Here is a 49,863-nt window from a genome sequence, read left to right as displayed (position 1 = left end):
AATTTAAATGCCCCGGGCCCGGGGGCCGCGGGGGGGCGCCCGCCCCCTCACCCCCCCCCCCCCCGCCCCCCGCCGGGGCCCCCGCCCGCCCCCCCCCCCCGACTGCGTCCCGGGGGCCGGGCCGGGCCGTTCCACGGGAGGATCCGCCCGGGCCGAGGGGTGGCCGGCGAGGGTGGCCGGCGAGGGGCCGGTCGGTCACGGCGCGACGGCCGCACCGCCCTCGGCGACCGCGCGTTCGTACGCCTCGCGCAGGCGGTCGGTGGCACGCGGGCGGTCCGGATGCGGACGGGGGATGCCCAGGTGTATCTCCCGGAGTTCGTCCATGAAGTCGGCCCACAGGGCCGGGCCGCCGTCCTCCATGAGCTGTGCGCGGACCCGCAGTTCGGGGGTGGTGTCGCGGTGCCGCAGCCCCCACGAGCCGAGCGCGGCCATGATCGGAACGGTCTCGATGCCGGCCTCGGTGAGGCTGTACGTCGCCCTGCGGCCCCGCCCGGCTTCCTCCTGGGTGAGCAGCCCGCCCGCGACCAGGGCCTTGAGGCGGCTGCTGAGGATGTTCGAGGCGATGCCCTCCTTGGAGTTGGCCAGCAGCTCACGGAAGTGCCGCAGGCCGCCGAACATGATGTCGCGCAGCACGATGAGGCTCCACCGGTCTCCGAGTGCTTCCACCGCCGCGTTGATCGGGCAACCGGAGCGGGGTCCTTCGCGCATGTCGCCTCCATGTGATTGCATTTCGCAATCACCAAGTCTACCGTGAAACCACGAGGTGATTGCAGAGTGCAATCACCGACTGATCGAGAGGCCCCGTCATGTCCCTGGTACGAGTCCACAACTTCGCGGTGTCCCTCGACGGCTTCGGAACGGGCGAAGGCCAGACCGCGGACGAGCCGTTCGGCCACGCGGGCGAACGCCTCCACGAGTGGTACGTCGAGACGCGCACGTTCCGTGAAATGCAGGGCCGGGAAGGCGGCAGCCGAGGCGTGGACGACGCGATGGCCGCTAACTGGGGCTCCGGCATCGGCGCCGAGATCATGGGGCGCAACAAGTTCGGCCCGCAGCGCGGCCCGTGGCAGGACCATGAGTGGAACGGCTGGTGGGGCGGCAACCCGCCCTTCCACACCCCGGTGTTCGTGCTGACGCACCACACGCGCCCGTCCGTCGAGATGGAGGGCGGCACGACGTTCCACTTCGTCGACGCGCCGCCGAAGGAGGTGCTGCGGCAGGCCCGTGAGGCGGCCGGCGGCCTCGACGTGCGCATCGGCGGAGGCGTCACGGTCGTTCGCGACTTCCTCGCCGAGGACCTGGTCGACTTCATGCACATCACCGTCGTCCCGATCGTGCTCGGGCGCGGCGAGCGTCTGTGGGACGGCACCGAGGGGCTGGAGGAGCGCTTCCGGATCGAGTCGGTGAGCACGCCGAGCGGCGTCACCCACGTGACGTTCACCCGGCGCTGACGACGGGCGCGGACGCGGGACCGATGCCGGGCCGACACCGGGCCGACAGCGGTCCCGGCGCGCGGGGTCCGGGGTGTCCGCACGGCGTGCGATGCTGTCCGTGATGGCCAGGAAAGTTGCAGACGACCCGCTCGCGCCGGTGACCCTCGTGGTCGGACCGGAGGAACTGCTCGTGGACCGCGCGGTGTCGACCGTCACGCGCGCGGCCCGGGCGGTGGATCCGGACGCCGACATCCGCGACATCGCCCCGGGCGCCCTCCAGCCCAACATGCTGACGGAGTTGGCCAGCCCCTCGCTGTTCGGCGAGCGCAAGGTCATCGTCGTGCGGGCCGCCCAGGACCTCGGGGCGGACCTGGTCAACGAGGTCAAGGCGTATCTGGGCGCACCCGCCGAAGAAGTGGTGCTGGTGCTGACCCACCTCGGCGGGCCGAAGGGCAAGGCGCTGCTGGACGCGGCGCGCAAGGCGGGGGTGCGCGAGATCGCGTGCCCCAAGGTCTCCAAGGCGACCGAGCGCCTGGCCCTGGTGAAGACGGAGTTCCGTACCGCGGGGCGGTCCGTGACCGAGGACGCGGCCCGCGCCCTGGTCGAGGCGGTCGGCAACGACCTGCGCGAACTGGCCGCCGCGTGCAGCCAGTTGGCGGCCGACACCGAGGGCGTGGTCGACGAGGAGATCGTCGCGCGCTACTACACGGGACGCGCGGAGGCGTCGAGCTTCGACGTCGCCGACAAGGCCGTGGAGGGGCGCACCGCCGAGGCGTTGGAACAACTGCGGTGGGCGCTGTCGGTGGGCGTGGCTCCGGTGCTGGTCACCAGTGCACTCGCGCAGGGCGTACGCCACATCGCCCGGCTGGGCGGCGCACCGCGCGGGGCCCGGCCGGGCGACCTCGCCCGCGAACTCGGCATGCCGCCGTGGAAGATCGACCGGGTACGCCAGCAGATGCGCGGCTGGACACCCGACGGGATAGTGCTCGCCTTGCAGGCGGTGGCCGAGGCCGACGCCGCGGTCAAGGGCGGCGGTTCGGACCCGGCGTACGCGCTGGAGAAGGCGGTCGTGACCGTGGCACGCGTCCGGGAGACCTGAGCGCGGATCGAGGTAGATCCCGCGGCAGTCCCAGCGGCCGACCCGGTACGCGCGACCCCGGCACGCACGCGGCCCCGGGCAGGACACGTCCGCTCCACGGACCCACGCGGCCGTGCCCACATGGCCGTGCCCACACGGCCGTGGCCACGAGCGCGTGCACGTGAGCGCGTTCCTCGGGGAGCAGTTGAGGGACCGTGCCAGGAAACGGCGGAGGCGCCGTCCCCGAGGGGACGGCGCCTCCGCTTCACCACTGAACCGGGCGTACCGCCGGCCGGGTGCCTCAGCCCTGGAGCGAGGCGACCCGCTTGGCCAGCGCCGACTTCTTGTTGGCGGCCTGGTTCTTGTGGATGATGCCCTTGGTCACGGCCTTGTCGAGCTTGCGGCCGGCTTCGCGGCTCAGCTCGGTGGCCTTCGCGGCGTCGCCGGCCTCAACGGCCTCGCGCGCCTTGCGGACCGCGGTCTTGAGCGACGACTTGACCGCCTTGTTGCGCTGGCGGGCCTTCTCGTTCGTCTTGATCCGCTTGATCTGGGACTTGATGTTAGCCACGTTTTAAAGCCTCGTCGTTTGGACGCGATTTGTTCCCGTAGGGGAGAGGGCCCTCGTGGAACGTTGACTTGCGTGGCTGAGACAAGTGGCACACGCAGTTGGACAGGTTACCAGGGCCGATCGGGCGATCCCAAACCGAGGTCGGCGGGCGCTCCCCGGCACCTCCGGCCGCCTCCGCCTGCCCGCGGGCCGCCGGTCACACCACCCGGGCGAAGTGCGTGACCTCGGGGAACGGGTCGTAGAAGTGGTGGAGCAGCTCGCGCCAGCGCACGTACTCCGGCGAGCCCCGGAAGCCCTCGGTGTGGTCTTCCAGCGTGTCCCAGCGCACGAGCAGCAGGAACCGCGACGGGTGCTCGACGCAGCGTTCGAGGCGGAGGTCGACGAAGCCCTTCTGGCCCTCGATCAGCGGGCGGGCCTCCGCGAAGGCGGCCAGAAAGGCGTCCTCCTGTCCGGGCCGGACGTCGAGGAGGGCGTGCTCAAGGATCGCGGCGGTGGTCATGACCGGTCATCTTCGCGGGCCTGCCGGAGCCAGGCGAGGGATTTCGCGGCGCGGGCGGCCTCGTACGCGCGCAGCCCCGGCGCGTAGGCAGGTGCCGGCAGTCGGGCCGCGTCCGCCCAGTGCCCGGCGGCGCCGGCGAGGAAGGCGTGCAGGACCGGCGCGGGCGGGGCGTACCGCTCGGTGAACCACGGGGGCAGGTCGTGGACGGCCGGGTCGCGCAGGCAGAAGAGCAGGGGGTCCACCCATGCGGCCCCGGCCGAGGGACGCGTCCAGTCCACGGCCACCGCCTCAGCGCCCCGGCCGTTGCCGCGGCCCCCGTGCCCGTCGGCCGTCCCACGTGTCGGCCAACCTGTCGGCCCACCAGGGGCCCTGCCAGGTATCCCACCGGTCGTCCCGCGCGGTGGGCCGACCTCGGGGGCGGGTTTGACCAGCACGTTCCCCGGGTGCAGGTCGGTGTGCACAGGCAGGTCGCCGTGCGAGGCGGCGGTCCAGCCGGTCTCCAACGCGACCAGCTCGCCCAGGTGGGCGCGAACCCAGGGGTCGAGGTACGCGGGCGGCTCCTCCGCGATCCGCCGCCACCCCGCCGCCAGGTGCCCGAGTGACACCGCGACCGGCGGAACCCGGGAGCGGGCGGCCTCCGGGTACGGCGCCGCGCTCAGCCGGTCGAAAAGCGTCAGGCACGCTGCCAGGTCCACCGGGTCCGACAGGTCGGCGTCATGGCCCGCGATGTCCTCGAAGGCCAGGACGTACCAGCCGGCCGCGTCCAGCTCACCCCACAGCGCCGGCGCCGGGAACGGCTCGGCGCGCAGCTCGCGGGACGGCCCGGGAGTCGAGGCGCCGCCCGTCCCGGTGACACGGGGTGGCCACCACTCGCGTGCCTTGCGGCCGAACCAGCCCTCGACCTCGTACTGGGCGATGATCGGGTGCCGCTCGGGGCAGCCCTTCACGAACACCGCCCGGCCGTCGGACAGCGTGAGCCGGGCGGCCAGGCCGCCGCTGAATCCGCCAGGTTGGGTGGCCGCCGACGTCGGCGCGGCACCGAAGCGCAGGGTCAGGGCGGCGTGGAGGTCGGCCGGGAGAGACCAGTAGTCCACGCGCATGGGACGATGATGGGGTATGCCCGCGTCACGTGTGCGACGGCCCGGCCTTCCGCAAGTCGACGGCGCGGCCGTTTCGTCCCGGTAGTTCCTGCAATAACCGGCAGTACCCGCACCACCGGTACCGCCCGCACCACCCCCGCACGACCCCGAAGTCCCTGCCCACCGAGCCCGAGAACCTGGAAGCCTGCGTGCCCGCGACCCCCGTGAACGTGCCGGAGCCCAGCCGTACCGACCCGGCGCTGATCCGCAATTTCTGCATCATCGCCCACATCGACCACGGCAAGTCCACGCTCGCCGACCGGATGCTCCAGATCACCGGTGTGGTCGACGCGCGGCAGATGCGCGCGCAGTACCTCGACCGGATGGACATCGAGCGCGAGCGCGGCATCACCATCAAGTCGCAGGCGGTGCGCCTCCCGTGGACCGCCGAAGACGGGCGCGTGCACATCCTGAACATGATCGACACCCCGGGCCACGTGGACTTCACGTATGAGGTCTCGCGCTCCCTCGCCGCGTGCGAAGGCGCGATCCTGCTGGTCGACGCCGCCCAGGGCATCGAGGCGCAGACCCTCGCCAACCTCTACCTGGCGCTGGAGAACGACCTCCAGATCATCCCGGTGCTCAACAAGATCGACCTGCCCGCCGCGCAGCCGGAGAAGTATGCCGAGGAACTGGCGCACATCATCGGCTGCGAGCCCGACGACGTGCTGCGGGTGAGCGGCAAGACCGGCGAGGGCGTCTCCGAGCTGCTGAACGAGTGCGTACGCCTGGTCCCGCCGCCGGTCGGCGTCAAGGACGCCCCGGCCCGCGCGATGATCTTCGACTCGGTCTACGACTCCTACCGCGGCGTCGTGACCTACGTCCGTGTCATCGACGGCCAGCTCACCAAGCGCGAGCGCATCCAGATGATGTCCACCGGCGCGACCCACGAGCTGCTGGAGATCGGCGTCATCTCGCCGGAGCCGAAGGCCGCGGACGGCCTGGGCGTCGGCGAGGTGGGCTACATCATCACGGGTGTGAAGGACGTCCGGCAGTCCCGCGTCGGTGACACCATCACCTCGCAGCACAAGGGCGCGACCGAGGCGCTGGGCGGCTACAAGGACCCGCGTCCGATGGTGTTCTCGGGCCTGTATCCGCTGGACGGCTCGGACTACCCCGAGCTGCGCGACGCGCTGGAGAAGCTCCAGCTCAACGACGCCGCGCTGGTCTGGGAGCCGGAGACCTCGGCGGCGCTCGGCTTCGGCTTCCGCTGCGGCTTCCTGGGGCTGCTGCACCTGGAGATCATCCGCGAGCGCCTGGAGCGGGAGTTCGGGCTCGACCTGATCTCGACCGCGCCGAGCGTGGTGTACCGCGTGGTCATGGAGGACGGCACCGAACACACGGTGACGAACCCGAGCGAGTTCCCGGGCGGCAAGATCGCCGAGGTGCACGAGCCGGTCGTACGCTCGACGATCCTCGCGCCGAGCGAGTACGTCGGCGCGATCATGGAGCTGTGCCAGTCCCGGCGCGGCAGCCTGCTCGGCATGGACTACCTGTCCGAGGACCGCGTCGAGCTGCGCTACACGCTGCCGCTCGCGGAGATCGTGTTCGACTTCTTCGACCAGCTCAAGTCGAAGACGCGCGGCTACGCGTCGCTCGACTACGAGCCCACCGGCGAGCAGATGTCGGAGCTGGTCAAGGTCGACATCCTGCTGCAGGGCGAGGCGGTCGACGCGTTCAGCGCGATCGTGCACAAGGACAAGGCGTACAACTACGGCGTCGAAATGACCAAGAAGCTGCGCGAGTTGATCCCGCGTCAGCAGTTCGAGGTGCCGATCCAGGCGGCGGTCGGCGCGCGCGTGATCGCGCGCGAGAACATCCGCGCGATCCGCAAGGACGTGCTTGCCAAGTGCTACGGCGGCGACATCTCCCGTAAGCGCAAGCTGCTCGAGAAGCAGAAGGAAGGCAAGAAGCGCATGAAGATGGTCGGCCGCGTCGAGGTGCCGCAGGAGGCGTTCATCGCCGCCCTGTCCACCGAGTCGGACGGCGCCGACAAGAAGAAGTAGCGCGGCGGCGGCCCGTCGGCCGACCCTGCTGTGCGTGGCATGTGGAAGGGCGGTCCCCGGCTTCCCGGGACCGCCCTTCCACATGTGCGTGGAGCCTCGGCCGGGGACGGGGCGGGCTGCCGTAACCGGCCATGGGCCCGCCGGGAGGGACGTCCCGACCGCGCATGAGGATAGCCAGCACGAGTCCGAATTACTCCTATTCATTGCCTATAGGGAGTATTTGGATTGCTGATGGTCGGCCGCTTCCGACCCCCGCCGGCACCGGCCGAACCGGCCGGTGAGGCGCCCCGGGGGCGGCGTCGTTTTGGGTCCGGACGCCCGGTCGTGGAGACTGGAGCGATGCCCTCCGCACTCCCCGACGGCCTGCCCGCGCCCCTCGACGGCTCCCTGCCCGCCTCCGCCCTGGCCGGGACCGACGACCTGCCGCGCCCGTTCGGGTTCTACGTGCACGTCCCCTACTGCGCGTCCCGGTGCGGCTACTGCGACTTCAACACCTACACCGCCGCCGAGCTGGGCGGGGGCGCCTCCCAGGCCGGGTACGCCGATGACGCGATCGCCGAGATCCGCCTCGCCCGCCGCGTCCTCGGCGACGCGGACCGCCCCGTCGAGACGGTCTTCTTCGGCGGCGGCACCCCCACCCTGCTGCCGGCCGCCGACCTGGCGCGCATCCTGGGCGCGATCCGCGACGAATTCGGCCTCGCCGACGAGGCCGAGGTGACCACCGAGGCCAACCCGGAGTCGGTCGGCCCCGCCTACCTCGACGAGCTGCGTGAAGCGGGCTTCACCCGGCTCTCCTTCGGTATGCAGAGCGCCCGCGCGCACGTGCTCCAGGTCCTCGACCGCCACCACACGCCCGGCCGCGCGCAGGAGTGCGTCGCCGAGGCCCGCGCCGCGGGATTCGAGCACGTCAACCTCGACCTGATCTACGGGACGCCGGGGGAGACCGACGAGGACTGGCAGGCGTCCCTCGACGCGGTGCTCGCGGCCGGGCCCGACCACGTGTCGGCGTACGCCCTGATCATCGAGGACGGCACGCGCATCGCCGGCCGCATCCGGCGCGGCGAACTGCCGCTGCCCGACGACGACGTGCTCGCCGACCGCTACCTGATGGCCGAGGAGACCCTCACCGCGGGCGGCTTCGGCTGGTACGAGGTCAGCAACTGGGCGACCTCCGGCGCCGCGCGCTGCCGCCACAACGAGCTGTACTGGACCGGCGCGGACTGGTGGGGCGCGGGTCCGGGCGCGCACAGCCACATCGGCGGCGTGCGGTGGTGGAACGCGAAGCACCCCAAGGCGTACGCCGAGCGCGTCGCCGCCGGCGAGTCACCGGCCCAGGGCCGCGAACTGCTCACCGACGAGGACCGCCGCGTCGAGCGCATCCTGCTCGAACTCCGCCTCAAGGACGGCTGCCCGCTGTCCCTGCTGCACGAACAGGGCATGGCCGCCGCCGAACAGGCGGTGACCGAAGGCCTGTTGGACCCGGCCAGGTTCGCCGACCGGCACGCCGTGCTCACCCTGAAGGGCAGGCTCCTCGCGGACGCCGTCGTCCGCGACCTCGTCGACTGAAGCCTCATCACCTGAGGCTCATCAGCTGAGGCTCATCGGCTGAGGTCCGGTTGACCGAGGCCTCGCCGACCGAGGCCTCAGGTCGCGAGGTCGATCACCGGCCGTACCACCGCGTCCGCGACATGGTCACCCCATGCTCCCGCCGACGGCGTGAGCCGGTACGCGCTCGCCAGCGGCAGCCACGCCAGGAACGCGCCGTAGCCCCCGCACGTCGCCTCCCCGCCGTCACCGCCCACCAACACGCCGGGCTCCGAGGTGAGTTCGCAGTCGTACGGATCGCGCGCGATGGCGAGCCCGAAGCGGTTCACCTCGTGCTGCGGGCCGTCCGGAGCGCTGAACGGGTCCGCGACATCCGGGTAGGAGTCGCCCCACCGGAACAGAGTGCCCGTACCGGCACCGCACGCGTATTCCCACTCGTCCGGGGTGATCGCCCGCGCGCCGAACGCGGCCAGCGCCGCGGACACGTGTCTGCCGAGTGCCTTGGCGCCGTCGCCGCCCTCGGCCGCGTCACCGTCGTCGTCGAAGGCGTCGTCAAAGTCGTCGCCCTCGTCGCCGATCAACTCGTCGACGGGAACGGCCTCCACCGCGACCAGCATGCCCGGCACGCGCACCTCACGTGGCGCGCTCAGACGCCCCGGCGCGGACTCTCCGAGGCCACGCAGGTATTCGCGCACGTCGGCGGGGTACCCGTACTCGTCGGCGCCTTCCGCATGTGCGGCGGCCTGCGCAGGGGTCGGGATGAACTCCTCGACATCGAAGCCGAGTTGCACAGAGCCCGCGGGAACCAGCGCGTACCGTCGACCGGCCTGCACGAAGAACGCCCGTCGCCAGGAGCAGCCTTCCACAACGGGACCGTCCTGGAACCCGTCGAATGCCATGCCCGGTACGTGCGCGGCCGCCGCGCGTGCGGCGGCCTCCGCCGTCGAGGCGTCGGCCGCGGCCCACTTCCGCGCGTCCCCGACCACCGACATGCGTACTCCCGTCCGAATCCTGCGCCGCGGTCCCCGCCTCGTGGGGGCGTGCGGCGCAACGTACTGCACGTAGTGCAACGCCACGTACTACGCAGCCACGTACCAAGCCACCACGTACTACAGCGCGACGTCCATGATCAGGTCCGCCAACTGCTCGTCGATGCGGTTCAGCTCACCCGCATACCGCCGCAGGTCCGCCCCGGTCTTCTTGGCGTCGGACTCACCCTGCTCCTTGGTCTTGAGCGCTTCGCCGACCTCGTCGCGGATGCTCTTGATCTCCGCGTCCAGGCCCTGCGCGATGGCGTCGCGCATGGTGCGGAGCTGCTTGGTGATCTCGTCCCCGAGGTTCTGCACGTCCGCGTCGGAGCGCCCGCGCAGTTCCTCCACCAGTTGCTCGGCGACCTGCTCCTTCATGCGCTGGTTCGCCTTGTTGAGCTGGAGCGCGCCGCGGAACAGGTTGCCGCCCAGCAGCATCGCGAAGATCGCGACCGGGCCGAGGCCCACGAACACCGCGATCGCCCCCACCGCGATCTGCGGCAGCAGCGTGGTCAGCATCGTGCGCAGGCTGAACCGGCCGCCGCTCAGCGCGGTACGCGGGTCCAGCACGAAGGACACCGCGTCCGCGAGCAGGCGTTCCAGCGGCGCCTGGGTCTTGTCCGGGACCTTCAGCACCTGCGTCTCGGCGTCGTCGCGGGTCAGCGACGCGCGGATCTCGTCGATGCGCGTCACGAACTGCTTCACGTCGTCGTCGATGGACCGCTCCAGGTCCTCGACCCGCCGTGCCAGCAGCGGCTTGAGCTCCTTCTCCTGCCATTCGGCGAAGGCCACCTGGATGCGCCCCGAGAGGTGGTCGGAGATCTCCCGGACCGCCGCCTCCATCTTCTCGCGCGCCTTGAACGGGTTGGCGCCGAGCGTGTTGCTGGGGTCGTAGTCGCGCGCCCAACCGGGTACCTGGCCGATCACCCGGTTCATGAACCGGCGCCCGGCGTCCTCGACTTCGCCGCGCGTCTCGCGCAGGTGGCCTTCCATCTGCGCGACGATGACGCGGCGGTTCTGCTCCAGGCGGGTCAGCGGCACCTGCACGCGCTCGTACGTGGCCCGCAGGTCGTCCACGCTCTGCGTGAGCAGCGCCTCCTTGCGGTCGATCTGCTCGCGCGCTTCGATCAGCAGGTACTTCAGCTCGCGCGCCGGCGAGAGGATCTTCGCCCGGCCGCGCTCACGTGTCAGGAACTCCTCGAGCGCCCGCTCCAGTTCCACCATGCCGGACTCGCCGACCAGGGCCGGGTCCTCCTTGCGGCGGCCGTTCAGCGCGGCCCGCGCGTTGACGAAGAACACCCGGTCGGGACGGGAGACGTACGGGCCGAGGCGCTTGCGGATCTCGCGCTTGACGTCCTCGCGCTCCTCCTCCTCGACCAGGTTGATCTTGTTGCCGACGTAGAAGACGTCCTCGTGACCGCGCGCCTTGACGTGCACGTCGAGGAAGAGCTGCTCGCTGCGCGACATCGCGGCCTGGCAGTCGACCACGAACACCAGCACGTCGGCCTGTTCGAGGTAGGCCAGCGTCACCCGCTCGCGCTCCGGCGCCTCGTTGAGGCCCGGCGAGTCCACGACCACCACGCCGTTGCGGCACAGTTCGAGCGGCCATCGCACGACCGCGCGCTGGTACGGGTTGGGCGTGTTGTCGTCGTCCGCCCCGATCGTGACGTAGTCGACGATCTCCTCGACCCCGACCGGGATCGGGTCGCCCGCGGTGCCGTCCGCCTCCAGCGGGTAGATCAGCGCCGAACGCTGGTCCGCCCACATGACCTCGTTGATGATCGCGGTGCACGGCCGCGCGAACGACGGCAGGACCTTGTCGCCCAGCATCGCGTTGATGACCGTGCTCTTGCCGCGCTTGAACTCGCCGACGATCATCACCTTGAACGCCTCGGACGCGGCCCGGGTGCGCACCGACGCCAGCTTCTTGACGCCGCTGCCGATCGACAGGCCGGAGATGATCGGCGTCAGCCGGTCGATGAGCTCGACCAGGGTCTCCTGGCGGGCACGCCACGCGCTGTACCCGCCCGCTCCTCCCTGGGCCCGGTGCTGCTCCACTGTTCTCCCTCCCTACGGCGCGTCGGCCCGCCCCGCCCGACGGCCGTGCCGAACCACGGATCATACGTTCATCGGTCTGCCACCGGTCTGCGGCCCGTCACGCGCCGGCACTCCCACCGTCGATCAAGGCGTCGACACCGGTGATCAATTCCTGGGTTCGGGTGAACAGTTCCTGCCAGTCCGGTCCGCCGGTGCCCTGCGTGCTCAGGGCGGCGAGCCGGTCGGTACGCCACGCCTTCTGCCCGCGCACGGCCTCGTCCATGACGCCGCCGTACAGCGTGTGCAGCCGGTCCGACACCTGCTGCGAGAAGCCGGACAGCAGTTCCTCGATCGCGGGCTCCAGGCCCTTCGCGGCCTGGGCGCGCTGCCCCTCGGTCAGCGAACCGGACTTCACCTCGCCGAGCACCATGCCGCCCACCGACGCCGCCATGCCCGCGCCCATCGGAATGGCCGCGAGGCCGCCGGTCAACGGGATGATGAGCATGCCCAGCACCGCGACCCCGCTGGGTCCGATGCGCCAGGCCAGCTTGCGGCTCTTGAGGTCCTTCAGGCCCAGTTCCTCGGCCTCGTTCAGCTCGAACTCGGTCGACAACTGCTCGGCCTTGTCGACCTTGTGCGTGGTGCCCGCACCGAAGTGCCGCTTCATCTGGGCGTCGAGCCACTGGAGGTCGGACTGCACGCTGGAGTGCAGCTGCCCCTCGTACTTCTTGGCCAGCGCGGTGAGTTCGCGGCGCAGGCGGAACGGCAGGTCGCGCTCCCACCACGTCTTCGGGTCGGGCGTACGCTCCATCTCGTACCGCAACGTGCCCAGCAGGTCGTCGCGGGACTGGTTCAGGTGTTCGCGGAACTTCTCGGCAGTCTCCCCGCGCCGACGCTGCAACTCGACGCGGACCTTGCCCCACTCGGCGGTCATGTTGTCGATCTCGACCTCGGCGGCCTCCGCGGCGCGCCGCCGGTCCTCCACGCTCAGCGCGCTGTTCGCCACGCCCTGCCGGGCCAGCTCGGTCATCTCCTCCAGCAGACCCAGGAGTTGGCCGGCGGTCTGACGGGCCCGCATGGCGCGGCGACCGCCCGATCCGGCGTAGTCCGCCAGGCGTCCGCGGACCCCCGCCAGCGGGGCGGCGTCCTCCCGGTGCGGCCCGGCGAGCACTTCGAGCACCGGGGCGATGCGGCGCACCCGTCCGCCGAGGTAGTCGACGATGTCCTCGCGCTCGTCGTCGTCGACCGTGTCGAGCTTGGAGACGACCACCGTGATGCGCGGGACATGGCGGGCGATCACCTCTTCCTCCAGGAACGACGTCTCCGAGATGCCGAGCGGCTGGCTCGCGGACACGACCATGAACACCGCGTCGCTCGCCGCGACGGTGCGCCGTACGAGGTCCTGCGCCCGGTCGTCGTCCACGCCGTCGCCGTGTCCGGCGTTGACGCCGGGCGTGTCCACGATCTCGACGTCGAGCCGGGCCAGTTCGGGGTCCTCGACGAGCACGCGGATGCCGACCAGCGCGTCGCCGCCGTCGGCGGAGGCGGCCTCGTCGACGCCGTCCCAGGACGACGCCACCGCGGGCCGGACCTCCGACCGTCCGTCGGCGTACTGCAGTTCGATGCGCGCCTCCGGGCCCGGCGCGATCACCACCGGTACGCGGGTGTGCCGGCCCTCGGGGACCACCTTCGCCCCGAGGAGCCGGTTCACCAGCGTCGACTTGCCGCGGCCGAACTCGCCCACCACCGCGATCCGGAAGCCGGGCCGGCGCATGCGCGCCCGCAGGCGGTCGACCTCGGTGCAGATCTGCTCCAGGCCGAACCGCTCGGCCAACTCCCGGGCCCGGGTGATCGGGTCGCTGAGTGCGGCGCCCGCCGACTTGACCAGGCTGGGGCCGGAGCCCTCGGTACGCCCGGCCGCGGCGGTGCCCGCATCCGGCCGTGCGACGGCCCGCTGGGGAGGAACGCCCGCCGAGGACGAACCGGTTCCGCGCGCCGGGGCCCCCGCACCCCGCGCCACGCCACCGGCCGGGGCCGTCTTCGGAGCAGCCGGGGGCTGCGCCGCGGTCCTCGGCGGGCCGGGTAGACCGGCGACGCCGGCCTCGGCCGAACCGCCCGACGCCGAGCGCGAGCGGGCCTCACGGCCGGCCGACGCCTGGCCGGAGGCGGCCGGCGACACCTGGAGCCACGCCCGGGTGCTCGGCACGAGCACGTGGTAGACGGGGTACGCGGCGCGCGGCAGCACCTGCGCGTAGGCGCGGGTGAGCAGCTTCAGGTCGCGCTCGCCCGGCTCCGACACGAAGCGGGTCAGCGTCTGGAAGAAGCGGGCCCGGGCGGCGAGCGCCTCGGCCTGCATGGACAGGTTCCAACCGCCTTCGCTCCCGGCGGACTTGGCCTTCGCCAGCATCTCGGCGGCCTCGGCGTTGTCGGCCAGGGTGATGTGCTGGAGCACCTTCTGCGAAGGCCACTCCCACTGCACGGCGCCCCACGCGGGGGCGACGGTGATGACGGGTGCCTGCGGCTCGCGGCGGCCGACGGCGACGAGCGCGGTCAGCGTCCAGGAGCCGTCCACGCGCTCGGCGACGGGCGGCAGGGCGAGCGAACCGCCCTTGAGCCAGCCCTTGAGCTCGGCGCTGCGGTGGATGCCGCCGAGGAGGGCGGCGACGCCGCTCTGGCGGCGGGTCTGCGGGGCCTGCGCGACGCGGGCGTTGACGGCCTCACGGTCGATGGTCACGGAGGATTCCTCTCAGGGAAGTCTGGTGGTATGAGGGCAGGTTGAGCCGATGGAGCACGCCGGGTGGGGGCCGGGGCCGCACCGCATGTCAGAGGTGCGGGCCCCGGCGTACCGCCAGTGCGACGGCCGCAAACGTTTGCCGGTTCTCGTCGTTCGGTGCCGAGCCGCCGGGCCTGGCGGCCCTCCCGAGCAAGGCGCAGGGCCGAAGCTCGTACCGGGCCGTACTCGCGAGGTCCTGCAACGCCGCGAGGCGCGGTGTCCGGGTGGCGAGAACCGGTGAAGGTTCGCAGTCACCGCACTAGCTGCGTCACACCGGCTGGTGCGCGATGACCGCCTGGTTGCCGCCGTCGTACCACGCGTTCGTGAAGTCCTCCAGGGCGATGGCCTGGGTCTGGCCCTCGGGCCAGGACGGGTCGTTGACGATGACGTAGACGGAGCCGTCGGGCTGCACGTCCATGCCGGTGACCCACACCGACCCCATGACCGACGGGTTCTGCTCGATGGGCTCGCCGGTGACGACGTCGCGCATCGGGATGCCGGTCTCGTTGAGGTCCACGACCGCCATGACCGGGTCGCCGGTCTCCAGCGCGTCGATGAGGGTGTTGACGTCGGCGTCGTACACCGTCTCGGTCTCGATGCCGTGCAGCTCCAGGAGGCTGCCGACGTCGGTGTTCGTCATGCCCAGCTCGGAGTCGAAGAAGCCGGCGTTCTCGGCCTGCTGGACCAGCGCGGCCTCGTTGTACGGCTCGCCGGTCAGCTTCTCGATGATCGCGCCCTCGGTCGCGAGCGGCGCGTTGACCGGGTTCTCCACCTCGTGGAAGTACGCGGCGTCGGCCAGCGGGTCGCCCGCGCCGTCGAAGTCCGCGACGCTCCAGTCCGGCGTGTAGTGCGCGATCTCCATCGGGCCGTAGGACTCGTAGGGCGGCACGACGTCGGCGTCGTAGCCCTCGTAGTAGACGACCTCTTCCTGGACCACGGTGGTCTCGGTGTACTCGACGTTCGTCGAGTGGTCCTCGACGGTGGTCGAGTTGTCCACGTAGGTCGTGGAGTTGTCGACGTACGTGTCGCCCTCGTCGACCACGTACACGTCGGCGCTCTGGTCGCCCTCGACGTACACATCGCCTTCGACCGTGACGTTGACCTCGACGAAGATGTCGTTGTACGGGTCGTAGCCGTAGTCACCCCAGCACGGGTCGTAGACCACGTCGTAGTCGCCGCCGTACGGGGCGCCCTCGGCGTACGGGTCGTAACCCGGCTCGGCGTACGGGTCGTAGCCCTCGTCGTAGCCCGGGTACTCGTAGGGGTTCTCGTACGGGTACTCGGTGGGGACGTACGCGTCGGGGTCGTAGTCCGCGTAGTCGCTGGGGATGTCGGTCGGCAGCGGGTCGCTCGGCGCCTCGCTGTTGTCGTCCTCGACCGGGACGTCCGCGACGTCGCTCGGGCCCTCGTACGGGTAGCCGTGCTCGGCGTAGTAGTGGTCGTAGTTCGGGTCCGACGGGTCCAGGCCCACGTTCGGGTCGTTCGGGTCGACGGTGCCCTCGGCGTACGGGTCCTCGGCCCCGGCGTCGGCGTACGGGTCCTCGGTGCCCGCGTCCGCGTACGGGTCGCTGCCGTCGGTCGGGTCGACCGGCGTCGACGGGTCGACGTAGTCGTCGGGAACCGGAACGTCGCCGCCCTGGGGGACCTCCAGCGGGTCCACGTAGCCCTCGGGCACCGGCACGTCGCCGCCCTGCGGGACCTCCAGCGGGTCGGTGTACTCCGGGATCTCGGGCGCCGGCGCGACGTCCGTCAGCGGGTCGGTGCCGGTCTCCTCGGTCACCGCGTCCAGGGTCTGGCCGTCGGTGCCCTCGGTCTCCCACAGCAGGTCGCTGCCCGCGGTGTCCTCCGCGAGGGTCGTGTCGTACGCCGTGTCGTCGAGGTCGGCCGGAGCCTCGTACAGGTCCTCGCCGTAGTTCTCGGTCATATTCGGGTTCCCCCCCGAGTTGAGAGGCGTTCGCGTTGGGAGTTGACCGTCGCGCGTCGCCGTTCCGTCTGCCTGCTCGCGTCCTGCAGCAGGGTCTTGCGCGCCGCGAGGATGGCCTCGCGCCGGTGGTGCTCGGTGACCATCTCGGCCACCGTCCGCTCGTACGTGGCCCGGTACTGCTCCACGTGGTCCCGAACGGTCCCCGCGTAGTGGTCGGTCGCCGCCTCGATGGCCTCGTCGATCTGGACCGCGAGGCCGGTGGCGACCGTCTGGAGTGTCTGATGCATTTCGGCCCGTGCGTGGTTCCGCAGCGCCGGCATGTCCGTGGTCGCCATCGAGTCGGCGATCCGGGCCGCGAAACCACCCAGCCCACCGCGCGGTTGGAGCCCCGGGGGCGGCGGTACGGAGGGAAGTGCTTGGGGTGGATTTACAGGGTGTCTGTCCGGAATCGACGCCCCGTATTGCCCGGAATGCCGAGGCGCCGGAGGGGGCATGTTGGGCGGCACGGTGCCGCGCAGGGGGCCGCTCGGCGGGGGCATCGAGGCGAACCACTGGTCGACCCCGGACCCGATGGGACCTGATCTTGTTGCCTGTTGGCGAACCGCCCGTAGCTGTTGTGTGACACCCGAGACGTTGGACTCGTACGCCAGCAGCGCGTTGTTGGCGAGCTGCGTGCCGCTCACGACGGTGACGTCGGGCCGGACGACGCGGACGGCCGCCTGGTCGAGCTTGGCGTACTCGGCCTCGAACGCCGCCTCCACGGCGGCCTCCGCCTCGCGCGCGCCCGCCGCCAGGGCGGCGGTCACCGCCCCCTGCACGACGTCGCCGATACGCGGCAGATCGCGGCGGATCAGGTCGGGTACGTCGGTCCGGATGACCCGGCGCATGTCGTCGGGTGTCGCCGCCGCGTCGATCGCCGCGTCTATGGAGCGCCGCGTGTACTGCTGCCATTGCGCGGCCATGGCCCCGACGGCACGGCGGGCGTTCTCGGCGCCGGACTCGACCAGCAGGTCCGCGCGTACCGTGTGGCGCTGCGCGAAGGCCGCGAGGTCGGGGATGCGGGCCTGGCCGAGCTCTTCCTCCTCCTGGGCCAACCGCCCCTGCGCCTGCGCCAGTTCCGTGCCCAGGTCGCCGAGTACGTCCTCGAGGAGGCGGAGCAGGTGGTCGGACACGGCGATGATGCGCTGGCGCTGCATCTGGTCGCGCAGCGCGGCGAGGGTGCCGGGGAAGACGTCGGCCCAGTACTCCTGTTCCGGCCCGAGCAGCGGCCGGCCCGTCGCGCGCCGCAGGACGGCGTCGGCGGCGACGCCCTCCACCACGACGTCGTCCAGGTCCAGGAGTCGCGCGAACCGGCGCCGGACGTGGTTGAGCAGGTCGTCGTGCTCGTCGTCCTCGACGTGGTCCATCTTCGTCACGAGGAAGATGCAGCGGCGCAGGAGCCCGGGGTCGAGCGCGTCGGTGAGGAAGCCGGCCAGCGACGACGAGGCGGGGGAGGCCGACGGCGTGAGGACGGCCGCGAGGTCCGCCTCGGAGCGCATCACCTCGCTGGTGATGTCGGTGTGGCCCACTTCGGCGTTGGTGCCAGGCGTGTCGATGATGACGAGGCCGTCCCGGAGCGGCGTCGCGGGGTGGCGTACCTCCAGGTACTCCAGGTGCGGTGCGATGCGCTCGTCGGCGGTCAGCAGCGAAAGGATGCCGGCCGTGTCGCTCGGGACGCGCAGGTACGGCGCGAGGTGCAGCAGCATGCGCCCGAGCGGGCTCTCGGCGCCTTCGCTGCGCCCGTGCGGGTACATGTAGCGGATGCCGTCGTTGCGGAACCTGACCTGGAGCGCGAACTCCGGCCCGTGCGTGATGCGGGTCGCGGCGGCGGTGGTGCGCAGGGCGGAGGTGGGCAGGAGGTCCCGGCCGAGCAGCGCGTTGATGAACGTGCTCTTGCCGGCCGAGAATTCGCCGATGACCGCGAGGTAGTACCGGTCGTCGCGCAGCCGGTCCTCGACCGCCCGGATGCGCGCGTCCAGGTCGCCGAGCCGCTCGCGGTCGGCGACGGTGCGGCGTATCAGGCCCTTGGCGAATTCGAGGTGGTCGGACACCTCGGTCAGGGCTTCGATCGTGTCGCGGCGTTGTTCGCTCGCGACTTCGGACCGGTTCACGCCCGGCCCATGAGTCATACCCACGTGCATGGCTCCCCCCAGAGTGTGGCCAGTCTGGCGGGGCCGGTCAGCCGCGTCAACGTGCGCCCCGGCAGTGCCGGGACGGAAGGGGAACGACACGGTCCGCGGGTGGCGCCGGGCTAATGAGTTGGACAAGAAGGCGTGTTCACGAGAACCTGACGCCTTGTCAGGCCCAATCGGTTCGGTCCTCTCCGGAGTCCGCGGAGGCAGAATTCCCGAAGGAAGCTTTCTGCATGGGTTTCTTTGGCAAGCGTTTCGCCGTTTTCGCCGTCGTCCCACTGGTCGCGTTGGGAACAGCGTGCGGCTCGGACGACGACAAGGGCGACAAGGCGGGTAATACGGCGCAGTCGCCGACTGCCGGTTCGTCGTCCGGCGCGTCGGACACCAAGCGCCTCACGGCGGAGCAGTTGAAGGCCGCGCTCTTGACGTCCGCGGAGCTGCCCGGCTACAAGGTCGCCGCCGGCTCGCCGGAGGACGACGGCACCGGGGTGGAGACCTCGGACAAGCCGGAGTGCCAGCCGCTGCTCCAGTTGATTGCCGCGGACAAGGACCACATGCCGAACGAGAGCGCCTCGGCCGCGGCCGCCAAGGCCGACAACAGCAGCAAGACGACGTACTGGCTGGCGCTGGGCCAGTTCGACGGCGACAAGGCCGAGAAATTGGCCTCCGAGGTGCATGACTCCTTGGCCAAGTGCACGTCCCAGTTCGTCGGCACGGACGAGGAAGGCACCAAGACCGAGTACACGATCCAGGACAGCAAGAAGCTCGGCTACGGCGACGATTCGCTGACCATCACGTACGGCATGGACGGCGAGCCCTGGACCCTGTCGTTCGTGCGCAGCGGCCCGGTGATCGTCCAGGGCATGGCGTTGAGCTTCGACCTGGAGGACCCCGCGGCCACCAACCCGGTCATGCCCGACGAGATGCTGCGTGCGCAGTACGACAAGCTCGTGAAGGCCCAGAAGGGCTGACCGACACGCTGACGCGGCACCACTGACGCCCAGGACGGGGCGGCCCAACCGGGTCGCCCCGTCCTGTTGTTCGGGCCCGAGGCAATTCCCGCACAACAAGATCGTCCGTCCCGCTACGATCCCCTGTCTGAGCCCCGACAGCTCTTTATGCCCGCATCCTTCTGGATGCGGGCTGCTTTCGGCTGTTCGCGTCCCCCTGTCGGGCAGCCTTCATCATGAGCAAAGGACTTCGATGCGTTCCGCACGCACACGCACACGCATTGCCGCAGGGCCTTGACCCCGTTGCTGATATTCACCGCAGCCTGCGAATTCGGTTCGGACGGCGACAAGAAGGCCGACAAGGTCGACAAGGTCGACAACAAAGGCGGCGAGAGCGCGCCGACATCGATCGCGCCGCCCCCTTCATCCGTCGCACCGGGGTCGAGCGCGGATACCCGCGTTCCGACATCGGCCGGGCCGGTCGCTGGAAAAGCCCTCACCTCCGCGCAGTTGAAGGCGGCCCTTGTCACCCAGAATGAACTGGGTACGGGCTGGACGGTCACGCCGGGCGACGGAGCGGCCTACGGCAGCAGCCCGATGAAGGCAGTTGAGGTTGCCTGCCAGCCGTTGCTGGACGTCATGACGGGAGCCGGGCCGAAAGCCGCCGCGAACGCCGGGGAGACCTTGGCCACGGCGGCCGACAAGGGCACGACGACCCGGCTCGACCTCGTGCGCTACGACGGCGACGCGTTCGCCAAGACCCTGGACGCGGCCGTGCTGATCGCCTCGAAGCACGACTGCCTGGAGGTCGTCGCGACCAACGTCAAGGGCGAGAGGACCGCTTACCGCTTCGATGTCGGCGACCACCAGCCGCAGTTCGGCGACGGCGCGCTGTGGCTCGACGTCATGTGGGGCGACGAGAAGACGATGGCCGACCCGGACGCGCCCACGATGACCTCCCGCCTGCAGTTCGTGCGGGTGGGCTCGGTCCTCGTGCGGTTCGACAGCCGTCCGGAGAACACCAGCTTCGGCGCCGAGTACATTCCCGACGCCCAGGTGAAGACGCAGGCGGACAAGGTGGCCGCCGCGCTGAAGCGCTGACCCCGGCCGCCGGGTCCAGCGGGGGACTCCGGTGCCGCATAGGGTGGCCGTTCACGGCGTCCCCACCGTTCAGCCCGAGGAAGTCCATGCGTGTGTCTTTCCGCCGCATTGCCGGTGTCGCCGCCGTACCCCTGTTCCTGTCGGCCGCGACTGCGTGCGGAGGCGGCGGCGACGGCGGCCGGAAGGCGCCCGACGCGCTGAGCGGCGACGAACTCCGGGCCGTGCTGCTCGCCCAGCAGGAGCTGCCGCCGGGCTGGGAACTCACCGGCGGCGGGGCGCCGGTCGGGGACGACGAGATCGCCGAGGCGGACCGTTCGGCATGCCAGCCCGTGATGGACCTGGTCTCCGGCCGGTCCGCCGACATCGCCCCGACCGGGCAGGCCGACGCCGGCCTCCTGGGCCCCGACGGGCTGGGCGGCGCCGCACACATAGGCGTCAACCAGTACAAGGAAGGCCAGGCCGCGCAGCTCCTCGACGCCGCGCGCGCGGCTCTGCCGACCTGTGCCGGCTTCGGCGTCCGGCAGGCCGGCGGCGACGGCATCGCCCCGGCCGCGACCGCCGTCGGCGAGTCCCCGTGGCTCGGCGACGGGACGCTGTTCTTCCGGCTCACGATGACGACGGACGCGGGCGCGCTGAGCATCCCGTACACCGTCGTCCGCAAGGGCTCCGCGCTGGTCCTCACCTCGACGCTGAACGACCCCGGGGCCGGCGCCGACGCGGTGCCCGAGGTACTGCTGCGCGCCCAGGTGGACAAGCTCGCCAAGGCCCAGCTCGCGAAGACCGGGGCGAAGGCGCAGTAGCGGGCCGGTCGCCGGGCACCCGTTGCGGCGGTCCGGGCCATCTTTCTTGCGGTGGATCTTGCTTCGGGGCCCGGACGGGGTATGCGATGGGCGAGTCGAGGCGATCCCTCGCAGACGTACCGCTCCGGTCCGGGCCGGGCCGCACGAGCCGTCACCCGCGGCTGGTCGGACCATACTGGACATAGTGGGTCAAGCGACCACCGTCGCCGCGCCCGCGCGCGGCCGTCGTGCGGTTTCTCCTCACCGAGCGACACGATCAAACGAGACCCGGCGGCCCACCGGCCGATCCACCGGTCACGTCCGGCCCCACGAGGAGGCGGCGATGTTCGAGGAAGCGCAATACCTGGCCCCGGTCACCCGGAAGGCCGACGGCAGCATCGAGGTCGAGCTGTCCCGCAGCCACCCAGGCTTCGCCGACCAGGTGTACCGCGAACGGCGCAACCGCATCGCGGAACTTGCCCTGCGCCACACTCCCGGCGAGCCGATCCCCGAGGTCGACTACACGCCGGAGGAGCACGACGTCTGGCGGATCGTGTCCGCCGAGCTGGCCGTCGCCCACCAGGAGCTGGCGGTCGCCGAGTACCTGCACGGCTGCCGGCGCCTCGATCTCCCCAAGGACCGTATCCCGCAGCTCCAGGAGGTCAGCGAGCTGCTGGAGCCGTTGACCGGGTTCCGCTACCTGCCCGCCGCGGGCCTCGTCGAGCTCCGCGAGTTCTACGGCACGCTCGCCGACTCGTACTTCCACTCGACGCAGTACATCCGGCACCACAGCGTGCCGCTGTACACCCCGGAGCCGGACGTCGTCCACGAGGTCATCGGCCACGCCAACGCCCTCGCGAGCGACCGGTTCGCCGCGCTGTACCGGCTGGCCGGCGAGGCGGCGCGGCGCGTCGAGAGCCGCGAGGCCCTGGAGTTCGTCTCCAAGGTCTTCTGGTTCACCCTCGAGTTCGGCGTGATGGCGGAGAACGGCGAGCTGAAGGCGTACGGCGCGGGCATCCTGTCCTCCTACGGCGAGATCCGCGAGTTCCGCGGCATGGACATCCGCGCGCTCGACCTGGCCGCCATGGGCACCACGGCGTACGACATCACGCACTACCAGGACGTGTTGTTCCGGGCCGAGTCCATGGACCACCTCGAGGACGTCGTCGGTGCCTTCTGGGCGACCTGCGACGACGAGTCGATCGCGCGTCTGTCCGTGGCGGTGTCCTGACCCGCGTATGACGCAGCCCTGGGTGCGTCAGGCCAGAAGAGTCTCCGCTCTGGCCTTTGCGCGCCTGCCTCGGTAGCCTGAGTTTACGTAAAACTGTTTTACGTAAACTCGATCTACCTCAGGGGGTCGCGGTGGCCGTGCCGTCCTTCGTCGGGCGCCGCAGCGAGCTCGCGCTGCTGGGCAAACGCCTCGCCCGCGTCACCGACTCGGGTGCGGGCGCCGCCCTCGCGATCCGCGGGCGCCGGCAGGTCGGCAAGTCCCGGCTGGTCCAGGAGTTCTGCGACCGGGCGGCGGTGCCGTACGTCTTCTACACCGCCACCAAGGGCGCCTCGCCGGTCGAGGCGGTCGGCGATTTCCTGCGCACCCTCGCGGACTCCTCCCTCCCGGTCGACGCCGAGGTCGTCCCGGACAACAGCGCGGGCAGTTGGCCGGACGCCTTCCGTACGCTCGCCTCCGTGCTGCCGGACCGCCCGGCGGTCGTCGTGCTCGACGAGATGCCCTGGCTCGCCGAGCAGGACGACGTCTTCGACGGGGCCCTGCAGACGGCCTGGGACCGGCTGCTCGCCAAGCGGCCGGTCCTGCTCCTGCTGCTCGGCAGCGATCTGCACATGATGGAACGCCTCACCGCGTACGACCGGCCCTTCTACGGCCGCGCCGACAACCTCGACCTCGGGCCGCTCAACCCCGCCGAGACGGGTGAGGCGCTCGGCCTCGCGGCGCCGGACGCGATCGACGCACACCTGGTGTCGGGCGGACTGCCGGGCATCCTCCGGGCGTGGCAACACGCCACTCCCGCCCTGGACTTCCTGCGCGTCGAGTGCGAGGACCCGGCGTCCCCCGTGTTCGGGGTCCCCGAGACCTCCCTCATGGCGGAGTTCCCGGTGCCCGACCGCATGCGCCGTGTGCTCGAAGCGGTCGGCGGCGGCGACCGCACACACGCGAACATCGCGGCGACTGCGGGCAGTCGCGAGGGTGCCTTGCCATCAGGGGCCCTGTCGCCGATCCTGCGGCGACTCGTCGACGAGAAGCATGTGCTCGCCCAGGACGAGCCGCTGTCCGCCCAGCCGGGCAAGCCGGCGCTCTACCGCATCGCCGACAACAGCCTGCGCCTCTATCTCGCGATACTGCGGTCCGCGCACGAGCAGGCACGCAGGGGACGACCGGGCGCCGCGTACGCCGTCATCGAGCGGCGCTGGGCCTCGTGGCGCGGCCGCGCGGTCGAGCCGCTGGTCCGCGAATCCCTCGAACTCGCCGCTCTCGCAGGTCGGTTGCCGTGGGACGACGTGCAGCATGTCGGGGGCTGGTGGAACCGCCGGTTCGACCCGGAGGTCGACCTGGTCGCCGCCGACCGCGCGCCGGTGGCGACCCGCATCCCCTTCGTCGGCTCCGTCAAGTGGCTGGGCACGCCGTTCGACGCCCGCGACCTGGCCGCGCTCGCCGCGGCCGCGCCCGAGGTCCCCGGATTCCGGGCCGGCGCCACCGCGTTGGTGGCGGCGACCCTCTCCGGCACGACCCCGGGCGCGGACATGTCCGCCCTCGCCCTCATGTGGGGCCCGGAAGACGTCGTGGGCGCATGGGAGTAGACCGTCGGGCCCGGCGGCTCACTCGTACGTCGCCGCCGCCTCGCGCAGCGTGCGGATCACGGTCTCCGGGTCGTACGCGGCGGGTGCCCCAGGCGTGTAGGTGACGGCCCGCAGCCCGCCGGTATACCGGAACGCACCGTGCCGTTCGTGGACCGGCCACGAGACCGGCGACTTGCGGTCCACCCCTACGCTGATGCCCTGCAGCGGCGCCATGCCGATCAGCAAGTGCACGCCCTCCAGCCACGCGGTGTCCTCGCCGTCGACCGACACCGTGAAGTCCCAGCGGAAGCGCGGGCGGGTGTGGGCGCGCAGCAGGACCGTGTGCGGCCCGGGCGGGAGCGGCCCGGCGTCCACCTCGTGCAGCACGCCGTACTCGTTGTACGCGAACCGCAGGTGCCCGTCCTCGACGTACACGCTGTAGCCGCCGCCCTGGTCACCGTGCGACACCAGCACGCCGGCGTCGTCTTCTCCGTGGTGCGCGATCTCGATCGCGGCCTCGAAGTCGCGGAAGGAGACGAGCTTCGCCGAGCGGTAGCGCTCCAGTTCGGGGGTTCCGGCCAGGATGCGGACCGGCCTGCGCAACTCCTCCTCGTCCGGGTTCCGGAACACCAGGGCACCGCTGGCGTCGGCCAGCGGGAACACGCCGTTGCGCCAGGCCGCGGCCTCCCACGCCTCGGACAACTCCTTTACGACGCCCGGGTGTTCGGCGGTGAGGTCGTCGATCTCGGTGGGGTCGGCGACGATGTCGTAGAGCGCCCACTCGCCGTCGTCGTACGGCGCACCGAACTGATGCTGCGTCACCAGCTTGTAGGGGGACCGGTAGTAGCTCCGGTTTCCGGTCATCTCGCTGTACTGCTCCCGGTGGGTGGACTCCTCGGAGGCCGAGGCGAGGACCGGGGTGAAGGAGGCACCGTCCAGCTCCTGCGTCGGCACCCCCGCGTGCTCCTCCGGCCTTTCCACGCCCGCGAGTTCGAGCAAAGTCGGGAGGATGTCGGTGACGTACTGGTACTGCGGGCGCACGCCGCCGTCGTCCTGTTCGGCGCGCGGCAGGCCGGCGGGCCAGGAGAGCACGAACGGCACGCGTACGCCGCCCGCGTACGTCTGACCCTTGTAGAGCCGGAACGGCGTGTTCGACGCCATGCCCCATCCGCGCGGGTAGTGGATCAGGCTGCGCGGACCGCCCACCAGGTCGAGTTCGCGGTCGACGTCGCCGTTCCACTCCTCGGGCAGGCCCGGGTGGTGCACGAACCGCTTGAAGTAGGCGCGCGTGCCCTCCGCTCCGCCTTCGCCGGTGCCGCCGTTGTCGGACGTGAACACGATGATCGTGTTGTCCAGTTCGCCGAGTTCTTCGAGGGTCTGGGTGAGACGGCCGAGGTTCTGGTCGATGTTGTCGACCATCGCCGCGTACACCTCCATGTAGCGCGCGTACAACTCGCGTTCCTCGGCGGGGACTTCGTCCCACGGGCCGACTTCGTGGCCCTTCTCGAAGTTGCGCCGGGGAAGCCTGGTGCCGGGTGGGAACAGGCCGTCGGCGATCTGCCGCGCGAAGCGCTTGTCGCGCAGGGCGTCCCAGCCCTCGTCGTAGCGACCGCGCTGCCGGTCTATGTCGGACGGCTTGGCCTGGAGCGGGCCGTGTACGGCGTTGTGCGCGACGTACAGGAAGAACGGTTTGTCGGCATCGTGGGCGCGCAGCGACTTGATCATCCCGATGGCCTCGTCGGTGATGTCGTCGGTGTAGTAGTAGCCCTCGGGAAGCTCGTCGATATCCAACGGGCTGTTGTCGCGCACCAGTTGATGCGGGTGGAAGAGGCTCGTCAGGCCTTCCAGCACCCCGTAGTAGCGGTCGAAGCCCTTTTGCAGCGGCCAGTTGCGCCGGTCGTCGGCCGCGTTCGACGCCGAGTCGCGGACGAGGTGCCATTTGCCGACCGCGAAGGTCGCGTACCCGGCGCCGTGCAGGATCTGCGGCAGGGTCGGGATGTCGTCGGCGATCTCCATCGCGTACCCGGGGAAGCCGGGGTCGGCGTTCGCCACGAAGGAGTAGCCCACGCGATGCGGGTTGAGCCCGGTCAGCAGGGCCGCGCGGGCGGGGGAGCACAGGGGCATCGTGTGGTAGTTGGTCAGGCGTACGCCGCGCTCCGCGAGCGAGTCGAGCGTCGGCGTCGGGATCTCCGACCCGAAGGGGCCGATGTCGCTGTAGCCCATGTCGTCGATCAGCACGACCACGATGTTGGGCGCGCCAGGCCGGGCCTTGCCACGCGGCTCCCAGGCGGGTTCGGAGTCGGCGAAGGTTCGCCCGGCGCGGCCCGGGAAGCCCGCGTACGGGTCGCGGCGGCGGGGGTTCGGGGCTTCGGCGGCAGAGGACATACGGTGCTCCTTAGGCGGCAGTGGCGGCGGTGGCGGCGTCCGCGGGCGCCTCGGCAGTGGCGGTTGCAGTCGGGGTGGCCGGGTTTGCGGCGGCCTTTGCGGGTGCGGCGGTGTGCGCCGCCGGGACGGGGCTGGGCACGGCGGCCAGCAGCGCCTGCGTGTACGGGTGTTGCGGATCGGCGCACAACTGCTCGGCCGGGCCGGTCTCCACGACGCGTCCGGCCCGCATGACCGCGATCCGGTGTGAGATCTGCCGCACCACGGCCAGGTCGTGCGCGATGAAGATCATCGACAGGCCCAGGTCGGCCTGCAGGTCGGCGAGCAGGTTGACCACCTGCGCCTGCACGGAGACGTCGAGCGCCGACACCGGCTCGTCGCAGATCAGCACGGTCGGCTCGGGGGCCAGAGCCCGGGCGATGCCGATGCGCTGCCTCTGGCCGCCGGAGAAGTCGCGCGGATAGCGGTCCGCGAACGAGGCGTCCAGGCCCACGCGTTCGAGCAGTTCGCCGACGCGTCGGCGGCGTTCCGCGGGGGTGCCGATGCCCTGCGACACGAGCGGGTCGGCGATGATCGCGCCGACCGTCATGCGCGGGTTCAGCGACGCGTAAGGGTCCTGGAACACCATCTGGACGTGGCGCCGCAGCTCGCGCAGGTCGCCGCGTCCCGGGTGGGTGACGTCGCGTCCCTCGAAGAGCACCCGCCCCGAGGTGGCCGGGTGCACCCCGACGACGGTGCGGACCAGCGTCGACTTGCCGGACCCGGACTCGCCGACCACGCCCAGGGTTTCCCCACGTGCCAGGTCGAGCGAGACGTCGTCGAGCGCGACGACCCGGTTGCGGCGGGAGCGGAAGACCTTGCCGAGCGAGCGGATCGAGAGGATCGGCTCGCGGTCGGCGGCGCCTTCCGCACCAACCTCGGTCCGGACCGCGTCCCGGGGCCGGGCCGTCGGCGGCGCCGCCAGTACGGGGCCGAGGGGCAGCGGCCCCTCCGACACCCAGCAGGCCACCGTACGGCCGTCCGCCACGACGCGCGGCGGCGGCTGCTCGGTGCGGCACCGGTCGGTCGCCAGGGGGCACCGGTCGGCGAAGGCGCAGCCGTCGGGCGGCGAGGCCAGGTCCGGCGGCGTGCCCGGTATGCCTTCCAGGCGCTGCCCGTACGGCGCGTCCAGCCGGGGCACGGCCCGCAACAGACCCGCTGTGTACGGATGGTGAGGCGACGTCAGGACGTCCTCGGTCCGGCCGTGTTCGACCACCCGGCCGCCGTACAACACCATGACCCGCGCCGAGGACCGTGCCACCACACCCATGTTGTGGGTGATCAGCACGGTTGCCGTGCCCAGATCCCGGGCCAGGCGCTCCAGCAGGTCGAGGATCTGCGCCTGCACGGTCGGGTCGAGCGCGGTGGTCGGTTCGTCGGCGAGGAGGATGTCCGGCTCGTTGGTCAGCGCGAGCGCGATCATGACGCGCTGCCGCATGCCGCCGGAGAACTGGTGCGGATGGTCGCGCATGCGCCGTGCGGCGTCCGGGATGCCGACCACATCGAGGAGTTCGACCGCTCGCGCGGTACGGGCCTTGCGGTCGCCGAGGCCGTGCGCGCGCATCGCCTCGTCGAGATGGCGGCCCACGGTGAGCAGCGGGTTCAGGGACGTCATCGGGTCCTGGAAGATCATCCCGATGCGCGCGCCGCGCACCCGGCGCAGCTCGGCCTCGGGCGCGGTCGCCAGATCGAACGGCGCGCCCCCGACCGGGCCGGCGCCATCCGGCCCGTCCAGCAATACCGCGCCCGCGCTGATGCGCCCGGTGGCGGGCAGCATGCGGGTCAGGGCGAGCGCGGTCGTCGACTTGCCCGAGCCCGACTCGCCGACGATGGCGAGCGTCTCGCCGCGCGCCAGGTCGAAGTCGACGCCGCGCACGGCATGCACGGGGCCGCGCTCGGAGTCGAACGTCACGTGCAGGTCGCGTACGCGCAACAACGCTTCCCCGCGGGGTACTTCGGCGGCAGGCGTGTCGGCGGCAACCGGCTTCTCGATCGAGATGGTCATCGGCGCGCTCCCCGGTTCAGTGCTTCGGCGATCAGGTTCAGGCCCACCACCAGCGCGGTGATCACCACGAGCGGGCCGAGGGCGTAGGTGGGGTGGTCCTCCAGGTAGGGCCGCGCCTCGGCGAGGATGCCGCCGAGCGAGGGGTCGGGCGGCCGGACCCCGATGCCGATGAAGCTCATCGCGCCTTCGAGGATCACCGCGATCGACATCGACACCGCGATCTGCACCACGACCGGGTCCGCCGCGTTCGGCAGCACGTGCCGGGTCAGCAGGCGCAACGGGCCGGCCCCGCCCACGCGCGCGGCGGTGGCGTACTCGCGGTCGCGGTGCACGAGGATCGCGCCGCGCAACATGCGCCCGAAGGACGGGATCTCGATGATGGTGATCACCGTGATGATCGTGGCCTTGCCCGGGCCCATGATCGCGGTGACCGTGAGGCCCAGGATCAGCCCCGGGAACGACAGCAGCAGGTCGAACAGGCGCTGCACCGCCACGTCGGCGGCGCGGTGGGTGGTAGCGACCAGTGCGAGCGAGCAGCCGATCAGCAGTCCCAGCGGGACGGCGGCGGCCACGATCAGCAGGTCGGTGCGGATGCCGTACAGCAGTCGGCTGAGCAGGTCGCGGCCGATCTCGTCGGTGCCCCACGCGTGGTCGCCGCTGCCCGGGCCGCGCAGCGCGTCGGCGGTCTGGAAGGTCGGGTCGTGCGAGGTGAGCAGCGGCGCCGCGAGGCCGGCCGCGAAGATCAGGCCGACCAGCGCCAGCCCGAACAGGCCGCGCGGGCTGAGCAGTCCGCGCAGGTAGCGGTTGCGGACCCGGCGCGGCTTCGCCGCCGCGGGCGCAACCGCTTCCGGGGTCTTGGGGGCGGGTGTTCCGGGCGTCAGTGTCTCGGTAGTCATGGCGGTCACCCCAGCCGTACGCGCGGGTCGATGAGGGCGTACGCGAGGTCGGTCAGCAACTGCACCACCACGTACACCACCACGAGGAACAGCAGCACGGCCTGGATCACCGGGTAGTCGCGCCGCGTGACGGCCTGTTCGGCGAGCATGCCGAGTCCCGGCCAGGCGAAGACCGCCTCGATGATCACCGCGCCGCCCAGCAGCACGCCGACCTGCATGCCCAGCACGGTGAGCACCGGCGGCAGCGCGTTGGGCAGCGCGTGCCGCCACAGGATGCGGCGCGGCGGGATGCCGAGTGACTTCGCGGTGCGCGCGTAGTCCTCGCCCAGCGCCTGCTGAAGGCCGTCCTTGACGTACCTGGCCAGGATCGCGGACGGCGGCAGGGCCAGGACCAGGGCGGGCATCAGCAGATACTGGAAGCCGATCTGCGGGTCGGACAGGATCGACACGTGCCCGCCGGGCGGCAGGACCGGCCAGGTGATCGCGAACACGAACACGAGCAGGAACCCGCTCACGTAGGCCGGCACGATCAGCGACACCGAGTTGACCGCCGACAGCAGCGTCTGGCCGAAGCGGTTCTTGACGGTCACCCCCAGGACCCCGAACAGCAGCCCGAGCGCGATGGTGAACACCAGGGCCCCGACGGTGAGTTCGACGGTGTTGCCGAGGCGCTGGGCGAGCAGTTCGTTCACCGAGCCGCCGATGATGTACGAGCGGCCGAAGTCGCCGCGGACGACGTCCGCGATCCACGCGCCGTACTGGGTCAACAGCGGTCGGTCCAGGCCGAGTTCGTGGCGAATCGTGCCGACGCTCTCGGGCGACGGGTCGGAGCCGGCGAGGGTCTCGGCCGGATCACCCGGGACCGCGCGCAGAATGAGGAAGATGGCGAAGGAGGCGAGCAGCAGCACCCCGAGAGCCGATGGCAGCCTTCGCACGAGATAGCCGGTCATGGTCGCAGTCCGCCCGTCACGCCAGATAGGCGTCGTCGAGGTTCAGCGCGGTGAACTCGTTCTGTGCCACGCCCTGAAGGTTGCTCGTCGCCGCGTGCAGGTTCGCCAGCACGATCAGGTCGATCACGAACTGCTGGTCGAGCAGGACCTCGCTCAGGTCCTGGTACGCCGCCTTCGCCTGCGCGCTGTCCGGGTCCGCCTGCCGCCACGCGCGCTGCACGATCTCGGTGTACCGGGGGTCGGAGAACTTCGAGGTGTTCTTCGCCTCGTTGAACGGGTACGCGCTGACCGCCAGCGTCGACGGATGCACCTGGGCGAAACCGTGCGCCCCCGCCCACAGCGCCGGCATCGTCTGGCTGATCAGCTGCGCCTGGAACTTCGCCGGGTCGAGCGGCTCCAGGGTGGTCTTGACGCCGACCTGCTGGAGGTCGAACTGGATCATCTGGGCGACCGCCGACGAGGTGCTGAGGAACGCCAGCGGCAGGTCGAGGTTGGCCGCGCCGGCCTCGGCGAGCAGCGCCTTGGCCCGCGCCGGGTCGTGCGGGTAGCGGCGCGCGGTCGCGTCCGAGTAGGCGGGCGAGGACTTGGGCCACGGCGCGGACGACGCGAGACCGTAGCCGCCCAGGCCCTGCTGGAGGATGCGGTCGCGGTCCACCGCGAACGAGATGGCCTGGCGCACCCGCTTGTCGTCCAGCGGCTTGACCGTCACGTTCGCGCCGATGTAGATCGCGCCGCCGCCGGTGTCGAACTCCTGGATGGTGAACTGGCCGTCGGACTTGATCGGGGCGATGTCCCGGCCGCTGAGGCCCAGGGCGAGCTGGATCTGCTTGCCGCGCAGCGCCGAGAGGAGCGAGTCGGCCTGCGGGATGATCCGTACCTCGACATTGTCGAAGTACGGCCGCTCGGGCACAAAGTACTCCGGGTTCTTGGCGAACGAGATCGAGGCGCCCGGCGTCCAGTTCTTGAAGACGAACGGGCCGGTGCCGATCAGCTTCTTGCCGGTCACCGCGTCCTCTACGGACTCCCGGTCGGTGATGAACATGAACTCGAAGAGGTCGAACAGATTGCTCACCGGGTGTGCGAGCTTGAGCGTCAGCTCGGTCGGGCTGATGACGGTGATGTCCGAGACCACCGCGGCGGTCGCCCGCAATTGCGCGCTGCGCTTGGGGTCCTTGAGATTGTTGACGGCGAACACCACGTCCTCGGCGGTGAACGGGCGCCCGGAATGGAACTTCACGCCCTCGCGCAGTTGGAACGTGACACTGGTGCCGTCCGGCGCTATCTGCCACGACTTCGCCAACTGCGGCTGCGGCCTCAGGTCGTTGTCGTACGAGGTCAGCGTGTTGAACACCAGCCGGGCCAGTGCGGTGAACGAGTTCTGCGTGAAGAGCAGTGCGGGCGTGAAATCGACCAGGCTGCCTATTTGCAGCGTCCCGCCCTTCTTGGGGGCGCCGCTCGCCCCGGCGGGCGTCGACTTGTTCTCGTCGACCGCCGACTTGCACCCGGCCAGACCCAGCAGAACGGCACCGGCCCCGGCGGCGCGCAAGAGGGTCCGGCGACTGGTGGCAAGGGAGGATACGGACATGGCGAAGCTCCTCTGAGCGGTTCGAGGCAAAGTGGGGGTCGAGGTGGGCGGCAGTTGCAGGGAAAGCCGGTCGCGGTGAAAGGCGGTCGCGGTGAAAGGCGTCGCAGTCAACGGCGTCGCAGTCAACGGCGGTCGCGGGGATTCAGGGCAGCGGCGGACGCGCCTGCGGGGAAACCACCGCATGCGGAAGCCGAAAAGGGCGGGGGACGGCGCGGCTAATGCGCCGGATACCCGGGAAAGGAAGAAGGGTCAGCGGCCGTGTCGCGGCGGTGAACCCTCGGGGAAACCGTTAGCGGACGGCACAGATGGCGCCGGCGACTCGACAGAAGTCGATGTGGCGGCGCGAAACGAGGGCCTGGGAGGCCCTGCCGGGGCGGCGGTCCGAACTCACGTCGTCGACTGTGTCAGGAACCGGTTAATCGGGTCAACGATCGCGGCATTCCGTCTTGCCACGTGGACACTTGTTAACAAGTTGTTGCGGCCCGGGAGTTCGTCATTCCGGGGTGGTCACGAAATCGATGATCTCCTCGACCCGGCCGAGCAGCGCGGGCTCCAGATCCCGGTACGAGTCGACGTGCGACAGGATCCAGCGCCACGTTTCGCCGGTGGACGTGGCACGGCCCAGCGCCGCGTTCACGCCGTCCTTCCACACCACCCCGCGCGGCACCTCGGGCCACGTGCCGATACCCAGCACCGACGGTTTGACCGCCTGCCAGATGTCGATGAACGGGTGTCCGGTGACCAGCACATCGGCCCCGTACTGCCCCGCGGCCACCTCGGCGGCGATCCGGCTCTCCTTCGAGCCCGACACCAAGTGGTCGACCAGCACGCCCAGCCGGCGGCCGGGACCGGGGCGGAACTCGCGTACCACCGCCGGGAGGTCGTCGACGCCTTCCAGGAACTCCACGACCACGCCCTCGATGCGCAGGTCGTCGCCCCACACGCGCTCGACCAACTCCGCGTCGTGCCGGCCTTCGACATAGATGCGCCCGGCGCGTGCCACCCGCGCCTTCGCGCCGTGCACCGCGACCGAGCCCGAGGCGGTACGCGTCGGCCGGGCCGGTGCCGCCTGCGCCGCACGCGGCCGCACCAGCGTGACGACGGCGCCGTCCACCATGAACCCGCGAGGCTCCATCGGGAACACCCGCAGCTTGCCGTGCCGGTCCTCCAGCGTGACGGTGAACCCCTCCGGGGTCTTCTCCACCCGCACCACCGCGCCGCAGAACCCGGTCTCGACCTCCTCGACCACCAGGTCCCGGTCGGCCGCCACCTCGGGGACCGCCTTGGGCTTCTTCCACGGCGGTGTCAGATCGGGCCCGTAACTCCTGCTGCGCATAGCGACCGACGCTAGCGGTCCGGCCGCCGTCACCCGTTCAGGCGCGCCGACCGCGCACGTACGCCAACTGGCGTTCGGCGAAGTCCCGGTCCACCAGGGCGCCGTGCCCGGGCACCAGCACGCTCGCCGGCAGCTCCAACACCCGCTCCAGGGCACCCGGCCACTCGTCCGGGTACGAGTCGGGACCGTACGACGGCGGCGCCGACTCCTCCAGCAGGTCCCCGGCGACCAGCAGGTCCGCGTCCGGGACGTGGACCACCACGTCGCACCCGGTGTGGCCGCGCCCCGGCGCGTACACCTCGGCCCCGACGACCCCGAGCGGCAGCGACCCGTCGTGCGGGACCAGGACCGTGGGCGGGACAATACGTACCGCGGCCATGTCGTCCGCGGGCATGCCGTAGCGCAGCGCGTCGGCGCGGCCCCGCTCGCCCCACTCGGCCAGATAGGGCGGCAGGGCCTCGTGGCCCACGATTTCGACGTCCGGGAACTGCCGTAGGACTTCTGCGTTGCCATAGCAGTGGTCGAAGTGACCGTGTGTGTTCACCACTGCCAGCGCGCGATAGGGGAGGCCGTGCTCCGAGAGCATGCGCTCGAGGCCCGCGAGGAGCCCGCGCGTCTCGCGTTCGTACGAGCCGGTGTCGACGAGGGCGAAGCCCTCGGGGCCCGCCACCGCCACGACGTTCAGGTCCAGTTCGGGCAGCCGCGCGACGAACACCCCGGGTGCCACAGGGCCCCAACGCGTCCATTCGTCATGTTCCGCGTGTACCATCCTGCGACCCTTCCACAGACGGCAGGGTACGGACGCATCGGCGTCGCCGTACACTGGCACTCCAGCAAGCGGAGTGCCAGGCAGGTCAGGGAGGTGCGCACGGTGCTCGACGACCGCAAGCTCGACGTGCTGCGCGCCATCGTGCAGGACTACGTGGCGACTCACGAGCCCGTCGGATCCAAAGCGCTCGCGGAACGGCACAACCTCGGGGTCTCCCCGGCGACCATCCGCAACGACATGGCCGCGCTGGAGGAGGAGGGGTACATCACCCAGCCCCACACCAGCGCGGGCCGCGTACCCACCGACAAGGGCTACCGGCTCTTCGTCGACCGGCTCGCGGGCATCAAGCCGCTGTCCACGCCCGAGCGCCGGGCGATCCAGCTCTTCCTGGACGGCGCCGTGGACCTCGACGACGTGGTCGGCCGCACCGTGCGCCTCCTCGCCCAGCTGACCCACCAGGTCGCCGTGGTGCAGTACCCGTCCCTCACCCGGTCCACCATCCGGCACGTCGAGCTGCTGACCCTGGCACCGACCCGGATCATGCTCGTGCTCATCACCAACACCGGGCGGGTCGAGCAGCGCGTGCTGGACGCACCCGGCCCGATCGGCGACACCCTGCTCGCCGACCTCCGCGGCCGGATCAACGGCGTCGTCGTCGGCAGGCGCTTCGCCGACGTCGCCCTGCTGGTGCAGGACCTCGGCGAGTCCTTCACGGCCGAGGAGCGGCCGATCGTCACCACAGTCCTCGCCGCCCTGCTCGACACCCTCGTGGAGCAGCAGGAAGAGCGGGTCGTCCTCGCGGGAACCGCGAACCTCACCCGGTTCGGCACCGACTTCCCGATGACGATCCGCCCGGTACTCGAGGCCCTGGAGGAGCACGTCGTGCTCCTGCGCCTGCTCGGGGAGGCCACCGAGCCTGCCATGGTGGTGCGTATCGGCCACGAGAACATGCACGAGGGACTGGCCGCCACCTCGGTGGTGTCCGTCGGGTACGGCAGCGGGGACGAGGCCCTCGCCAAACTCGGCGTGCTCGGGCCGACCAGGATGGACTACCCCGGAACGATGGGAGCGGTACGCGCCGTGGCACGGTACGTCGGACAGATTCTCGCGGAGTCGTAGTTGACCACTGATTACTACGAGGTCCTGGGTGTTCGGCGCGACGCCACGCCCGAGGAGATCAAGAAGGCCTTCCGCCGCCTCGCCCGTGAACTGCACCCGGATGTGAATCCGGACCCCAAGACGCAAGAGCGCTTCAAGGAGATCAACGCCGCCTACGAGGTCCTCTCGGACCCGCAGAAGCGGCAGATGTACGACCTCGGCGGCGACCCGCTTGGCGGCGCGGGGGCCGGGCCCGGCGGCGGCTTCGGCGCGGGCTTCGGCTTCAGCGACATCATGGACGCGTTCTTCGGCCAGGCGAGCCAGCGCGGCCCGCGCTCGCGCACCCGCCGCGGCCAGGACGCCATGATCCGCATCGAGGTGCAGTTGGAGGAGGCGGCGTTCGGCACGACCCGGGAGATCCAGGTCGACACCGCGGTCACCTGCAACACCTGCAACGGCGAGGGCGCCGCTCCCGGCACCACCGCGCAGACGTGCGACATGTGCCGGGGCCGCGGCGAGGTCAGCCAGGTCACACGGTCGTTCCTCGGCCAGGTCATGACGTCGCGCCCGTGCCCGCAGTGCCAGGGCTTCGGCACCGTGGTGCCGACCCCGTGCCCGGAGTGCGCGGGCGACGGACGCGTACGCGCGCGCCGCACGCTCACCGTCAAGATCCCGGCGGGCGTCGACTCCGGCACGCGCATCCAGCTCGCGGGCGAGGGCGAGGTCGGCCCGGGCGGCGGCCCGGCCGGCGACCTCTACGTCGAGATCGCCGAGGTCCCGCACCCGACGTTCCAGCGCCGGGGCGACGACCTGCACTGCACGGTCACCATCCCGATGACGGCCGCGGCCCTGGGCACGAAGGTGCCGCTGGAGACGCTGGACGGCGTCGCGGAGATCGACATCAGGCCGGGGACCCAGTCCGGGCAGTCCATCCCGCTGCACGGCAGGGGCATCACGCACCTGCGGGGCGGCGGCCGGGGCGACCTCCTGGTGCACGTCGAGGTGCAGACGCCCTCGAAGCTCGACCCGGAGCAGGAGGAACTCCTGCGCAGACTCGCCAAGTTGCGGGCCGAGGAGCGGCCCCAGGGGCAGTTCTCGCCGGGGCAGCAGGGGTTGTTCTCCCGCCTGAAGGACGCCTTCAACGGGCGCTGAGGCGAACCGGCGCCACGCTGCGGAACGGCACAGCGCGGACACCGCCACGGCACGAACAGGCGCCAACAGGCACCTACAGCACGGCACACACGGTACGGAGCGAGGGACGGGTCCTGCGGGCCCGTCCCTCGGCTGTTTGCGGGCGGGCGGCGCGCAGCCGGGGCCGTGGGGCCGTGGGGTCGGGCGGTGCGGCCGAGGCGGCGTGCGGCGGCACGACGCGGTCCGGCGCGCGCGGGGCGTGGTCCGTGGCTTCCGGGCCGGTGCCGGGCGTACGGTCGTGTCACGCGGGTGACCCCAGTGACCGGGAGGTGCGGCAGTGGACGCCGGATCGCGGATCGAGTGGCCGGTGCGGCTGCCGCTCGTACAGGCACCGATGGCGGGCGGGGCGTCCGGGCCACCGCTGGCGGCGGCGGTGTGCGGTGCGGGCGCCCTCGGGTTCCTCGCGGCGGGCTACAAGACCGCGGAGGCGATGACCGCCGAGATCGCCGAGCTGCGCGCGGCCACGGGACTGCCGTTCGGCGTCAACCTGTTCGTGCCGGGAGAGGCCGCCGAGGCGGCCGAGGGCGCCGCCGCCGGGCAGGTCGGGGCGTACCGCGACCGCCTGGCACCGGAGGCCGCGCGACTGGGCGTGGCGCTCGGCGAGGTTCCGCCGCACGGACTCGACGACGACTGGGACGCCAAGGTCGCCGCTCTCCTGGCCGATCCCGTCGCGGTGGTGTCGTTCACCTTCGGCTGCCCTGACCGCGGCGTGCTCGCGGACTTCCGGGCCCGGGGCACGGCCACAGCCGTCACGGTGACCACACCCGAGGAGGCGGAACGCGCCGCCGCGGCCGGGCCGGACCTGCTGATCGTGCAGGGCGTCGAAGCCGGCGCCCACCAAGGGCGGTGGGACAACGACGCCGAGGCCGACACCGAGCCGTACGGCCTGCTCGCCCTGCTCGGACTCGTGCGCGCGGTCACCACCCTGCCGACCGTCGCCGCGGGCGGGATCATGACCGGCGAGCAGGTGGCGGCCGTGCTCGCGGCCGGAGCCGTCGCGGCCCAACTGGGCACGGCCTTCCTGCGCTGCCCGGAGAGCGGCGCCCCGGCGCCGTACAAGGCCGCGCTGGCCGACGCGCGCTACGACCGCACACGCCTCACCCGGGCTTTCTCCGGCCGCCCGGCCCGCGGTCTGGTCAACGGGTTCCTCGCCCGCAACGACGCGTACGCACCGGCCGCCTACCCCGAAGTGCACTACGCCACGGCGACGTTGCGGCGCGCCTCGGCCGCGGCGGGAGACCCCGAGGCGATGGCGTTGTGGGCCGGGCAGGGCTGGCGCCTCGCGCGCGACGAGCCCGCGGCAGCTGTGGTGAAGCGCCTGGCCGACGAGCTGGCCGGGGCACGAGAGGATTGACCCGACCCGCCGCCCGCGGCACCCCCAAGCCCGCGGCACCGCCCACGCCCTCGGAGCCGATCCCATGAGCGCCCCCGTCTTCCTCACGGACGACCCCGCCCTCCGCACCGCCCGCCGGGTGGTCCTCGACGGGGCGGAAGGCCGGCACGCCGTCACCGTGCGGCGCATCGCGGTCGGCGAGGAAGTCGTCCTCACCGACGGGCGCGGCGTCGCGGTACGCGGCACCGTCGCCGCCGTCGAGGGCAAGGACACGCTGCACGTCGACGTCGGCGAGCGCACAGAGGAGCCGCCGCCCGCACCCCGCATCGTCGTCGTCCAGGCGCTGCCCAAGGGGGACCGCGGCGAGCTGGCCGTCGAGACCATGACCGAGGTCGGCGTCGACGTGGTCGTCCCGTGGGCGGCCTCCCGGTGCATCACCCAGTGGAAGGGCGAGCGCGGCGCCAAGTCGCTCGCCAAGTGGCGGTCCACCGCACGCGAGGCCGGCAAGCAGGCGCGGCGCGTACATCTGCCGGACGTCACTGAGCTCATGACGACGCGTCAGGTCGCGGGCATGCTGCGGGACGCGGCGTTCGCGGGGGTGCTGCACGAGGCCGCCGCGGACCCGATCGCGGCGGTCGAGGTGCCGGCGGACGGCGACGTCGTCCTCGTCGTGGGGCCGGAGGGCGGCGTCAGCCCGGAAGAGCTCGCGGTCTTCGCGGAGGCGGGCGCCGGGGCGTACCGGCTCGGCCCGACCGTGCTGCGCACGTCGACGGCAGGCGTGTCGGCGGCTTCCGTACTGATGGCCGCGTCGGGCCGCTGGGCCTGAAGCCCGGCCCCGCCGCGGCCAGCCGATACGATCGCGCCCAACCAGCATCCAGATGGAGGTACGCATGGCGGCCGGGGAAGCCCAGGCGGACTGCCTGTTCTGCAAGATCGTGGCCGGGGACGTCCCCGCCACGGTGGTCCGCGAGACGAAGGACTTCGTCGCCTTCCGCGACATCAACCCGCAGGCGCCCACGCACATCCTCGTCATCCCGCGCGCCCACTACCCGAACGCCGGCGAACTGGGCGTGGCCGAGCCGGAGTTGGCGGGCACGCTGCTCGCCGAGGCGGCCGCGGTGGCGGCCGGCGAGGGCATCGACGAAACCGGCTACCGCGTCGTCTTCAACACGGGCGCGGGCGCGGGACAGACGGTCTTCCACGTACACGCCCACGTGATGGGCGGCCGCGGCCTCACCTGGCCCCCGGGGTAACCCCCTCGGACGGGCCGACGACAACCGCCCTGCCGTCCGGGTCGCGCAACGTACGCCGGCCCGGCGGCAGCCCGGCGCCGTCGACCACCAGGCCGATCCGCAGCGCGCCGGTGACGCGCGCCGGGGTCGCCGGATAGATCTCGAACACCCCGCCCCCGTCCAGGACCGCGGCGTAATGCTCATGACCCTTGCCGTGCCGCTCGGGCGTGAACTCCAGGCCCAGGCCCGCGTAGAACTCGCGGCACGCCTCGACGCGCGTCGTGTAGACGACGATCGAATCCACGCGGGCGCCCGGCATGCCGCGACCTTACCGAGCGCCGGAGAATGGGCGCATGTCCGTACGCGAACTCGTCGTCCTCGGCACCGCCAGCCAGGCGCCCACCCGGCACCGCAACCACAACGGCTACCTGCTGCGCTGGGACCGCGAGGGCATCCTGTTCGACCCGGGCGAGGGCACCCAGCGGCAGATGCTGTACGCCGGAGTCGCGGCCACCGACATCACCCGCATCTGCGTCACCCACTTCCACGGCGACCACTGCCTCGGCCTGCCGGGCGTCATCCAGCGCATCAACCTCGACCGGGTGCCGCACGAGGTCACGGCGTACTTCCCGGCGTCCGGGCAGCACTTCTTCGACCGGCTGCACCATGCCAGCGCCTTCCACGAGGCCGCGACACTGCGCGAACACCCGCTCGCCGGCGAGGCGGCAATCGCACCCCTGACGGATCTCACGCTGGAGGCGCGGCGCCTGTCGCACCCGGTCGAGTCGTACGGCTTCCGCCTGGTGGAACCCGACGGCCGCCGCATGCTCCCCGAACGCCTGCGCGAACTCGGCATCGCCGGCCCGGACGTCGGCCGCCTGCAACGCGAGGGCGCCGTCGAGGCCGCGGGCCGCGTCGTCACCGTCGACGAGGTGAGCGAAATCCGCCGCGGCCAGAAGTTCGCGTTCATCATGGACACCCGCCGCTGCGACGCCGTGGCCGAACTCGCACACGACACCGACATGCTGGTGTGCGAGTCCACGTTCCTCGACGCGGACGCCGACCTCGCCAAGGCACACGGCCACATGACCGCCGGCGAGGCCGCCGCCACCGCCCGCGAGGCCGGTGCGCGCCTGCTGGTCCTCACCCACTTCTCGCAGCGTTACCCCGACCCCGCCGCATTCCTCGCCGACGCCCGCCGCCACTTCGACGGTGAGATCGCCGTAGCCGCCGACCTGGACCGAATCCCCCTCCCCAAACGCCGCTGACCCCCGCCCGGCCCCGCCGCGGCCGGGTGGCCGGAAAGCATGATCATCGGGGCGAAAACCTCAAGAGCGCGACAAGGGCAAAGAGCTACCATTGCCCCAGGACACAACTGTCACCCCGAGCAACGGAAAGTAGGCGTGATCAGGCCGTCAGGCCGCCCATGGCTTCCACACGACACGCTCGCGGCACCGGGCACAACGGCAACGGCAACGAGCCCACCGGCGCCGCACAGCCCGAGGAGCAGGGCCGGGAGCAGGCCCAGGCAAAGATCGTGATCCCGGCGAAGCACCCGATGGTCGCGCTGCTCGGCTCCGGCGACTCCCTGCTCCGGGTGATCGAGGACGCGTTCCCCGACGTCGACATCCACGTGCGCGGCAACGAGGTCAACACCACCGGCCCCGTCGACGACATCGAACTCGTCAAGCGCCTGTTCGACGAGATGATGCTCGTCCTGCGCACCGGCCAGCCGCTCAGCGCCGAAGCCGTGGAGCGCTCCATCGCGATGCTCCGCTCCGGCGGCGACGCGGGCCCGGCCGAGGTGCTCACCCTCAACATCCTGTCGAACCGCGGCCGCACGATCCGTCCCAAGACGCTCAACCAGAAGCGCTACGTCGACGCGATCGACCGCCACACCATCGTCTTCGGCATCGGCCCGGCCGGTACCGGCAAGACCTACCTCGCCATGGCCAAGGCCGTCCAGGCGCTGCAGATGAAGCAGGTCAACCGCATCATCCTGACGCGCCCCGCGGTCGAGGCCGGCGAACGCCTCGGCTTCCTGCCCGGCACCCTGTACGAGAAGATCGACCCGTACCTGCGCCCGCTCTACGACGCGCTGCACGACATGATCGACCCCGACTCCATCCCCCGCCTCATGGCCGCCGGCACCATCGAAGTAGCCCCCCTCGCATACATGAGGGGTAGGACCCTTAATGATGCGTTCATCATTTTGGACGAGGCGCAGAACACCTCGGCCGAGCAGATGAAGATGTTCCTGACGCGGCTCGGGTTCGGGTCGAAGATCGTGGTCACGGGTGACGTGACGCAGGTCGACCTGCCGAACGGGACGGAGAGCGGGCTGCGGGTGGTGCAGCGGATCCTGGACGGCGTGGACGACATCGCGTTCTGCCCGCTGAGCAGCCAGGACGTCGTGCGGCACCAGCTGGTCGGGCGGATCGTCGACGCGTACGGCAGGTTCGACGCCGAGCGCCAGCGGGACGAGGTACCGCGTTCGCGCGGGCGTCGCGGGCAGATCCACAGCACCACCAGCACGAGCAACGCAGAACGGGATGTGAACTGACGGCCATGTCCATCGACATCGCCAACGAGTCCGGGTACGAGCTCGACGAGCACGGCATCGTGGACGTGGCCCGCTTCACCCTCGACAGGATGCGCATCCACCCGCTCGCCGAGCTGTCCGTCGTCATCGTCGACGAGGCCGCCATGGAGCAGCTGCACATCACGTGGATGGACCTGCCGGGGCCGACGGACGTCATGTCCTTCCCGATGGACGAGCTGCGTCCCGGGAAGGACAACGAGGACCCGCCGCAGGGACTGCTCGGCGACGTGGTCCTGTGCCCGGAGGTCGCGGCCCGCCAGGCCAAGGCCGCCGGGCACTCGACGGACGACGAACTGCAGTTGCTCACCGTGCACGGGGTGCTGCACCTGCTCGGCTACGACCACGCCGAGCCCGACGAGGAGCGCGAGATGTTCGGTCTCCAGCGCGAGATCCTCGACGCGTGGCGCGAACGGCGCGGCGCGGCCTCCTGATGCCCGGTCAGAGACGGAAGGTCGGACGGAAGGACGGGGCACGCGGTGTCCTCTGACGAGGTCTTCCGGCTCGTCGTCGGGGCGGTCGTCCTCGTCGTCGTGGCCGGGCTGTTCGCGTGCCTGGAGGCGGCCCTCGCGCGTATCTCGCGTCCGCGGGTCGAGGAGCTGGTACGCACCGGCCGGCGCGGCGCCGAGCGCCTGCTCACGGTCGTCCGGGACCCCGCGCGCTACCTCAACCTGGCGCTGCTGATCCGGGTCGCCTGCGAGGTCTCCGCGGCCGTGTTGGTGTCGGTCGTCTTCTACGACGGTTTCGACGCGACGTGGCAGGCGGTACTGGCGTCCATCGGCGTGATGGTGGTGGTGTCGTACGTCGTCATCGGCGTCTCACCGCGCACCATCGGCCGCCAGCACCCCATCGCGGTCGGCATCGCGGGTGCGCCCGTGCTGATTGTGCTGGCCCGCATTCTGGGGCCGCTGCCGCCGCTGCTGATCCTGATCGGCAACGCGGTCACGCCCGGAAAGGGCTACCGCGAAGGGCCGTTCGCGTCCGAGGCGGAGCTGCGCGCGTTCGTGGACCTCGCCGAGAAGGAGTCGCTGATCGAGGACGAGGAGCGCAAGCTCCTGCACTCGGTGCTCGAACTCGGCGACACCATCGTGCGCGAGGTCATGGTGCCGCGTCCGGACATGGTGTTCATCGAGCGGCACAAGACGGTGCGGCAGGCGCTGCGCCTCGCGCTGCGCAGCGGCTATTCGCGCGTCCCGGTGATCGGCGAGAACGAGGACGACGTCGTCGGCATCGTCTACCTGAAGGACCTGGCCGAGCACGCGGTCGGCGGCGCCGACGACCGGTGGGCGCACGAACAGGTCGAGTCGCTCATGCGGCAGGCGACGTTCGTGCCGGACAGCAAACCGGCCGACGACCTGCTGCGCGAGATGCAGGCGAGCCGCACCCACATGGTCATCGTCGTCGACGAATACGGCGGTACGGCCGGGCTGGTCACGATCGAGGACATCCTCGAGGAGATCGTCGGCGAGATCACCGACGAGTACGACCGCGAGACGAACCCGGTCGAGGATCTGGGCGACGGCCGCTTCCGGGTGACCGCGCGCCTGCCGGTCGACGAACTGGGCGACCTGTTCGGCCTGGAGCTGGACGACGAGGACGTCGAGACGGTCGCCGGGCTGCTTGCCAAGCAGCTCGGCCGGGTGCCGATCCCGGGGGCGACGGCGGAGGTCGAGGGGCTGCGGCTGACCGCCGACCGGCCGTCGGGGCGCCGCAACCAGGTCGGCACGATCGTCGTCGGGCGGGCGCCGCGTCCGGAGAGCCGTGACGGTGACGACGAGGGCGACGACGCGGACTGACGTACGGCGGGCCTGCGGACCCCGTACCTTCGTTCGCGGGGGTACGCATTCGCCGACGGACCGGGGGGTTCACCGTGCGCACGATCAGGCTGTCCCGATTCGGGACGCCAGGCTTGGGCATCGCGCTGCTGGGCGTTGTGCTCCTGGGAGCGAGCGCCTGCGACAGCGACAGCGGGGGTGGCGGCGCCGAGGCCACGGCGGGGCAGGTGACGGGCGTACCGGGGCCGACCGTGGACCCGGAGGCGGGCACCCCGGTCCCGCCGAAGAGCGAGCCGACGCCGGTCAGGCCGGTCGTGACGGGCAAGCCCGGTGAGGGCAAGGGCAGTTCGCTGCCCGGGAAGCCGTCGGCGCCGCCGACCGGACCCGCGACGGCGCCTCAACTGACCGCCGCACTGCTGGCGCAGGCCGAACTGGCCGCGACCGGACTGCGGGTCGACGGGCCCGACCGGGCCAAAGACACGGCCCCGAACCCGGACCCGCCGCCTGCGGTTCCGGCGGTGGACCGGCCCGAGTGCGCGGTGTTCGCACAGGTGTCGGTGTTCGACGGCGGCGCTCCGGAGGCGTGGGCGCACCGCGAGTACGCGGACGCGGCCAAGCCCGGTGGGGCGCGCCTGGGTGTGACGCTCTCCAGCCACCGCGACGACCGCGGTGCGGCGCTGCTGCCCGCCTTGGACCGGGCCATGGCCGGGTGTTCGGCGGAGTTCGCGGTGCGTGCCGGGGGACCGGCTCCTGAGCAGTGGTCGGTGGCTCCCGTAGACGGCGCGCCGCTGGCGGGGGACGAGACGACGGCCTACCGGGTGACCGTGCGGACCGGGACGGAGACGCGCGTCGAGACGGTGGTGCTCGTCCGGTTCGGGGCGACGACGGCGCAGTTCGTGTATCCGGGCGACGCGGCGCCGGATGCCGCACCGTACGCGGCGGTCATCACCGGCCAGGTGCAGAAGGCCCGGGCGCTGCTCGGGCGGTGAGCCCCGAACGGGCGGGCGCAACAAGCGGGCGGCAGCCGTCACGGCGGCGTGTCGGGTCGGTAACAGGCACTGGAAATTCGCGTCCCGACCGGTAGCTTCTTCCGTATACCGACGACGCGGCGGTCCGGACCAGGGGGGTACGGGCCGCGGTATCGCGTCGCACACGACACCGAACTGGGGGGTTCACGGTGCGTACACGCACGTCCCGTACCACGCGCAAGTCCGTCAAGCTCGCGATCGCCTTTCCGCTGGTGGCGCTCGGCCTCTCGGGGCTCACCGCCTGCGAGTTCGGCTCGGACGACAAGGCCGACGCGACCAAGTCGACGGCGTCCGCCTCGGGCGCCGACAAGGCGACCGACAAGGCGAGCGGCAAGCCGAGCGGCAAGGACGACCCGAAGGCGACCGCGAAGCCGACCGGAAAGCCGACCGGGAAGGACACCAAGCCCGCGGCCGGCGCCCCGGCGAGCGACGAACTCGTCGACGCGCTGCTCAACGCGCAGGAGGTGCCCGCCGGTTACACGGCGGGCGAGGCCGACACGGACATGGACGACGGCACGCTCGACCCCGACTCGGTCGTGTCGGACCCGCGCTGCACGACGCTGCTGACCGGCAGCGCGGGCTCGACCGCCAAGGCGGAGCGGGAGTTCACGAAGGAGACGCTCGACGCGGACGACCAGGAAGGCGTCATCGTCACCCTGATCAGCGACGCCCCGGACGAACTGCAGAAGGACTTCGACGAGTACACCAAGGCCCTGAAGGCCTGTCCCTCGTTCAGCGAGAAGACCGGCAACGAGTCGTGGGAGTACGAGATCACCGAGGTGCGCCTCGGCACGCACGGTGACGACAGCGTCAGCTACCGCCTGAAGGTCTCGTCCGACGGCCAGGTGCGCAGCTACGGGTACGTCATGGCCTCGCGCCACGGCGCCGTCGGTGTCACGGTCGCCGCGCACTCGACGTACACCGAGCCGGACGCGCCGACCCAGTTCGTCACCGGGCAGATCCAGAAGGTCGAGGAAATGGGCTGACCGTGCGCGGGAACGGCCCGCCGCCCCGCCGGGTTCGCCGGCGTACCGCCCCGGGAGCAACGTCCGCGTTGTCCCGGGGCGGTACTGTGCCCGGGATCCATCCCGGTGAGCAGGAGGAACGATGAGCGGCACGACCGTCGACCCCGAGGACGCCAAGATCGTCACGCTGGCGCGTTCGGCCCGGGCGCGCAACGGCGCGTCCGAGGGGGCCGCGGTGCGCGACGAGACGGGGCGGACGTACGTCGCCTCGACCGTCGACCTGCCCTCGCTGCGCCTCACCGCGCTGCAGACCGCGGTTGCCATGGCCGTGGCCGGCGGTGCCCGCGGGCTGGAGGCCGCCGCAGTAGTCGGCAAGGCGGAGGCGGTCGCGGCGGAGGACCGGGAGGTCGTACGCGATCTCGGCGGCGCCGGCACGCCCATCCACCTTGCGGGGCCCGACGGGAAGGTCGCGGCCACCGTCGAGGTGTGACGCGCGCCACGGGCGGGCGCCGCGTCAGATTCGGCCGACCAGTAGGATCACGCCGCCGCAGGGTGCGCGTGCGCGCGCGGAATCTGGGCTGACGAAACGTCAGAATTGGGGACGGAATGGCTGCCGAATCGGAACAGGCGGACGAATCGGGCGGGTTGCCGACGCCCGACTCTTCGCCTGTAGTGGCCGGTGCGGACAACGCGAGCAATACGGACGACCCGGACGGCACCATGCGTGAGGGCAACACAGATGGCACGGACACCGCCGGCGCCGACGACGTGCACCACGCCGACGGCACTGACAACGCGTCAGAAGTCCCAGAGCTGTCCGACGCGGCGGACACGTCCGACGACGGCGGGGAGATCCGCCCCGAGGACGTCCGCGAGGGCGTCGTCGACCTCGTCGCCTACGCCGTCGGCGCGGTGGCCCTCATCCTGCTCGGCTACTTCACCCAGCGCGACGTCCTGACCTGGACGCGCGGGCCGTTCACGGTCGTCGTCATCATCATGGCGGTCCACTGGGTGGGCCGCCGCGTCCAGGCCCGGCGCGAGAAGGTGGGGGGTGCCCGGTGAGCTGGGCTGCGCACGAACTGGAGAGCTACGTCCTCCAGAAGCACATCAAGACCAAGGTGTCGTTCCTGGCCATCCTGCTCGGCTGCTTCTGGCCGGACATGATCTCCAAGGGCACCGTCTACGGCTTCGACGCCTTCGGGTTCAGCTTCCACCCCAAGAACCCCGACCTGTACCACCGCGGTTGGCCAGGCGTCGGGTTCACGCACTCGCTCATGTACGGCGTGGTCATCTCGCTGATCGTGCTGTGGGTCTTCAAGAGCCGCGCGTGGGCGCTCGGCCTGCTCATCGGCCACTGGGCACACGTCTTCACCGACATCTGCGACAGCGTCGGCGTCATGCTGTTCTTCCCGTTCAGCACGCAGAACTACTCGATCGGCATGTGGGCGTACGCCGCCCAGCAGGGCCGCTACGGCGACGCATCCGCGTACTACTCCAGCCTCGGCGGCGTCTGGGACCTGTTCTGGCTCGGCATGGTGCTGCTGAGCTGGAAGGTGCTGACCCGCAATTACTTCTTCACCAAGGTCGTCGCCGACGACCCGGTGTGGCCGTGGTTCAAGCGCCGCCTGAAGATGTCCGAAGTGCTGATGCTGGCGCTGTACCGGGCGTACTTCCTGTACGGCGCCTGCCGGATATTCGCCTGGTTCTTCTGGTCGCGGTTCGTCGACAAGGCTCCGCTCGACCTGAGTTGGGGCGGTCCGTACTGGGTCGAGAAGGTGCACGCCAAGTACCCGCCGATCGGCGAACTGCTGCTGCGCAGCACCCTCGGCGCGGCCGGCCTCGCCGCGTCGATGTGGGTGCTGTGGATGGTCGTCGGCCGCCGTCTGTGGGGACGTGCCGAGAAGCACGAGAAGGCGAGGGCGCTGGCGAACGCGAAGCGTGCGTCGCAGGTGCCGCGGCAGAAGAGCGGTCGGGACATGGCCGGGGCTAAGGGACAATGAGACCCATGAGTGATCGCCCCACCCCCTCCGCCGCCACGCGCGGCGCGGTCCACCGCAGTGGCTTCGCGTGCTTCGTCGGCCGCCCCAACGCGGGCAAGTCCACGCTGACGAACGCGCTGGTCGGCACGAAGGTGGCGATCACCTCGGGGCGTCCGCAGACCACCCGGCACACGGTGCGCGGCATCGTGCACCGCCCGGACGCGCAGCTCGTCCTCGTCGACACCCCCGGCCTGCACAAGCCCCGCACGCTTCTCGGCCAGCGCCTCAACGACCTCGTGCGCACCACGTGGGCGGAGGTCGACATCATCGGCTTCTGCCTGCCCGCGGACCAGAAGGTGGGCCCCGGCGACCGCTTCATCGCGAAGGAGCTCGCGGAGGTCCGCAAGACGCCGAAGGTCGCGGTCGTCACCAAGACCGACCTGGTGGACAAGAAGACGCTCGCCGAGCAGTTGGTCGCGGTCCAGCAGATGGCCACCGACCTCGGCTTCGAATGGGCCGAGATCATCCCGGTGTCGGCCGTGTCGGGGGCCCAGGTGGGGCTGGTCGCGGACCTCCTCGCGAAGCTGCTCCCGGAGGGCCCGCCGCTGTACCCGGACGGCGAACTGACGGACGAGCCGGAGCAGATCATGGCCGCCGAGCTGATCCGCGAGGCGGCGCTCGAAGGCGTACGCGACGAACTCCCGCACTCCCTCGCGGTGGTCATCGAGGAGATGATCCCGCGCGAGGACCGCCCGGCCGACAAGCCGCTGCTGGACGTACACGCCTATCTGTACGTGGAACGCCCCAGCCAGAAGGCGATTGTCATCGGCGCCAAGGGCGCGCGGCTGAAGGACGTGGGCACGCGGGCGCGCAAGCAGATCGAGGCGCTTCTCGGCACGCCGGTCTACCTGGACCTGCACGTGAAGGTGGCCAAGGACTGGCAGCGCGACCCGAAGCAGTTGCGCCGACTCGGCTTCTGACCGGCGGCCGGGACAGGATCCGGAACAGGGAAAGGCGCCGCCCTCCAAGGGGAGGTGAAGGCGGCGCCGGTGTCTCTCCACGACCATTCTCACCCGGATACGTGTAAAGGGCACGTGAGCGTGGCGCAATCCACACCCCGAGGTCGTCCGGGGCGCCCACGGTGGAGGCGGATGTGCAATCGGGGACGGGGGTCGGGTAGGGTGTCGGGCATCATGCGTCAGTGGCAGCTTCTTCTTAGCCGCCGCGGCGAGGGCTCGCCCAGCTGAACACAACGGGCCGGCCTCCCTCGCCGCGGGGTTGAGGCATTGCCTGTTACGGATTCGCGCCGGCCTATCGAGTCCCACGACCACGCCAGCCGACGCGTTGCGCAGCCGCAGCGCCCAGTCTTCTCCGAGGAGCCTGCCGCATGTCCTCCATCAACCGTGCCACTCCCATCACGGCCGCCACTGTCACCCAGAAGCCGTCGGGGATGCCGATCCACAAGTACGCGCCGTTCCAGGGCGTGCACCTGCCGGACCGCACGTGGCCCACGAAGACCATCACCGCGGCGCCGCGCTGGCTGTCCACCGACCTGCGGGACGGCAACCAGGCGCTGATCGACCCGATGAGTCCGGCGCGCAAGCGGACCATGTTCGACCTGCTGGTACGCATGGGCTACAAGGAGATCGAGGTCGGCTTCCCGGCCGCGTCGCAGACCGACTTCGATTTCATCCGCAGCATCATCGAGGAAGGCGCGGTCCCCGAGGACGTCACCATCTCGGTGCTGACCCAGGCCCGCGAGGAACTGATCGAGCGGACGGTCGAGTCCCTGGTCGGTTCGCCGCGCGCGACCGTGCACCTGTACAACGCCACCGCGCCGATCTTCCGCCGCGTGGTGTTCAACGTCGACCGCGACCAGTGCAAGGCGATCGCCGTCGAGGGCACCGAGCACGTCATGCGCTTCGCGGAGAAGCACCTGGGCGCCGAGACGGTCTTCGGCTACGAGTACTCGCCCGAGATCTTCATCGACACCGAGATGGACTTCGCGCTGGACGTCTGCGAGTCGGTCATGGACGTCTGGCAGCCCGAGGCGGGCCGCGAGATCATCCTGAACCTGCCCGCGACGATCGAGCGTTCGACGCCGAACGTGTACGCGGACCAGATCGAGTGGATGAGCCGCAACCTGACCCGCCGCGAGCACATCGCCATCTCCGTGCACCCGCACAACGACCGGGGTGCCGCGGTGGCCGCCTCCGAGCTGGCCGTCATGGCCGGTGCGGACCGTGTCGAGGGTTGCCTGTTCGGACACGGCGAGCGCACCGGGAACGTCGACCTGGTGACGCTGGGCATGAACCTGTTCAGCCAGGGCATCGACCCGATGATCGACTTCTCGGAGATCGACGAGATCCGCCGCACCGTCGAGTACTGCACGCAGCTGCCGGTGCACCCGCGGCACCCGTACGCCGGCGACCTGGTCTACACGGCGTTCTCCGGATCGCACCAGGACGCGATCAAGAAGGGCTTCGAGGCCCTGGAGCGCGACGCCGCGGAGGCGGGCAAGTCGGTCGACGAGATCATGTGGGGCGTGCCGTACCTGCCGATCGACCCGAAGGACGTCGGCCGCACCTACGAGGCGGTCATCCGGGTCAACAGCCAGTCCGGCAAGGGCGGCGTGGCGTACGTGATGAAGGCCGACCACAAGATGGACCTGCCGCGCCGCCTGCAGATCGAGTTCTCGCGCATCATCCAGGGCAAGACCGACAGTGAGGGCGGCGAGGTCACCCCGGCGCAGATCTGGTCGGTGTTCCAGGACGAGTACCTGCCGACGCCGGACGCGCCGTGGGGCCGTCTGGGGCTCTCCTCGCACCAGACGTCCTCGGTCGACAACGACAAGGACGCGCTGTCGGTCGACATGAC

The 49,863-nt window shown here is 71.2% G+C and carries 43 protein-coding genes (1 of these 43 only partly in view); 25 read left to right on the top strand and 18 right to left on the bottom strand.

The features are described from left to right. Nucleotides 1-195 precede the first annotated feature (195 nt). Nucleotides 196-708, bottom strand: a complete 513-nt coding sequence (locus tag ACWD12_RS17540; protein WP_450100232.1) for a winged helix-turn-helix transcriptional regulator — start codon at nucleotides 706-708, stop codon at nucleotides 196-198. Between the two features lie 98 nt (nucleotides 709-806). Between ACWD12_RS17540 and ACWD12_RS17535 the strand changes: the two genes are divergently transcribed. Continuing rightward, nucleotides 807-1,451: a dihydrofolate reductase family protein gene (locus tag ACWD12_RS17535; RefSeq protein WP_450100231.1), complete on the top strand. Its 645-nt coding sequence runs from the start codon at nucleotides 807-809 to the stop codon at nucleotides 1,449-1,451. 103 nt (nucleotides 1,452-1,554) lie between these two features. Then, nucleotides 1,555-2,532: a DNA polymerase III subunit delta gene (gene holA / locus ACWD12_RS17530; protein WP_450100230.1), complete on the top strand. Its 978-nt coding sequence runs from the start codon at nucleotides 1,555-1,557 to the stop codon at nucleotides 2,530-2,532. A gap of 280 nt (nucleotides 2,533-2,812) precedes the next feature. On the opposite strand, the gene rpsT is transcribed toward holA, so the two are convergent. The 3 genes from rpsT to ACWD12_RS17515 all read right to left on the bottom strand — a co-directional run bounded on the left by rpsT (nucleotide 2,813) and on the right by ACWD12_RS17515 (nucleotide 4,678). Then, on the bottom strand, nucleotides 2,813-3,079 hold the full coding sequence (gene rpsT, locus ACWD12_RS17525; RefSeq protein ID WP_358352967.1) for a 30S ribosomal protein S20: 267 nt from the start codon (nucleotides 3,077-3,079) through the stop codon (nucleotides 2,813-2,815). Between the two features lie 196 nt (nucleotides 3,080-3,275). Next, the gene (locus ACWD12_RS17520; RefSeq protein ID WP_450100229.1) at nucleotides 3,276-3,578 is read right to left on the bottom strand and encodes an antibiotic biosynthesis monooxygenase family protein; all 303 of its coding nucleotides are present in this window, start codon (nucleotides 3,576-3,578) and stop codon (nucleotides 3,276-3,278) included. After that, entirely contained in the window at nucleotides 3,575-4,678 is a 1,104-nt protein-coding gene (locus tag ACWD12_RS17515) for a hypothetical protein (protein WP_450100228.1), read from the bottom strand. Before ACWD12_RS17515 ends, ACWD12_RS17520 begins: the two co-directional genes overlap by 4 nt. A 188-nt stretch (nucleotides 4,679-4,866) precedes the next feature. On the opposite strand from ACWD12_RS17515, the gene lepA reads away from it, so the two are divergent. After that, a complete protein-coding gene (lepA, locus tag ACWD12_RS17510; RefSeq protein ID WP_358352962.1) occupies nucleotides 4,867-6,723 on the top strand; it encodes a translation elongation factor 4 in 1,857 nt (618 codons plus the stop codon). 339 nt (nucleotides 6,724-7,062) lie between these two features. Further along, nucleotides 7,063-8,289: a radical SAM family heme chaperone HemW gene (hemW, locus tag ACWD12_RS17505; RefSeq protein WP_450100227.1), complete on the top strand. Its 1,227-nt coding sequence runs from the start codon at nucleotides 7,063-7,065 to the stop codon at nucleotides 8,287-8,289. Nucleotides 8,290-8,366: 77 nt separating this feature from the next. Here the strand turns inward: hemW and ACWD12_RS17500 are convergent, their stop codons facing one another. The 5 genes from ACWD12_RS17500 to ACWD12_RS17480 all read right to left on the bottom strand — a co-directional run bounded on the left by ACWD12_RS17500 (nucleotide 8,367) and on the right by ACWD12_RS17480 (nucleotide 18,198). Continuing rightward, a complete protein-coding gene (locus ACWD12_RS17500; protein ID WP_450100226.1) occupies nucleotides 8,367-9,260 on the bottom strand; it encodes a hypothetical protein in 894 nt (297 codons plus the stop codon). 117 nt (nucleotides 9,261-9,377) lie between these two features. Then, nucleotides 9,378-11,354 carry a dynamin family protein gene (locus tag ACWD12_RS17495; protein ID WP_358352957.1) on the bottom strand — a complete coding sequence of 659 codons (1,977 nt, stop codon included), beginning with the start codon at nucleotides 11,352-11,354 and terminating at the stop codon, nucleotides 9,378-9,380. Between the two features lie 97 nt (nucleotides 11,355-11,451). Beyond that, nucleotides 11,452-14,067, bottom strand: coding sequence for a dynamin family protein (locus tag ACWD12_RS17490; RefSeq protein ID WP_450100225.1), 2,616 nt, complete (start codon nucleotides 14,065-14,067; stop codon nucleotides 11,452-11,454). A gap of 307 nt (nucleotides 14,068-14,374) precedes the next feature. Then, entirely contained in the window at nucleotides 14,375-16,030 is a 1,656-nt protein-coding gene (locus ACWD12_RS17485) for a hypothetical protein (RefSeq protein WP_450100224.1), read from the bottom strand. After that, complete coding sequence (locus ACWD12_RS17480; protein ID WP_450100261.1) at nucleotides 16,027-18,198, bottom strand: dynamin family protein; 2,172 nt, start codon at nucleotides 18,196-18,198, stop codon at nucleotides 16,027-16,029. The genes ACWD12_RS17485 and ACWD12_RS17480 overlap by 4 nt, the downstream gene beginning before the upstream one ends. Before the next feature lie 236 nt (nucleotides 18,199-18,434). Here ACWD12_RS17480 and ACWD12_RS17475 point away from each other — a divergent pair, with 236 nt between their 5' ends. The 5 genes from ACWD12_RS17475 (at nucleotide 18,435) to ACWD12_RS17455 (ending at nucleotide 23,845) form a co-directional block, all read left to right on the top strand. After that, complete coding sequence (locus tag ACWD12_RS17475; RefSeq protein WP_450100223.1) at nucleotides 18,435-19,172, top strand: hypothetical protein; 738 nt, start codon at nucleotides 18,435-18,437, stop codon at nucleotides 19,170-19,172. 273 nt (nucleotides 19,173-19,445) lie between these two features. Continuing rightward, on the top strand, nucleotides 19,446-20,252 hold the full coding sequence (locus ACWD12_RS17470) for a hypothetical protein (RefSeq protein WP_450100222.1): 807 nt from the start codon (nucleotides 19,446-19,448) through the stop codon (nucleotides 20,250-20,252). 86 nt (nucleotides 20,253-20,338) lie between these two features. Continuing rightward, nucleotides 20,339-21,052 carry a hypothetical protein gene (locus ACWD12_RS17465; protein ID WP_450100221.1) on the top strand — a complete coding sequence of 238 codons (714 nt, stop codon included), beginning with the start codon at nucleotides 20,339-20,341 and terminating at the stop codon, nucleotides 21,050-21,052. A 322-nt stretch (nucleotides 21,053-21,374) separates the two neighbouring features. Beyond that, on the top strand, nucleotides 21,375-22,262 hold the full coding sequence (locus tag ACWD12_RS17460) for a phenylalanine 4-monooxygenase (RefSeq protein WP_358352944.1): 888 nt from the start codon (nucleotides 21,375-21,377) through the stop codon (nucleotides 22,260-22,262). 131 nt (nucleotides 22,263-22,393) lie between these two features. Continuing rightward, nucleotides 22,394-23,845, top strand: coding sequence for an AAA family ATPase (locus tag ACWD12_RS17455; RefSeq protein WP_450100220.1), 1,452 nt, complete (start codon nucleotides 22,394-22,396; stop codon nucleotides 23,843-23,845). Between the two features lie 18 nt (nucleotides 23,846-23,863). Here the strand turns inward: ACWD12_RS17455 and ACWD12_RS17450 are convergent, their stop codons facing one another. The 8 genes from ACWD12_RS17450 to ACWD12_RS17415 form a co-directional block, all read right to left on the bottom strand. Then, entirely contained in the window at nucleotides 23,864-26,209 is a 2,346-nt protein-coding gene (locus ACWD12_RS17450) for an arylsulfatase (protein WP_450100219.1), read from the bottom strand. 10 nt (nucleotides 26,210-26,219) lie between these two features. After that, nucleotides 26,220-28,250 (bottom strand): ABC transporter ATP-binding protein, encoded by a 2,031-nt coding sequence (locus ACWD12_RS17445; protein WP_450100218.1) that lies wholly within the window; start codon nucleotides 28,248-28,250, stop codon nucleotides 26,220-26,222. Continuing rightward, on the bottom strand, nucleotides 28,247-29,146 hold the full coding sequence (locus ACWD12_RS17440; RefSeq protein ID WP_450100217.1) for an ABC transporter permease: 900 nt from the start codon (nucleotides 29,144-29,146) through the stop codon (nucleotides 28,247-28,249). The genes ACWD12_RS17445 and ACWD12_RS17440 overlap by 4 nt, the downstream gene beginning before the upstream one ends. Before the next feature lie 5 nt (nucleotides 29,147-29,151). Further along, nucleotides 29,152-30,096, bottom strand: coding sequence for an ABC transporter permease (locus ACWD12_RS17435; protein WP_450100216.1), 945 nt, complete (start codon nucleotides 30,094-30,096; stop codon nucleotides 29,152-29,154). Between the two features lie 16 nt (nucleotides 30,097-30,112). Beyond that, nucleotides 30,113-31,681, bottom strand: a complete 1,569-nt coding sequence (locus ACWD12_RS17430) for an ABC transporter substrate-binding protein (RefSeq protein WP_450100215.1) — start codon at nucleotides 31,679-31,681, stop codon at nucleotides 30,113-30,115. Nucleotides 31,682-31,970: 289 nt separating this feature from the next. Then, nucleotides 31,971-32,072 carry a putative leader peptide gene (locus ACWD12_RS17425; RefSeq protein ID WP_358352930.1) on the bottom strand — a complete coding sequence of 34 codons (102 nt, stop codon included), beginning with the start codon at nucleotides 32,070-32,072 and terminating at the stop codon, nucleotides 31,971-31,973. Nucleotides 32,073-32,174: 102 nt separating this feature from the next. Next, a complete protein-coding gene (locus tag ACWD12_RS17420) occupies nucleotides 32,175-33,017 on the bottom strand; it encodes a DUF3097 domain-containing protein (RefSeq protein ID WP_450100214.1) in 843 nt (280 codons plus the stop codon). Between the two features lie 37 nt (nucleotides 33,018-33,054). After that, the gene (locus ACWD12_RS17415; protein ID WP_450100213.1) at nucleotides 33,055-33,744 is read right to left on the bottom strand and encodes an MBL fold metallo-hydrolase; all 690 of its coding nucleotides are present in this window, start codon (nucleotides 33,742-33,744) and stop codon (nucleotides 33,055-33,057) included. A 144-nt stretch (nucleotides 33,745-33,888) separates the two neighbouring features. On the opposite strand from ACWD12_RS17415, the gene hrcA reads away from it, so the two are divergent. The 5 genes from hrcA to ACWD12_RS17390 all read left to right on the top strand — a co-directional run bounded on the left by hrcA (nucleotide 33,889) and on the right by ACWD12_RS17390 (nucleotide 38,661). After that, nucleotides 33,889-34,905, top strand: a complete 1,017-nt coding sequence (hrcA, locus tag ACWD12_RS17410; protein ID WP_358352924.1) for a heat-inducible transcriptional repressor HrcA — start codon at nucleotides 33,889-33,891, stop codon at nucleotides 34,903-34,905. After that, nucleotides 34,906-36,036: a molecular chaperone DnaJ gene (gene dnaJ / locus ACWD12_RS17405; protein WP_358352923.1), complete on the top strand. Its 1,131-nt coding sequence runs from the start codon at nucleotides 34,906-34,908 to the stop codon at nucleotides 36,034-36,036. Between the two features lie 316 nt (nucleotides 36,037-36,352). Further along, complete coding sequence (locus ACWD12_RS17400; RefSeq protein WP_450100212.1) at nucleotides 36,353-37,429, top strand: nitronate monooxygenase; 1,077 nt, start codon at nucleotides 36,353-36,355, stop codon at nucleotides 37,427-37,429. A gap of 64 nt (nucleotides 37,430-37,493) precedes the next feature. Beyond that, nucleotides 37,494-38,234 (top strand): 16S rRNA (uracil(1498)-N(3))-methyltransferase, encoded by a 741-nt coding sequence (locus tag ACWD12_RS17395; RefSeq protein ID WP_450100211.1) that lies wholly within the window; start codon nucleotides 37,494-37,496, stop codon nucleotides 38,232-38,234. A gap of 64 nt (nucleotides 38,235-38,298) precedes the next feature. Continuing rightward, nucleotides 38,299-38,661 (top strand): histidine triad nucleotide-binding protein, encoded by a 363-nt coding sequence (locus ACWD12_RS17390; RefSeq protein ID WP_450100210.1) that lies wholly within the window; start codon nucleotides 38,299-38,301, stop codon nucleotides 38,659-38,661. Here the strand turns inward: ACWD12_RS17390 and ACWD12_RS17385 are convergent. After that, on the bottom strand, nucleotides 38,642-38,959 hold the full coding sequence (locus ACWD12_RS17385) for a hypothetical protein (RefSeq protein WP_450100209.1): 318 nt from the start codon (nucleotides 38,957-38,959) through the stop codon (nucleotides 38,642-38,644). The two genes, ACWD12_RS17390 and ACWD12_RS17385, sit on opposite strands and share 20 nt — an antisense overlap. Nucleotides 38,960-38,993: 34 nt before the next feature. Here ACWD12_RS17385 and ACWD12_RS17380 point away from each other — a divergent pair, with 34 nt between their 5' ends. The 11 genes from ACWD12_RS17380 to leuA all read left to right on the top strand — a co-directional run. Next, nucleotides 38,994-39,908, top strand: a complete 915-nt coding sequence (locus tag ACWD12_RS17380) for a ribonuclease Z (protein WP_450100208.1) — start codon at nucleotides 38,994-38,996, stop codon at nucleotides 39,906-39,908. A gap of 158 nt (nucleotides 39,909-40,066) precedes the next feature. Next, nucleotides 40,067-41,203, top strand: a complete 1,137-nt coding sequence (locus ACWD12_RS17375; RefSeq protein ID WP_450100207.1) for a PhoH family protein — start codon at nucleotides 40,067-40,069, stop codon at nucleotides 41,201-41,203. A 5-nt stretch (nucleotides 41,204-41,208) separates the two neighbouring features. Beyond that, nucleotides 41,209-41,673, top strand: a complete 465-nt coding sequence (gene ybeY / locus ACWD12_RS17370; RefSeq protein ID WP_358352912.1) for an rRNA maturation RNase YbeY — start codon at nucleotides 41,209-41,211, stop codon at nucleotides 41,671-41,673. 45 nt (nucleotides 41,674-41,718) lie between these two features. Continuing rightward, on the top strand, nucleotides 41,719-43,035 hold the full coding sequence (locus ACWD12_RS17365) for a hemolysin family protein (RefSeq protein ID WP_450100206.1): 1,317 nt from the start codon (nucleotides 41,719-41,721) through the stop codon (nucleotides 43,033-43,035). Between the two features lie 74 nt (nucleotides 43,036-43,109). Beyond that, entirely contained in the window at nucleotides 43,110-44,003 is an 894-nt protein-coding gene (locus tag ACWD12_RS17360) for a hypothetical protein (RefSeq protein ID WP_450100205.1), read from the top strand. A 188-nt stretch (nucleotides 44,004-44,191) separates the two neighbouring features. After that, nucleotides 44,192-45,028, top strand: coding sequence for a hypothetical protein (locus ACWD12_RS17355; protein WP_450100204.1), 837 nt, complete (start codon nucleotides 44,192-44,194; stop codon nucleotides 45,026-45,028). A gap of 121 nt (nucleotides 45,029-45,149) precedes the next feature. Further along, on the top strand, nucleotides 45,150-45,497 hold the full coding sequence (locus ACWD12_RS17350; RefSeq protein ID WP_358352905.1) for a cytidine deaminase: 348 nt from the start codon (nucleotides 45,150-45,152) through the stop codon (nucleotides 45,495-45,497). A gap of 116 nt (nucleotides 45,498-45,613) precedes the next feature. Beyond that, nucleotides 45,614-46,069 carry a hypothetical protein gene (locus ACWD12_RS17345; protein ID WP_450100203.1) on the top strand — a complete coding sequence of 152 codons (456 nt, stop codon included), beginning with the start codon at nucleotides 45,614-45,616 and terminating at the stop codon, nucleotides 46,067-46,069. Next, the gene (locus ACWD12_RS17340; protein WP_358352902.1) at nucleotides 46,066-47,007 is read left to right on the top strand and encodes a metal-dependent hydrolase; all 942 of its coding nucleotides are present in this window, start codon (nucleotides 46,066-46,068) and stop codon (nucleotides 47,005-47,007) included. Before ACWD12_RS17345 ends, ACWD12_RS17340 begins: the two co-directional genes overlap by 4 nt. Then, nucleotides 47,004-47,966 carry a GTPase Era gene (gene era, locus ACWD12_RS17335; protein WP_358352900.1) on the top strand — a complete coding sequence of 321 codons (963 nt, stop codon included), beginning with the start codon at nucleotides 47,004-47,006 and terminating at the stop codon, nucleotides 47,964-47,966. Before ACWD12_RS17340 ends, era begins: the two co-directional genes overlap by 4 nt. Before the next feature lie 407 nt (nucleotides 47,967-48,373). After that, nucleotides 48,374-49,863, top strand: partial view of a 2-isopropylmalate synthase gene (leuA, locus tag ACWD12_RS17330; protein ID WP_358352898.1) — the 5' portion only. It continues 274 nt past the right edge of the window; only the first 1,490 of its 1,764 coding nucleotides appear in the window; it begins with the start codon at nucleotides 48,374-48,376; its stop codon lies beyond the right edge, outside the window.

Source organism: Streptodolium elevatio, from assembly GCF_053592165.1.
Note: the sequence above shows the minus strand (reverse complement) of the source record. Positions and strands in the feature narration are given on the sequence as shown.

What these genes read in the sequence shown, in the direction of transcription:
- ACWD12_RS17385 (WP_450100209.1), bottom strand. Translation starts at nt 38,959, where the DNA reads ATGCCGGGCGCCCGCGTGGATTCGATCGTCGTCTACACGACGCGCGTC.
- hemW (WP_450100227.1), top strand. Translation starts at nt 7,063, where the DNA reads ATGCCCTCCGCACTCCCCGACGGCCTGCCCGCGCCCCTCGACGGCTCC.
- ACWD12_RS17515 (WP_450100228.1), bottom strand. Translation starts at nt 4,678, where the DNA reads ATGCGCGTGGACTACTGGTCTCTCCCGGCCGACCTCCACGCCGCCCTG.
- ACWD12_RS17450 (WP_450100219.1), bottom strand. Translation starts at nt 26,209, where the DNA reads ATGTCCTCTGCCGCCGAAGCCCCGAACCCCCGCCGCCGCGACCCGTAC.
- holA (WP_450100230.1), top strand. Translation starts at nt 1,555, where the DNA reads ATGGCCAGGAAAGTTGCAGACGACCCGCTCGCGCCGGTGACCCTCGTG.
- ACWD12_RS17485 (WP_450100224.1), bottom strand. Translation starts at nt 16,030, where the DNA reads ATGACCGAGAACTACGGCGAGGACCTGTACGAGGCTCCGGCCGACCTC.
- ACWD12_RS17480 (WP_450100261.1), bottom strand. Translation starts at nt 18,198, where the DNA reads ATGACTCATGGGCCGGGCGTGAACCGGTCCGAAGTCGCGAGCGAACAA.
- ACWD12_RS17430 (WP_450100215.1), bottom strand. Translation starts at nt 31,681, where the DNA reads ATGTCCGTATCCTCCCTTGCCACCAGTCGCCGGACCCTCTTGCGCGCC.
- ACWD12_RS17375 (WP_450100207.1), top strand. Translation starts at nt 40,067, where the DNA reads ATGGCTTCCACACGACACGCTCGCGGCACCGGGCACAACGGCAACGGC.
- ACWD12_RS17465 (WP_450100221.1), top strand. Translation starts at nt 20,339, where the DNA reads ATGCGTGTGTCTTTCCGCCGCATTGCCGGTGTCGCCGCCGTACCCCTG.
- ACWD12_RS17475 (WP_450100223.1), top strand. Translation starts at nt 18,435, where the DNA reads ATGGGTTTCTTTGGCAAGCGTTTCGCCGTTTTCGCCGTCGTCCCACTG.
- ACWD12_RS17460 (WP_358352944.1), top strand. Translation starts at nt 21,375, where the DNA reads ATGTTCGAGGAAGCGCAATACCTGGCCCCGGTCACCCGGAAGGCCGAC.
- ybeY (WP_358352912.1), top strand. Translation starts at nt 41,209, where the DNA reads ATGTCCATCGACATCGCCAACGAGTCCGGGTACGAGCTCGACGAGCAC.
- ACWD12_RS17520 (WP_450100229.1), bottom strand. Translation starts at nt 3,578, where the DNA reads ATGACCACCGCCGCGATCCTTGAGCACGCCCTCCTCGACGTCCGGCCC.
- ACWD12_RS17390 (WP_450100210.1), top strand. Translation starts at nt 38,299, where the DNA reads ATGGCGGCCGGGGAAGCCCAGGCGGACTGCCTGTTCTGCAAGATCGTG.
- ACWD12_RS17445 (WP_450100218.1), bottom strand. Translation starts at nt 28,250, where the DNA reads ATGACCATCTCGATCGAGAAGCCGGTTGCCGCCGACACGCCTGCCGCC.
- ACWD12_RS17500 (WP_450100226.1), bottom strand. Translation starts at nt 9,260, where the DNA reads ATGTCGGTGGTCGGGGACGCGCGGAAGTGGGCCGCGGCCGACGCCTCG.
- ACWD12_RS17420 (WP_450100214.1), bottom strand. Translation starts at nt 33,017, where the DNA reads ATGCGCAGCAGGAGTTACGGGCCCGATCTGACACCGCCGTGGAAGAAG.
- ACWD12_RS17350 (WP_358352905.1), top strand. Translation starts at nt 45,150, where the DNA reads ATGAGCGGCACGACCGTCGACCCCGAGGACGCCAAGATCGTCACGCTG.
- ACWD12_RS17395 (WP_450100211.1), top strand. Translation starts at nt 37,494, where the DNA reads ATGAGCGCCCCCGTCTTCCTCACGGACGACCCCGCCCTCCGCACCGCC.
- ACWD12_RS17535 (WP_450100231.1), top strand. Translation starts at nt 807, where the DNA reads ATGTCCCTGGTACGAGTCCACAACTTCGCGGTGTCCCTCGACGGCTTC.
- ACWD12_RS17435 (WP_450100216.1), bottom strand. Translation starts at nt 30,096, where the DNA reads ATGACCGGCTATCTCGTGCGAAGGCTGCCATCGGCTCTCGGGGTGCTG.
- ACWD12_RS17345 (WP_450100203.1), top strand. Translation starts at nt 45,614, where the DNA reads ATGGCTGCCGAATCGGAACAGGCGGACGAATCGGGCGGGTTGCCGACG.
- ACWD12_RS17440 (WP_450100217.1), bottom strand. Translation starts at nt 29,146, where the DNA reads ATGACTACCGAGACACTGACGCCCGGAACACCCGCCCCCAAGACCCCG.
- ACWD12_RS17540 (WP_450100232.1), bottom strand. Translation starts at nt 708, where the DNA reads ATGCGCGAAGGACCCCGCTCCGGTTGCCCGATCAACGCGGCGGTGGAA.
- era (WP_358352900.1), top strand. Translation starts at nt 47,004, where the DNA reads ATGAGACCCATGAGTGATCGCCCCACCCCCTCCGCCGCCACGCGCGGC.
- ACWD12_RS17380 (WP_450100208.1), top strand. Translation starts at nt 38,994, where the DNA reads ATGTCCGTACGCGAACTCGTCGTCCTCGGCACCGCCAGCCAGGCGCCC.